This is a genomic window from Ectothiorhodospira variabilis, from assembly GCF_022227625.1.
Taxonomy (GTDB): domain Bacteria; phylum Pseudomonadota; class Gammaproteobacteria; order Ectothiorhodospirales; family Ectothiorhodospiraceae; genus Ectothiorhodospira; species Ectothiorhodospira haloalkaliphila.
Genome location: NZ_JAJNAO010000001.1, coordinates 398,944 through 456,421, shown reverse-complemented (window position 1 = coordinate 456,421; position 57,478 = coordinate 398,944). Strand labels below are relative to the sequence as shown.

Sequence of the window (57,478 nt, the reverse complement as noted above, 5' to 3'; positions counted from 1 at the left end):
GCGGATGATGTCTAGAGGATTCTGTGTCATGAGTCCTGAGCCATGGGGGCTGTAGGCCCCAGGTTACTGAGTGTCTTGGGGGGGATTGAGGGGCAAACCCGTGCAAGCTGCCCGCCGCTGCCCCTCATCCCCGGTCAGAGCCGGACTTCCACGCCCTGGGCCCGCATGAACTGCTTGGCCTCCTCCACCGTGTGCTCGGCAAAATGGAAGATGCTGGCCGCCAGCACCGCATCGGCGTGCCCCTCGGTGACGCCATCCACCAGGTGCTGCAACTCGCCCACCCCACCGGAGGCGATCACCGGGACGCTCACCGCATCGGAGATGGCCCGGGTCAGGGGCAGATCGAAGCCCTGGCGGGTGCCGTCGCGGTCCATGCTGGTGAGCAGGATCTCGCCGGCACCGTTGGCCACCATGCGCTGGGCCCATTCGATGGCATCCAGGCCGGTGGGCTTGCGGCCACCATGGGTGAAGATCTCCCATCTCAAGGGCTCGCCCGGCGCGGAGACCTGCTTGGCATCAATGGCCACCACGATGCACTGGGAACCCACCTTGTCGGCTGCCTCGCGCACGAAATCCGGGTTGAACACGGCCGCCGTGTTGATGGACACCTTGTCAGCACCGGCGTTGAGCAGGCGACGGATGTCGTCCACCTTGCGGATGCCGCCGCCCACGGTCAGGGGGATGAAGACCTCCTCAGCCACCTGTTCCACCACGTGGACGATGGTCTCGCGCTCGTCGGAACTGGCGGTGATATCCAGAAAGGTGATTTCGTCAGCGCCCTCGGCGTCGTAGCGCCGCGCCACCTCCACCGGGTCACCCGCATCGCGGATGTCCACGAAGTTCACGCCCTTGACCACCCGACCGCTGTCCACGTCCAGGCAAGGAATGATGCGCTTGGCTAGCATCGGCTTGCGCCCTCCTCAGCCGCTGGCATGCTGATCCACCAGAGCCTGGGCCTCGGAGAGTTTCACGCCGCCCTCATACAGGGCACGCCCCACGATGACGCCGTCGATACCCTCGTGGGCCACTTCACACAGGCGGCGGATGTCCTCGATGGACGTGACGCCGCCGGAGGCAAACACGGGCACCTTGACCGAGCGGGCCAGACTCACCGTGGAGTCGACATTCACGCCCTGCATCATGCCGTCCCGGGAGATGTCGGTGAAGATGATGCCGGCCACGCCATCCTGCTCGAAGTGCTGGGCCATATCCTCCACATCGTGATGGGAGAGCTTGGACCAGCCGTCGATGGCCACCTTGCCGTTGCGTGCGTCCAGGCCGACGATGATGCGGCCGGGGAATTCCAGGCAGAGGTCGTTGACGAAGTGGGGCGCACTGACCGCCTTGGTGCCGATGATCACCCACTGCACGCCGGCATCCAGATAGACCTGCACGGTGTCGTCATCGCGGATGCCGCCGCCCACCTGCACCGGGAGGTCCGGGAAGCGGTTGACGATCTCGCTGATGATGTCCGCATTGCGGGGCTTGCCGGCAATGGCCCCGTCCAGATCCACCAGGTGCAGGCGTCGGGCGCCCTCGTCCACCCAGCGGGCAGCCATGTCCACCGGGTTTTCGGAAAATACCGTGGAGTCATCCATGCGCCCCTGGCGCAGGCGCACGCACTTGCCTTCTTTCAGGTCGATGGCCGGAATCACCAGCATGATCACAATCCCCTGGGTTGGTCTCTAAACGCCGCCGGTCCAATGCATGAAGTTCTTCAGCAGGGTCAGACCCGGGGCGGCACTTTTTTCCGGGTGACACTGGATGGCAAAGATATGGTCCTGGGCCACGGCCGACGCAAACGGCAGGCCGTACTGCGTGGTGCCAGCCACCACCTGATAACTGGCGGGCACCACGTGATAGCTGTGCACAAAATAGAAGCGGCTGTCCTGATCGATGCCTTCCCACAAGGGATGGGCACGGGTCTGGTGAACCTGATTCCAGCCCATGTGCGGGATCTTGAGACGCTGGCCCTGCGCGTCCACCTGATGATCCTCGAAACGGCGCACGCCACCGGCGATCAGCCCCAGACAATCGGTGCCGCCATTTTCGTCGCTTCGGTCCATGAGCACCTGCAGGCCCATGCAGATACCCAGGAAGGGGCGCGTGGTCGCCGCCTCGGTGAGCACGGGGATGAGTTTCCGATCCCGCAGCGCCGCCATGCAATCCCGGGCTGCCCCCTGGCCGGGGAAGACCACCCGGTCTGCCTCGAGGATGTCATCGGCGCCTTCCACCAGACGCACCCGGGTATCGGCGGGGGCCACATGTTCCAGGGCCTTGACCACGGAACGCAGGTTGCCCATGCCGTAATCGACCACTGCGACAAATTTCATGGGATCAGGATCTTCAGCAAGGTCTTGGGAAGGATTTACAGGCTGCCCTTGGTGGAGGGTGTCACCCCCTGCATGCGGGGATCCGGCTCGGCGGCCATGCGAATGGCACGCCCAAACGCCTTGAACAGGGTCTCGGCCACGTGGTGGGCGTTGTGCCCCCGCAAGCTGTCCAGGTGCAGGGTGACACGGGCATGGTTCACAAAACCGTGGAAAAACTCCTCGAACAGGTCCACATCGAAGTCACCGATGCGGGCACGGGGGTACTCCACGTGATACTCCAGGCCCGGGCGACCGGAAAAGTCCACCACCACCCGCGACAAGGCCTCATCCAGCGGCACATAGGCGTGGCCGTAGCGACGGATGCCCTGCTTGTCCCCCAGGGCCTCGGCAAAGGCCTGACCCAGGGTGATGCCCACATCTTCGACAGTGTGGTGGGCGTCGATGTGCAGGTCCCCCTCGGCCTGGATGCTCAGGTCCAGGCAGCCATGGCGGGCCACCTGATCCAGCATATGGTCCAGGAAGGGAACGCCCGTGGCGAACTCGCCGCGGCCCTGACCGTCCAGGTTCAGGCGCACGTCGACGCGGGTTTCCAGGGTATCTCGCTTGATCTGAGCTGTGCGGGGATTCATGGCTAAGACAGACCGATGGGTAAAGCGGCATCCTAACACAGCCGGCGCCAACACAGTGGGGAACAAATTCGCATCTTGCTTGTCTTGGGCACCCACCTTCGGTAAGGTGCCAAAAAAGTGCAATATTGACTTCGGTTGTGTTCAGGCGGTCATTGCACCGCGGGAGTGGTTGAACCGACATGTCGGCCCCGAAGATTCTTGACCTCGGCAGTCTCAAGCAGGCCTGCAAGAGTTGCAGCCTCCATGACCTTTGTCTGCCGCTTGGAGTGGGAGATGAGGAGCTCCAGATGCTGGAGCGAATCATCAACCGCCGCCGCCCACTGCAACGCAAGGATCACCTGTACCGACCGGGTGACCGATTGCACTCCATCTACGCAGTGCGCTCCGGCACGGTGAAGACCTACACCCTCACCGACGATGGCCAGGAACAGATCACGGGCTTTCACCTGCCCGGCGAGTTGCTGGGGCTGGATGCCATCAGTGACGGCGTCCACCCCTGCGCCGCCCGCGCCCTGGAAACCACCAGCATCTGCGAGATCCCCTTCGATCGCCTGGAGGAACTCTCCGTGCGCATCCCGGGGCTGCAGCACCAGCTGTTCCGCATCATGAGTCGCGAGATCCAGACCGACGAGCAATTCATGATGCTGCTGGGCAAGAAGGCCTCCGACGCCCGCCTGGCAGCTTTCCTCCTGAGCCTGTCCACCCGCCTGGGCATGCGCGGCTTCTCCCGCACCGAATTCAACCTCACCATGTCCCGCAACGACATTGCCAATTACCTTGGCCTGGCGGTGGAGACCGTGAGCCGGCTGTTCACCCGGTTCCAGAGTGCCGGCCTGATCGAGGTGAACCGCAAGCTGATCACCATTTTCGACCTGGAAGGCCTGCAGGTGGTGGCCGGCGCCCAGCCCGTGGAAGAACTCCGGAACTGCCCGGGCCAGTGCGAGGGCGATCAGCCCCAGGGAAACTGAAGGCTTTCTCCCTTCCGGGAGATCAAGCCCCCGCTTGTTGACGCGGCTACTGGCTCTCCACCTGCAGCCCGTGCAGCCTCAGGCGGGCGCGCAGCGTATTGCGTGACATGCCCAACTCCTCGGCCACCCGACTTCGGTTGCCCGCGAAGGCCTCCAGCAGGGATTGCAATGCGCGCCCCTCCACTTCCTCCAGCATTTCCCTCACCCGCCCACCCGCAATGGCACGCTGAATCAGCGCTGCCAGGGCCGTTTCGGAGCAGGTATCGTCGCCTCCTTGCGTATGGGTCCCAGGGAACAGTGGAAGATGGTCGATGCGACCTACCCGGGTACGTACCGCGGCCTGATAGACGATGTTCTTTAGCTCCCTCACGTTCCCGGGCCAGTGATAGGCCACCGCCTCCGCCTGAGCCTGCTCGGAGATGTCGGTAATATGCAGACCCAACTTCAGGTTGGCGTCCGACACAAAGGCGCGCAGCAGGGCCCGAACATCGTCGGTCCGTTCGCGCAGTGCCGGGATGTGGATGGGTAACTGAGAAAGCCGATAATAGAGATCTCGGCGGAATCGCCCAGCCTCCACGTCCTGCTCCAGATCGCGGTTGGTGGCGGCAATGACGCGTACATCGGCGGCCCGGGGCTCGGAGTCGCCCAGACGATGGAACTGCCGGTCCTCCAGGAAGCGCAACAACTTGGCCTGAAAGGCCATGGGCATGTCGCCCACCTCATCCAGCAGCAGCGTGCCCCCGTGGGCCGACTCGATCCGGCCCACACCATCCGCAATCGCGTTGGTATAGGCTCCACGGGCATAACCGAACATCTCCGCCTCCAGCAGCCCTTCGGGTATCGCGGTGCAGTTGATGGCCACATAGGGCTGATGGGCCCGGACGGAATGACGATGTATGCAATGGGCGGAAACCTCCTTGCCCACCCCCGTTTCTCCCGTGAGAAGCACGTTGAGATCGTTGGAGGCGGCAACACCCAGTTGCTTGTAAACACTGAGGATCTGCGAAGACGTGCCGAGTATCGCCGGGCAATCCTCCCGCAGCACGTCCGCGTCGGTGCTGTCCAGGCAGCTCATGCGGGCCTCGCCGATGGCCTTCCTGAGTTGGTCGCGGCACAGAGGTTCGGTCAGCACATCCAGGGCGCCCAGTCGGGCGGCGAGGATCACCTGTTCGGGCGCAAGCCCATCCCCCACCAGAATGGTCGGCTGGGCCCTGCTGGATTCCATGACGGCTTCAAGACGTGGCAACCCCGGAGCCTCTGCCCCGCTCTCCCGAACGAGTGCCACTGAGGCGCGCTCCGCAGCAACCACGTCTTCCGGGCGCGCATGGTTGAACACAAGGCCCTGTTCACGCAACCAGCGCTCCAGTTTCCTGCACTCGTGGCCGTGCCAACCGATCAGCATGACATTGCCGGTCATGGTATCCATCGCTCTCCTCCTGGCCCCGCCACGTCTGCTGACTACCGCATGGCTTATGTTTGTGCCTTTACGGTATAAGCATGAGGATCGCACCGATAAGACACATTGATTATTATCAATGGAAATACCTGTATAGCCAGAGTGGCTTTAGGGGTCAAGCGCCGGTTGCATCCAGGCTGGGCGTCTCGAGCAAAAAAGAGCCCCCTGGCGCATTACGGGCGAGGGGGCTCAGGAGACCCCTCATGGGGCCTGGAGGATCGCTCAGCCGGCCTTAGCGGGGGCGCACGTCATGTACCCGGCTGATATCGGCCTCACCGCCCGGGCCATGACAATTGGCGCAGCCCTCCTGCATGGGGTCCGGGTTGTCCAGGGTGGCCGTGACGGAGCCACCGCGCTGCAGGATATGGTCACGCAGCCAGGCTTCGTCGGTATGACAGGAGGTGCAGACCGAGGCGATGGGACTGAACCGTTCGTGCTGGTGGATATCCGTCACGTTGTTGTCGGCACCGAACTGACCGGTTCCAGCGTTGGTGAAGTTGGCGTTATCCCAGTCGAAGGTGCGGATGCTGGAGCCGATCACGCCCGCCTGCAGGGGCAGCTGGTAGCTGTCCTCCACGTGGCAGGTGTTGCAGTTGCCCACACTGCCCGGGAAGTGAGCCTCGCCGTCCCAAGGACCTTGTGGGTCCCATGCACCTGCCGGTGTATCCCGGTCCAGCGGACCGCCGAAGACATTATCGCGAAGCTGAATCCCGTCACCGCCCATCTGTGCGCGGTGGACATGGTGGATCATGCGCTTGAAGTCCTTGGACTCCTCGAACTTGCGGTCGTAGATCCCGAGATTGCCCAGGCGGCCAAAGGTGATGAAGGGCTGGGTACCTGCCGAGATATCCGTATTGCTCGGGTTATGACAGAGCACGCACAGCTCCGGGCTGTTGCGACGATTGCCGCCATGCTTGGCAAAGCGAATGTGGCAGGAGCGACAGGTTTCCTCCACATCCACCACCTTGCGCCGGGGCTCGGCCACGGCGTTGCCGATGGCGAACTCGGTGGTGCGGTGCAGGGCGTTGACCAGTGGGGTGCGACCGTCGTCCCAGACGCTTTCCACATCCCCCAGCTCATCCAGGGGCACCACCTGATTTTGCACCGCCACGGTGCCCACGCCATGCTCGGGCAGGTTCGCCGCCGCCTCGGCCGACAGCGTATAGGTCACCTCGTAATAGCCGTTGCTAGCCTCATTGATGATCAATGAGGTGTCATTACCATCATCGCTCCAGCAGGCCTCATTACAGCCCACATCCTCGGTCCTTCCAGGCCAGTTGGGGTGGGTGGATTGGGTATAGTCTGCGGAGATGAGCCCGGAGGCATTCTGTTCCCGCCAGCCTATGACAAAACCCAGCTGGAAACGGGCGTTGTCATCGTGACGCAGGAAGGTGTTTTGGCCATCATCACGCACCCGCAGACGGAATCTGATCGTGCCCTGCTCGCGATCCAGGGCGGCCCCTTCGGAGCCGAACTCAATGGTGAGTTGATCCTGACGGATGGCAGCGCGGGTGAAGCTGAGGTGGGCACGGTTCATATTGACGTGGGGAAACGGGAAGTTGCGAGGTTGAGCGATTCCACGCAGTCCAATGTTCTCGGTGTCAGGTCCGTCCACGTTGTTATGGCAGCTGCCACACTCATTGTTCGTATCAAACAGGCTCTGGCCCTCGTGATGCGCCCCGAACGACATACCACCGCGCCATTCATCGCCGGTGAAGCCTGCGCGGTGCCCACTCCTCCAGTCGCCCCGGTAACCCGCTGTGCTGGCCCCGAAACGTTGGGCCATCAGGGCCGGCAAGCGCTCATCATCCTTGCTGTCGTCGTACCAATAGACGTTGTCATGGCAGGAGGCACACACTTCCACGGTGCGGGCGCTGCCCTCATGCCAGTTGTCCCCATCCGGGGTGACCACGGCCAGTTGTTGACGGGCCAGGCGGTCCTCGCCTCCGGCCAGCAGCACCAGCTCGTCATGGGTGTCCTGGCCCATATGGCATTTCACGCAGTTGTCGATGCCATAGGAATAGGTGCGGCCCAAGGGTTCACCCGCCCGATCGACACCATGACTGACGTAGTTGCCTGCGGGTGCCACCGTCTGATTCTCATGCACGGCCTGCGGGAAACGCAGGTTGCTGAAATCGTTGTTCCGGATGAAGTAAGGCACGCCCGCCTGCACACTGGGCAGGGTCCCGCCCCGATGGATCTTGTGCACCATCTGCTTGAAGTCGACGCTGCGGCCGCTGACCGGATCGACACTGCCCGGATTGTGGCAGGTGACACAGTACTGGGGCTCCACCCGATTGCCGCCATGCTTGGCCAGGGTGCCGTCGTGACAGGTGTTGCAACTCTCCAGGGAGATGATGTCGCGGGTGGCGTCCACGCCGTGCATGGGGGTCTCGCCGGTGGCCGGTATAAAATCAAACCAAGCGTTGGTGGCGGGCAGGCCGCCGCCCAGTTGCATGCCGACGCGGTGGGTCCAGTCCGGATTGTAATCCACCGTATAGGTGAGGGTGTCGCCGGAGCCCTCGATGCGCACGCCTCGGGGCAGTGTGGTGCCGTCGGCCCAGGTGCAGCGCACATCGGTTTCCAGGTCGTCCGAAAACGCATGTCCACTGTGCGAACCGTCGTCGACGCAACGCCACAGGTTTTCCAGATTGTCGCCCGTGATGGTTCGCTCCGCGTTGGTCACATCCAGACTGAAGGTATAGCGATACTCGCCATTGCCCAGGTTCTCGAGTGTGCCGTTGTTGCTGTTCTCCACGGCCCCCTGGATGGCATTGCCGAACATGGGAGCGCCGTCGGGGTTGTTGTCGGAAACGGCGTGCGCCCAGCCCGTGGGATTCACCTGCCTTTCCCGAGTGATGTAGTTCACCCAGTCGTAACCCACACCATACCGACTACGCGGTGCCAGCTTGGCGAAGGTGAAGCTGGCATTGTCCAGATCCGTGATGGGGACGCCCGTATCGTCCAGGAGTGTGAACTCCACCACCGGGTGTCCGTCCTCGACGCTGGCGCTGGTAATGCTCAGACCAAGCCCCTCCGCCGGCGCGGTGGCCACGGGCGTGGTGGTGGGTTCATCCACTGAACCATCGAAGCCGTCGTCGCTGGGCAGACAACCCGCCAGGATCAGGGCAAGGGTCGCCAGCAAAAGGGTGACCAGGGCGCGTGGCGTACGCCGGTTCGCCGATCGTGATCGGATGAAATCATCGGTCATGGATGACATGCTCCCCACCTCCGGGTCTTGACGGTCTTGCGGCCAGGGTTGGCGTGCGTTGCCTGAGTGTTGTTGGTAAGACATGGTGTGTGGCCCTCACCCCAACCCCTCTCCCGCCAGCGGGAAAGGGGCTATCAAGTGACTCCGCTCCCAGTCAGCGGGAGAGGGTCTTTGTTGTTTTCAGAACCGGTAGCGCAGGGCGCCGGCGATCAGATGCGTGGTGTAATCGGGGCTATCCTGGTCCAGCAGGATCAGGTTGCCCACGCCGGTCACGCCCACGCCATCGACTCCCCAGTCCTTCTCGCGGTAGCGCTCCACCATGTAGCGCAGACGGAAATCCAGGTTCTCGTTCACCCTGTAATCCCCGTAGAGGCTGAACTGGGTGAGTCGGCTATCCAGGCTGGGATAAACACCCCCTCCGCCGCCCTCCACCAGGGTGCGCAGGCGTCCGGAGGTTTCCACATGCAGGACCTCGGCGCCCACAGTGAACCGGTCGGGCCTCAGGTCGTACTCGCCCCCCACCCCCAGGGTGACGGACTCGTCGTCACGGTCGGAACGCCAGTTTCGGGGGTCGGCAAACGCCAGAGCCTCGCGTCCCGCCTGGCGGGCCTCGGTGCGTTCATAGGCATAGAAGCCGTAGGTGGTGATCCGATCAGTGGGCACCCAGGACAGGTCCACGGCCCACACCTGGCGTTCGGCCTGCTGCAGGCCCAGTTCCGAGCGGGTGTAGTCATCGTCGATCCACTGCACGCGCGGGGTCACCTGGATGCGGTCGGTGACGTGAAAGCTGGCATAGGCGCTGGCGGTACGCCGGTCCCGGTCGGCCAGATAATACTGACGCAACTCTTCGGGGCCGGTCTCGCGCTCGTACTGGGAACCCCGCTGTTCGGCGTAGCCCAGTTCCACGTTGAGGCTGGTTCGGGGCAGTGCCCGGCTGCGCACGCCGATCCGGTAGGCGGTCTCGTCGGTATCCTTGCGGTCGGAGAAGGTGCGTTCACGCTCGTCCCGGACCACGCCCAGGTTCAGGTGAGTACGGTCCTGCACCCGGTAGCTGGCATCCAGGTGGTAGCGGTTCTGGGTGTAGCTGACCGGGCGGGTGGCCACCACACGGTTATCCAGTTCGTATTCGTAGGCATTGGTGCGGTTGTCCCGGTCGTCGTAGCGATAACCGGCCCTCAGGTTGACGCGCGGATGGGGCCGACCACTGGCTCGAAGGTTTACCAGCGTGGTGTTGATGCGTCCGTTCAGTGATCCGGGCAGCCCCGCCACATCCTCGACGAAACGTTCATCCTGGGTCATGCGTCCCAGGGCCACGTCTGCCCCCACACGACCGGTATCGCTGAAGCTGTAGCCCAGCGAACCGGTCACCTGGTGGAACTGATTGTCCGGCTCCAGGCTGACGGTGCCCACCGCATCCCCCGCTCCCGACCAGTCCGGGCGCGTGGCATCGGGCACGTCCAGGCTGCGACCGTCCCGCTGCGAGAAGACGGATAGCTGGTAACCCAGACGGCCCTGGAGTTCGTCACCGTCATAGGTGACATCCGCCTCGAACCGGGTGGTCTCGTAATCCACCGGCACCGGCACCAGGGAGGAACGCTCCTGGGTCCAGAAGTGATTGTTGTTCACGCCGCGGATGATGGTTCCGTCCTTGCGCTCGTGATGCACGGCCGTGCTGGCTCGCCAGCGGGTATCCAGGTTGACTCGTCCACCGGCGCCCAGGCCCTGGCGCGAGGTGCCCAGGGTGCGCTCGGTCAGGAAGGCGTCGGCCACTTCCCGCCCGCCGTCCTCGGGCAGGCGCAGATTGCCGGACCCACTGCCCCGATACGGGGTGCCCAGATTCCGGTAGAGGGTGTTGGGGATTTCCCGGTAGTAAAAGAAGCTGCTGTAACGCCCCTGGTCGCCGGCATCCAGACGCAGGCTGCGTGAATCCAGCCCCAGGTTGCGGCCCTCCAGGCGCCAGTAGCGGGCACTTTCACTGTTCTGGGCATCCTGCCCCTGGAGCAGGAAGCCCATGTCCAGAAACCACCCTTCCTCGTTCACTCCGGTGAAGCGCCCCAGACGGACGGAGTCGTTATCCAGATACCCCAGCCCCAGACGAACCGCCCGCCGCACCGTGTGCTCCACGCCCGGCCGATCGGCAATGGCCGCCGCGGCCTCCTGGGCGGCTTCGCGCACTTCGTCGTCAGGCTGGGCCCAGGCCGGAACAGGGATCAGACCCAGGGCACACAGGCCCGTGATCAGCGCCGTCTTTCGTGATGCATGCATGAGGTGTTCTCCTCTCGTCCCCCGGTTGCCGTCACCCGCGCCATCACTCCTTGAAGACATGGCCGCGGGGATGGTTGGTGCCGTGGATCTGGCTGTGGCAATTGAGGCAACTGCGCCCCTGTACACGGAAGTCCATGCGGGCTGCACTCAGACCCACGTCGGAATGAGTGCCCAGGTGGCATTGCTGGCACAGACCGGGCGATCGAGCCTGAAGCAGGGGGCGATGAATGGAGCCATGGGGATCGTGGCAGGTCACGCAGGACTCCCGGACCGGGTTGTGCTCCCAGAGGAAAGGCCCGCGTTTCTCGGCGTGGCAGTTGAAACAGGTCTCGTTGATCGTGTGCCCCACCAGCTTGTTGGGGCCGGGCGTGCCATGGGGATTGTGGCAGTCGGTGCACTCCATGATCCCTTCCGGGACCGGGTGATGGGAGGGTTTGCCGAAGTCGGCCCGACGGTCCAGGTGACAGCTACCGCAGACCTCCATCTGGGTGTCGGCCTTGAGCAGCCTGGGGCGCTCGTTGTGCATGGCGTGACAGTTCACGCAGGCCAGGCCGGAGAATTCGTGCGTGCTGCCCTTCCAGTGGCGACGCGCCCCCTCTTCATGACAGCTCAGGCAGGGCTGGTTAAGACGCTCGGGGCTCTCCTTTTCGATATTGAAGAGGGTTTCCATCCCCGGGCCGTGGCAGGCGTTGCACATGCCCTGGGAGAACGGCGTGCGCTCATCGGCCGTGAACGCGTGGGGCGAATTGAAGATGCGCTGAACGTGCTCCTCGATCTGCGCGGTGCGGTCCACCACCACCTCCGGGATCTTGTCCACTCCCCGGATCGGTCGTTCAGGATCCGCCTCGGTCGCCCAGACCGTAGCCGGGCCCGCGGTCGCCAGCGCCACGGCCGCGACGATCAAAATCAGCCATTGCCTCATTACTTCCCCCTCTGATGTCTGGTCCTTTGTTGTTGGAGATCCCCCCCGGCAGTGGGTCGCTCGGGGGCGATTCAGCGGACGGACCAGCCTTCGGTGAGAGGAACAGCAGGAGTCGTGCCAAAACCATATAAATGGTAATGGATTGATTACACTGTGTTTTTATGAGGTCATTCGAAACGAGCCCGGGTAACTATTGATCAATCGCAAGCAGGGGCGATCAAAAGGTCACCAGGGGAGAGGGTCTGGGTGAGTCGCCCTCACCAGCTTTTCGGCATCAGGGGTGACTCACCACCTTCATGCGTGAGGGTCAGCGGGCGGAACCCGCAACGACAAGGTGACCGGCCCATCATTGATGAGCGAGACGGCCATATGGGCTCCGAACTGGCCCGTGGCGACATGCGGCCAGGCGTGACGGGCCTGGCTCACCAGCTCATTGAATAGACGCTCTCCTTCCTCGGGCGGGGCTGCGGGGGTGAAACTGGGGCGCATGCCCTTGCGGGTGTCGGCGGCCAGGGTGAACTGGGGTACGAGCAGCAGGCCACCCTGGATATCGCGGACGGACAGGTTCATGCGACCCTCGGCATCCTCGAACACCCGGTAACCCATCAGGCGCTCCAGCAGGCGTTCGACCTGGGCGGGGCCGTCGCCCCGCTCCACCCCCACCAGCACCAGCAGGCCTGCGTCGATGGACCCGACTGTTTGACCGTCCACCTCCACGCTGGCGCGCGTCACCCTCTGCAGCAGGCCGATCATGCCAGACGATCCGCCAGGGCGTTGGTGGCGGCCACCAGTTCGCGGGTGATGCCTGGCTCGCTGGCGGAGTGACCGGCATCGGGCACGATATGCAGATCCGCCACCGGCCATGCCTTGTGCAGGCCCCAGGCCTGATCCACGGGACAGACCACATCGTAACGGCCATGCACGATGGTGCCCGGGATATCGGCGAGCAGATGGGCATCACGGAGCAACTGGTCCGGCTCCAGAAAGCACAGGTGCTTGAAGTAATGGCATTCCACCCGGGCCAGACTCAGGGCCACATAAGGGTCCTGGAAATGCGCCACCACGCGTGGATCGGTGGTCAGGGTGGCGGCCCGGCCCTCCCATTGAGACCATGTCTTGGCGGCCGCCATGCGCGCCACCTCGTCATCGCTGGTGAGCCTACGATAGTATGCCTCCACCATGTCATCACGCTCTGCCTCGGGAATGGGCTCCAAATAGTCTTCCCAGTAATCCGGGAACAGTCGTCCGGCCCCGTCCTGATAGAACCACTGGATGTCCTGGGGCCGGCACAGGAAGATCCCCCGCAGGATCATGCCCAGCACCCGCTGCGGGTGGCGCTGGGCATAGGCCAGGGCCAGGGTGGAGCCCCAGGAACCACCGAAGACGACCCAGCGATCGATGCCCAGATGCTCGCGGATGCGCTCCATGTCGTCCACCAGATCCCAGGTGGTGTTGTTCTCCAGGCTCGCGTGAGGGGTGGAACGGCCGCAGCCTCGCTGATCAAACAGCACGATCCGGTACCGGGCGGGATCGAAGAAACGCCGGTGCCACACATCACAACCGGCGCCCGGCCCGCCATGGAGGAAGATCACCGGCAACCCCGAGCGGTTGCCACACTCCTCCAGGTACAGACGATGAGTGTTGTCCACGCTCAGGTGCTGGGAACCATGGGGCTGGATGCTGGGGTAAAGAAGATCGCTGGGCATGGGCGCTCACCGCTGAAGGGAAAATCCTGGCCCGTATTTTAAAAGTAATGACACGATCCATGTGTTGGAAAGTTCAAGAAATGGTGGCATTGACGCCCCGGCCAGGCGGCGCCCTGGGGCAGCGCCATGAGACCAGGCATCGACTGGCGTGAGGGAGCAAAAACAGGGGGTTTTCGGGGCGACGACGCCGTGTAGGAAAATCCTTACAGAAAAAACCCGCAAAACGGCAAAAAAGGGGCTTTTCAGGCGTTACAGACCCGACACTTCGTGTGGGATCATATTCCCCATGGTGCAAGACGCGCCGGGCAAGGAACCCTGGATTGCCGGGATCAAGGATTGAAACCAGCCAGGCGTGGAAAGAATCCACTTGGGAGGCAAGGACGCCGCTTCAATCACCTTATGCCAGGATGGCATGGCCCTCGTCAGGGATGGCGAGGGTTTTTTTTGCCCGCAAGACGCAGCGGTCTTCCCCGGGCTTGCCCACCGCCCACCCAGTGGTTATCGTCGGTCAGCCATGACCCAGCCCACACGCCCTTCCCGCTCTCTCATCCGCTGCACCGGCCGCGCCATCGGCGATTTTCGCATGATCCGCGAAGGGGATCGACTGCTCCTGGGGCTCTCGGGAGGCAAGGATTCACTCACCCTGCTGCATCTTCTGTTGTATTTCCAGACGCGGGCACCGGTGCACTTTGAACTGGGCGCGGTCACCATCGACCCCCAGACCGGCCTGACCGACAAACGAGCGCTGATTCCCTATCTGGATGACCTGAAGGTGCCCTACCACTACGTGAGCGAGCCCATCCTGGAGCGGGCCGAAAAGCATCTGGACAACCATTCTTACTGTGCCTTCTGCTCGCGCATGCGCCGTGGACTGATCTACCGCACCGCCCGGGAGCACGGATATACGGCGATCGCGCTGGGCCAGCACCTGGATGACCTGGCCGAGAGTTTTCTCATGAGCGCCTTCAACGGAGGGCGCCTGAAGACCATGAAGGCTCATTACCGGATTGAAAGCGGTGACCTGCGGGTGATCCGCCCACTGGTCTATGCGCGAGAGCGTCAGATCCAGGATTTTGCCCACGCCGCCGCACTGCCCATCCAGGACGAGAACTGTCCCACCCGCTACGGCACGCCCACCCAACGCCCGCGCATGAAGGCCTTGCTGGCCCGGGAGGAGGCCGATAACCCCCATCTCTTCAAGAGCCTGGTGCGCACCTTGATGCCGCTGATGTCCGTGGGCCTGGATGACGTGCCCCAGGCGGATGAGGCCGACGCACCTGGCGCCGCCAACCCAACGGAGGCGGTTGTTTCATGGAAGCCCTGATCCGGCTGGCCTTCGCCCTGCTGGCCCGCCTGCCTCTGAGGGTCAATCACGCCCTGGGGGCGGGCCTGGGGTGGCTTGCCTGGGGATTGCGTACTGACCTTCGGCGCGTGTCGCTGATCAATCTGGGACTGTGTTTTCCCGAGCAGGACGCCGGCTGGCATCGGCGCGTGGCCCGGGCCAGCCTGATGGAAACGGGCAAGACCCTCACGGAAGCCCCCTGGCTGTGGCATGCAGGGCCGCAACGGATCGCGGCCCTGCGCCAGGCCGGCGAGGGCGAAGCGCACCTGACCGAGGCCCTGACACAGGGTCGGGGGGCCTTCTTCGTATCGCCGCATCTGGGCAGTTGGGAATATTCCGGATTACAGGCCGTGAGCTTCGGCCCCATGACCAACCTCTACCGCCCGCCACGCATGCAGGCCCTGGATGCCCCCCTGCGGGAGGCGCGCCAGGCCACCGGTGCCCAACTGGTACCCACGGACCGCCGCGGCATCCGCCTGATCAAGGAAGCCCTGGCCCGGGGGGAAATCGTCGGCATGCTGCCGGATCAGACCCCCAAGGGGGCTCAGGGGGTGTTTGCACCCTTCTTTGGCCAGCCAGCCATGACCATGACCCTGCTGCCCAAGCTGGCGGCCCACCGCCACACGCCGGTGGTCTTCGCCTTTGCCGAACGCCTGCCCCGGGGCCTGGGCTATCGATACCGGTGCATCCCGGCGCCGGAGGCCATTTACGACCAGGACCCGCAGGTGGCCGCAACAGCAGTGAATCAGGCGGTCGAGGCGCTCATACGGCAATGTCCCGAGCAGTACATGTGGAGTTACAAGCGGTTCAAGGTCAGGCCCGCCGGCACGCCCGGGCGGTATTGATGCGGGCATTCATTCATCAATGAACGCCACGGCCACCTCACGATCACCCACTCGCACCACACGCCCATGAACCAGGGGCGGTGCCTCACCATCCCCCAGGGCACCCTCCACACGCACCTGGATCCGCTCCCCCATCACCGGGGCATCCTCACCTGCGACCAGCAGCAACACGCCATTGCCGCTCAGATCACGGGTTTGAACCCTGCGGGCGGGGCGACCCTCACGAAACAATTCCACCGCCACCTCCACTGGCAGACGGGGATGCTGACGCCGATCCGATTCCATCTCTTCAAGACTCCCAAGGGCTGGCACGGTCCGGCAACTTGGCGGACAGGGCATTCATGACAATAGGTTCTTATAACCTCATTTATCCATATTGGATCAATCGCCATACCTGGCTATATATTGATCCATCGCAAGTAATTCGCGATTGGACCCGGATTGCTTCTAAGGATATGCTGATATTGAATTTAGGTAGCCACCCAAGGGTCGGCCGCCTCAGACGAGAAGACCAAACACCTGGAGAAGCTTGCCCGTCATGATACGCAAACACATTACATCCGCCACCCTTGCCCTGGCTGCCATCGGCGCCGTATCGGTAGTCCAGGCGGACGTCACCCGGGGCGAACTGATGGCCACCACCTGCTTTGCCTGCCATGGCACCGACGGACACAGCGCCGGATCCATGCCCAGCATCTACGGGTATCCCCCCGAGATCATGATCAATCAGATGAAGGCCTTCCGTGATGGCCGGCGTCCGGCCACGGTCATGGATCGTCATGCCACCGGCTACACCGATGAGGAAATCGAACTCATCGCCGAATACCTGAGCCGACAATAACAAGCAGGGGGCTTCACATCATGCAACAGCGATTTTCACGCAGAAACTTTCTCCGTGCACTGGGGGCCGGGGGAGCCGCCACTGCACTGGCCGCCTGCGGCACCATGCCGGGAGCGCGCCGTCGCGGCCCCAACGTGGTGGTTGTGGGGGGCGGCCCCGGAGGCGCCACCACGGCCAAATACCTGAAACGGTTCAACCCCGGCATTCAGGTCACCCTGGTGGAGCCCAAGGCCACTTACCATACCTGCTTTGGCTCGAACTGGGTGCTCGGCGGCCTGGCCGAAATGGACGACATCGCGCAGACCTACGGGGCGCTGAGGGACCGGCACGACGTGAATATCGTGCAGGATACGGTCACTGCCATTGATCCCGATGCCAGGCAGGTACGCCTGGCCGGGGGAGACACCCTTTCCTACGACAAACTGGTGGTCTCCCCGGGGATCGACTTCCGCTTCGACGCAGTGGAAGGCTACAGCGAGGCGGTCTCCCGGGACATCCCCCATGCCTGGAAAGCGGGTGAGCAAACCCGCATCCTCAGAGATCAGTTGCGCGCCATGGACGATGGCGGGGTCTTCGTGCTGGTGGCTCCGGGCAATCCCTTCCGCTGCCCCCCAGGGCCCTATGAGCGGGCCAGCATGGTGGCCCACTACTTCAAGCAGCACAAACCCCGCTCCAAGGTCATCATCCTTGATAACAAGGAGAACTTCTCCAAGCAGGGTCTGTTCATGGCCGGCTGGGAACGCCTCTACGGGGACATGATCGAATGGGTGCCCAGTTCCCAGGGTGGCCAGGTGGAGCAGGTGGACCCCGAGACACGCACCGTGTATTCGGACGGGGGACTGACCCGCTTCCGCGCCGACGTACTCAACTTCGTGCCGTCACAGCAGGCGGGTGCCATCGCCCGGGAGGCCGGCCTGGCAGACGACACGGGCTGGTGCCCGGTGGATCAGCTCAGTTTCCGGTCCGAGAGACACGAGGATATCTTCGTGATCGGGGATGCCTGCATCGCCGGCGCCATGCCCAAGTCGGGACACTCGGCCAACACCCAGGGCAAGGCGGTGGCGGCGGCCATCGTGCGGGCCATGAACGATCAGGACATGCTGCCGCTGTCCACGGTGAACACCTGCTACAGCCTGATCGGCCCCGATTACGGCATCACGGTGGCGGCGGTGTATCGCTTCGAGAATGGCGGTATCGCCGGGGTACCTGGTTCAGGCGGCGTGAGCCCCTCTGAAGCCAGCGATGCCTTCCGGCGCCAGGAGGCCCGTTACGCCCAGGGGTGGTACGACAGCATCACGGCGGACACCTGGGGCTGACAAAACCCGGGGCAGACCTGTGGGCCTGCCCCGGGGCCCGCGATGGCGTTGGGGCTTTGGCGACCGGGGGGCACCCCCACGGCCCCTGGTTTCCTTAGCCCTCAGGCGTTGAGATCGGGGATCAACTGGCTTTCCAGTCGAGCGATGGAGTCCTTCAGGATGAGCTTGCGTTTCTTCAGCCGGGTCAGGCGGATCTGATCCACGAACGGCCCTTCGGACAGGCGCTCAATGGCCTCGTCCAGGGCACGATGCTCCTCTTTGAGTTCACTCAGCCGCGTTCGCACCGAGTCCAGATTCGGGATAGTCAAGCAGAATCCTCCGCCAGGGGGTCGGCGACATCATCCCAGATCCCCGGCGTGGGCGCCATGCCCTGCACCCAGCCCCGCGCTCGATCATGACAGCGGGTACACGCGGTCGGATTGCACCAATTCCCGGGCAGGGCCTTCCGCCAGGGCCGGGGCAAACAGATAACCCTGCCCCACCTGGCATCCCAACTCACGCAGATGTGCAGCCTGACCGACTGTCTCGATACCTTCGGCCACAACGATCTTGTCAAGGGCGCCGGCGATGGAAATCACTGCCTGGATGATGGCGGCGTGGCCGGCATCCACACTCAGACGACGCACGAATGAACGGTCAATCTTGACCACATCGAAGGGAAAGTCGCGCAACTGGCTCAGGGAGGAGTAACCGGTGCCAAAATCATCAATGCAAAGGGACACGCCGATGGCCTTCAGGCCCTCCATGACCTCCAGGGCCTGGGCGGCATTCTCGATCAGGGCCGACTCGGTGAGTTCCACCTTGATGCAGGCCCCGGGTATCTGATGGTGCTCCAGAGCTGCGGCCAGCACAGACACCAGTTCCGGATCCCGCAACTGCTTGCCCGACACGTTCACATTCACGGGCAGACAGGGGGCGCCGACGGCGGTGCGTTCCAGATGCCAGCGGGCCGCCTGGGCCACGCTCTCCCGGATGACCCAGCGCCCCAGGGGCAGGATCAGGCCACTGTGCTCGGCCGCGGGGATGAACACATCCGGGGGAACGGCCTTGCCGTCGGCGCTCCGCCAGCGGGCAAGGGCCTCAAATCCGACCAGACGCCCCGTATCCAGGGCAACCAGGGGCTGATAATTGAGCTGGAACTCATTGTGCTCCAGCGCCCTGCGCATGGCGTTTTCCAGGTTGAGCCGCTCCACTGCACGCGTGTGCATGGCGGTATTGAAAAAGGCGCTACCGCCCCGGGCCCGGGACTTGGCCTGGTACATGGCCGTATCGGCGTTGCGCAGCAGCTCATCGGCACGCAGATCCTCATCCGTGCTCTTGGCGATCCCCATGCTGAAGGTGATGAACAGCTCCTCATCTCCCGCCCGGATGGGTTCGGCCATGGCGTCGCGGATGCGTTGCACCACCTTGTGGATTTCGTCTTCGTCGGGCAGATCCTCCAGCAGCACCGTGAATTCATCGCCCCCCAGGCGCGCCACGGTGTCGCCAGGACGCAGCAACCGCCGCAACCGCTCAGCCGCCTGCACCAGCACCCGGTCCCCCATGGCATGCCCCAGGGAGTCGTTGATGGTCTTGAAGTCGTCCAGGTCCAGGAACAGCACCGCAAACTCGAAATCGGCACGACGGGCCCGATAAATGGCCTGTGTGAGCCGGTCCAGGAACAGGGTCCGGTTGGGCAGGCCGGTGAGGCCATCATGCAAGGCATCGTGCCTGAGCCGCTCCTGGATACGCCGCTGCTCAGTGATGTCCGTCATGGAGCCGGCCATACGATGGGCCACCCCCTCGTCATCACGCACCGCCAGGCCACGAAAGCGCATCCACAGGTAGCCATCATGCTCATGCAGCACACGGTGGTCACTCTCCAGCCAGTCACTGCGTCCCTCCAGGTGGGCCTTCACGTCCCGCCTCAGACTGGCCACGTCGTCGGGATGCACACGCACGAACCAGGCCTCCGGGGAGTCCCCCAGGTCCACATCCCGGCAACCCAGCATGGCCTTCCAGCGGGGCGAGAAATAGATGCGGTCGGTGTCCAGGTTCCAGTCCCACAGACCATCATTGGCCCCGGCGGCCGCCAGCTCGTAGCGCTCACGCTCCACCGACAGTTCGTGCATCTTCTCGGTCAGGGATCGGTTCTTGCGCCGCACATCCTGTTCCAGGGATTCCAGGCGATCCGCCAGACCGAGGGTGATGCGCTCCAGCAGGGTCAGTTCATCGGGCAGTCGTGGGCGGCGATGTGAGAGATCCAGTTGCTCCCGGGCTGCCGCGAAGCGATGCTCCGCCAGCAGGGGAAGCAACCCGGCCACACGCCGCAATCGTGCCAGGGGTTGCCGGGTGAGGGCCACCACAGCCAGCATGAAGACCATCAGCCCGGCCAGACCGATGAACAGGTTCTGCCAGCGGGCCGCCGCGATCTGTCTTCGAGCTTCGGTGACGTCCGAGATCACGACCGCCAGGACGCGATCCTCCGAGTGGGTTCCTGGCAGGTCGAAGGGCATCATTTCGAAAGAGCGATCCCCCAGCACCGCCTCTCGACGCCCCTGCCTCTCCATGGTGCCTTTTACCTGCTCCAACGTCTTGTCCTCCAGCAGCGGGCGCAGCACATCCTGACGGGTGAGGGCCACCAACTGCCCCCCCTGGCTCTGGGGACGCAGGTCCAGCGTCCCATCCGGCAGTGCCTTGCCCTCGGGATCCTCGATCAGGGCAATATCCAGCTGCGAGGTTCCCTGGAAGGCGAGCACCAGATCACCCAGGGTACGGCCCAGCACGATGGCGCCCAGGGTCCCCTCCTCCCCCAGGATCGGCGCCACGGCCTTGGTCAGGCACAGCCCCTGGCAGTGGGTGAACACCAGCGGCCGTTCAGTGGCAAGCACCTGGTCGACGGCCCCCCGCATCTTGGGGCAGTCCTCGCAAGATGGCACCCCCACACTGGATTGCAGCATGACTTCCCCATCGGCATCCAGAAACGCCGCCAGTGCCAGATCCGCGTCCATCTGCAATGATGCCCAGAGCGGGCGAAAGGCCGCTTCCAGTTGGCTGACGTCCCCCGCCTGCAAGGCCTCGCGCACGCCGGACAAGGCGGGGACCAGATGGGCCAGGCTCAGCAGCTCCGCATGAGACTGCTGGGAAAGCCCCTCCAACTGTTCCAGGGCACGGGTCTGCTCCAGGGCGCGCTGCCCTTCGTACTGCTGTTGCAGATTGTAATGACTGAACAGGGCAAAGGTGGCCAGCAGCAGGAGCAGCAACACGCCGAAGATGGCCAGAAACTTCCACTTCAGGCTGACAAATCCCTGGGAGATGGCTTCCTGGTACATGATCAGAAGGTGAACGAGGCTTGCAGGGCAAACAGATCCCAGCGAGCCTGGCCGCCGCCCTGGTCAAATTCCGGGTTGTCCGCGAGCGGTGTGAGGGCGGTGCCATCAATGTGGTGCCACTCGGCCCGCAGCAACCATTGGGGTGTCGGCCGCCAGCCCGCGCCCACGGTCCATTGATGCTGATAGAAGCGATGTGGCTCACGCCCCGCCCCCGGAATTCCCAGTAGGCCGAACTCCCGGGACTGACGTGTGCCGCTGCGATCACTGGTGTCATTCCAGTGCTGTTCGTGGCGCACGAAGCCCTCCCATTGGTGATTGAAACGATAGGTACCCTGCAGGTAGTAGCCTGCCTCGGTAAGCGCACCGTCCGTCAGCGGCCCGTAGCCCTTGGGGTGCAGGCGCCGGATCACCCCCTCGGTGGTCAGACTCAGCCGCTCCCGGTTCCACTCGGCGCTGAGCACCAGGGCATCCACCGCAGTCTCACCCGGTTCGAGCGTGCGAGGCGGATCACCGGGGCGATACTCGGTGCGCACCCGGGAGTAGGTGGCCCCCAGTCGCAGTGCACCCCCATCCCGTTCATACAGCAGGCGGGCGTTCTGACCGCTGGTCAGCCTGAGCTTCCCCGAGGCATCCTGGGTGCGCAGGAAGGCCGCCTGAGTCTCGTCCTGCATGGTGGTGGGGACGGCCAGGCCCAGGTCGAACTGGAACAGGCCCCGGTCGGTGAACCACTGCCAATAGGTATGTAATCCGTCCACACCGGTATAGAAGTCCCGGAGACCCAGCCCCTCCACGTAGATGGTCTGGGGAAGGAGGATCCCCGGCCGCGTGGTGGCCACGTCCCGGGTCTCGTTGTAAAACCCGATGGGGATCTTGGCGCGACCGAGGCGCACACCGCCAATCACCGACCCGTCCAGCAGCCGATAGTCCACAAAGCCGTAGTCCAGGCGAGGATCGCCGTCATATAACTCACCCGCGCGGCGGCTCACCACCTGGGCCGCCAACGCCAGAGAGGGGGTGACCATGTAGCGGGCATTGAGCCCCAGTTCCGTCAACTCGAAGCTGCCGTCCCGGCTCGGCCCGTAGTAGTCGTTGCCACTGGAATACAGATACCCCTGACTGATAAATCCGTGCAGTTCCACTGGCCCGCCGGCCTGCGCCTGCGCCACCCAAAGGCCCCACAGCGCGACCAGGAAGATGCAGATTCCCTTGCCCGAGCGTTTCATCACCTCGCCTCCATGCTGACCACCCGAACGCCCGGATGGTCTACCGGCCCCGTCACATAGCCCACCCCACCGGGGGTCTGACCCACCCGACGCAGCATCTCCTGACGGGACTCCACGGTGACCGGGCCGCGGCCCGTCCCGGAGTAGATCACGCGATTCCAGGCATTTTGCAATTGGTAGGGGAAGACGCCCAGCACCTCCTTGCTGAAGGCCTCGTGGTCCGGGTGACGACTGTCCAGCACGAACACGGTGAGGCGTTCTCCTTGGAAGGTCTGCAGGCGCATGCTGAAGATGGCACGAAGCATGGGTGGGGTGATGGAGTTGTCCGGGAAGGATTCGTGGGCGATGACCACTGGAGGGGGCGCCGCATTGGCCGCCGGTGCCACGAAAAGCACTGCCAGCAAAAGGCAAACAAGGCCCGCAGCCCTCAGTTCCCTGAAGAAGCGATCATCCCCTGCCATCCTGTCCCTGACTACCCCATGTGCGGGCCCTTTGTGCTGTCTGCCTGCGTGGTGTGATCTGCCTGACTCATGCCCACGGCTTACACGCGATCGACGTGCTCAAACCTTATCCCAAGCCCCGGATCGCGTCCACTGATGACGCACCCACCATGACAGATGGCGGTCTGGCCTTCCACCTGAGTATGATGAAGAGCCATTGCAGTCAGATGAGCGCCCCGATGGCCCAGAACCCACCTCATGCCGATCCCCATCATGACCATACCGCCTGCATCCGCAGCGCCATGGACAGTGCCGAGCGCCTGTGCCGGGAACGGGGCGTGCGCCTGACCCCCTTGCGGAAGCGGGTGCTGAAACAGATCTGGCAAAGTCATGAGGCGGTGAAGGCCTATGAACTGATTCATCAGCTCAGCTCGCATGACCACACCGTGAAGCCCCCCACCGTGTACCGGGCGCTGGATTTTCTGCTGGCCCAGGGCCTGGTGCATCGTATCGAGAGTCTCAACGGTTACGTGGGCTGCATCCAGCCGGAACAGGCCCATGACACGCTACTGCTGATCTGTCGGCAATGCGGCGTGGTGACGGAATTGGCGGATGCCGGGGTGACTCAGGCATTGCGCGAGAAGGCCTCGTCCCAGGGTTTTGCACTGGACCAGCCCATTGTGGAGGGGCGGGGGCTTTGCCGGCAATGTGCCGAGCAGCGGGGGACCCAGGGCGATGGCGCGGGAGAAGGGTAGCGGCACCCCGACCCGCTCACCCCACGCTCACCAGTAGTTCTCGGTGGTGATATGGCCCGGCTCACGGCGCCGGTTGCGCGTCATCCCTCTCGCCTTGAGCACGGCGCTGGTGTCGGCCACCATATCCGGGTTGCCGCAGATCATGACCTGGGACACATCCGGCGTCAGCGGCAGCCCCGTATGCCTCTCCAGCAGCCCGTTCTCGATGGCCGCTGGCACCCGCCCCGGCAGGGCGCCCCGAACCTCCTCGCGACTGACGAAGGGTACGAACTGGAATTGGCTGCCCCGATCCCGGAAGCCCTGGATGGTCTCCTGGTAGGTGAGTTCCTCGGCGGTACGCACGGCGTGCACCAGCACCACCTTGTCGAAGCGTTGCCAGGGCGCCTCTGTCTTGAGTATGGACAAATATGGACCAAGCGCCGTACCGGTGGCGAACATCCACAGCACGTCGGCGTCGGGGATCTCGTCCATCACAAAGAAGCCATTGGCCCTGGACATCAGTTCCACCGTGTCTCCAGGGCCCAGCTCCTGCAGGCGATTGGTCAAGGATCCTTCCGGCACCGTGATGAAGTAGAAGTCCAGCGGCCGCTCATCGGGCGCATTCACGTACGAATAGGGCCGGGCCACGCGCTCGCCGTCGATGGTGACCCCCAACCGGTTGAACTGCCCTGCCTTGAAATCGTCCACGGGGGCCTCCACCCGCAGCGAGTACAGTCGCTGAGTCCAGCGCTTGAGTTCAACCACCTCACCCGTCAACCAACCTGCCATGACATTTCCCTTGGCCCTTGATGGGCCTCAATCGATCTATCTATAACGTGTCGCTCCCGGACGTTTTTTTCAACGCCCCGGGATTTGGGGTTATTCTTGAGCCATGCTTCCTTTCAGTATAGACAGTCATTCCCATTTCGATGTGGAGGCCTTCGAGCCCGACCGGGAGGCCTGCTGGGAGCGCGCCCGCGCCGCCGGCGTCAGGGCCCAGGTGGTACCGGCCATTGGTCGTTACAACTGGGAGAGGGTCCGCGACGTGGCCCATCGCTACCCTGGCATCCACCCGGCCTATGGTCTGCACCCGGTCTATCTGGACCGGCATCGGCCCGGGCACCTGGACGAACTGGCTGACTGGCTCGGCCGCGAACCGGCGGTGGCCGTGGGCGAATGTGGTCTGGATTGTTTTGTTGAGGGCCTGGACTTTGATGTCCAGTGGACATACTTCACCGCGCAACTGGACCTGGCAGTGCAGTTCGGATTGCCCGTGATCATCCACGCCCGCCGCGCCGTCGACAAGGTGACCCGGGCGGTGCGCGAAAGGCCAGAACTTACCGGGGTCGTGCACAGCTTTTCCGGCAGCCGCCAGCAGGCCGACAAGCTGCTGGAGCAGGGAATGCTGCTGGGTTTTGGCGGCCCCATCACCTATCCCCGTGCCCAGCGCCTGCGGCGCCTGGTGGGCGAGCTGCCACTGGAAGGCATCCTGGTGGAGACGGACGCCCCGGATCAGCCCGGTGTCTCTCACCGGGGTGAACGCAACGAACCCGCATTCCTGCCCGAGATCATCCGCACCCTGGCTCAGTTGCGTGAAGACGACCCGCTCAGGGTCTCCCAGGTCACCGCTGACAATGCCCGCCGCCTGTTCCAGTTGCCCGCCGACCTGCCCATTCAACCCGACGCTTGAGCCACCCGTGACCGACACACCCGACATCCACGAACGCACCCGCATGCTCCTGGGAGACGCAGGCCTGGAACAGTTGCGCCGCCGCCATGTCTTCATCGCCGGCTTGGGCGGGGTGGGTGCCAGTGCTGCCGAGGCCATTGCCCGGGCTGGTGTCGGCCGCATCACCCTGCTCGACCACGACGTGGTGGGCCCCTCGAACCTCAATCGTCAACTGGTGGCATTGCACTCCACTCTGGGGCGCCCCAAGGCCCATGTGATGGCCGAACGCATCGCTGATATCCACCCGGCCGCGCGGGTGATCGTGCGGCAGGACTTCCTCAGTCCCGACAATGTCGCGGACCTGCTGCCGGCAGATTGCGACTTCGTGCTGGATGGCATCGACTCCATTGCCTGCAAGGCGGCCCTGGTCCATACCTGCCAGCAACGCGGTCTGTCGGTCATTTCCAGCATGGGTGCCGGAGGGCGGCTTGATCCCACCGCCGTTCGCGTGGGTCCGTTGGCGACAACCGAGAAGTGCCCCCTGGCGCGTGAGCTGCGCAAGCGGCTGCGTCGACTGGGGGGACATCTGGACTACCCGGTGGTGTATTCCACCGAGACGCCCATCAAGGGAAGCGAACATCGACCCATTGATGGGCAGGTATCCGGCCGCCCCCGGGCGGTGAACGGCACGATCTCCTATCTGCCCGCCTTGTTCGGGCTGACCCTGGCAGGTGAGGTGGTGAGAGGGCTCCTCGCCAGCCATCCCCTCCCCTGAGACCCTCGGGCTGGTCTATAGTCTGGGTTTGAAGACGCAACAGGACCTCGTGTCAGGGAAACTCATGAGCAAGACTCTTCTCCGGCCCTCTGCCGGCCCATCCCGGATGAAGGGCAAACCAGCGCCCGATGATCTGGAGCGCGTCATCGCCCAGGTCCATGCCATGGACCGAGCACCTGATGCCTGGCAGGGCAGTGATCAAGTGCCCACCATGATTCCCTATATGGCCAAGGCTGTGGACGAACTGAAGCGCATTTATGTCAGTCCGCGGCTCAAACAGTGGATGAGCGGCCAGGACAAGGGCCGGTTTCTCAAGGATCATGACCGCTGGCTGACTCATCTCCACCCGGATGACCGGGAGGCGGTCCTCGACGCCCTGGGGCAAACCCGCGAGACCCAGCGTGCCTACTGCCTGGAATACCGGCTCCAGGACCTGGATGGTCGACCCCACTGGGTTCGAGACATGGGGGCCTACATCCACGACGGGCGCCCCGAGCGGGCCGTCATCCAGGGCCTGATGATGGAGATCCCGGATCCACACGATGGCGCGCAACCCGCCCAGGCCCATGAGACCAGCCCGCTGCCCGTGCCCTCCGGCCCCACGGAGGCACCGCAACTGGCCAGGCATCTGCACCAGCTTCTGGACCAGGCGCCCATGGCCCTGTTTGCGGTGGATGATCAGGGGCAGATCACCTACGTGAACCAGCAAGCACTCACGCAACTGGGTTATGCACGCCCCGACCTGCTGGGCCACGCTGCCCATGGGCTGTTGCTGAAGGCCCGCGAGGACGGCACGCCGGTCGCCTGGCCAGACTCACCACTGCATCAAGCACTGTGCAGCGGCCAGGCGCTGGAACGGCTGGAAACCGTGCTTTGGCGCCGGGACCGCCGGGCCCTGCCGGTCCACATGGCGATCACGCCGCTTCGCGCGGGGACCGCCGCCAGCGGCGCGGTGATCACCTTTCAGGACGCCACGGAATACCGCTCCATGTCCACCCAGCTGGACTATCAGGCCAGCCACGATCCGCTCACCGGCCTGCTCAATCGCCGCGAACTCATGTTCCGTCTGGAGCGCGCCCTGCACGATGCAAGGCGTCAGCATGTACAGCACGCCTTGCTTTATCTGGACCTGGACCAGTTCAAGCTGATCAACGACACCAGCGGCCACCAGGCCGGAGATGAACTGCTTCGTCGCATTGCCACCCTGCTCACCGATCATGCCCGCCAGGGAGACGCGCTGGCGCGCCTGGGGGGAGATGAATTCGCGGCGATACTGCACGAGGTGACCCCCGAGCAGGCCATGCGTCTGGCCGAGGAAATGCGTGAACTGGTAGAGAACTACCGCTTCCACTGGGAGAACCGCCAGTTCTCCCTCACCGTGAGCGTGGGGCTGGTGCCTGTGAGCCGCGAGAGCAGCAGCGGCATCACCCTGTTGTCCGCGGCCGACACCGCCTGCAACGCCGCCAAGGACACAGGCCGTAACCGGGTGCACGCCTTCAAGAAGGACGACACCGGCCTGATGCGAATGCAGGGGGACATGCACTGGGTGAGTCGCATCCACTCGGCGGTGGAGGAGAACGGTCTGCAGCTCTTCTGCCAGCCCATCCGACCGGTCGCTCCAGAGGGAAAAAAGGCGGGGACACACTTCGAGATCCTGGTGCGCATGCGGGATCACGATGACAAGCTGATCCCGCCATCGGCGTTCCTGCCGGCGGCGGAACGCTACAACCTGTCCACCCGCATTGACCGCTGGGTGGTGCGCCAGACGCTGGACTGGATGTGCGACCAACGTGATCGCATGGACCATCTGGATGCCTGTGCCATCAACCTGTCGGGGCATTCGGTGGGCAACAGTGAGTTTCTCAAATTCCTGCTGGAGGCCTTGCAGACATCCAATCTGCCACCGGAAAAGCTCTGCTTCGAGGTCACCGAGACCGTGGCGATATGCAATCTGGACAATGCCCGGCATCTGTTCTCTTCCCTGGGCTCGCTCGGCTGCCGTTTCTCCCTGGATGACTTCGGCAGTGGCATGTCCTCCTTCGGCTATCTACGCGACCTGCCAGTGCATTACCTGAAGATCGATGGACTGTTCGTGCGCGACGTGGCTCAGGACGAGACCGACCGGGCGCTGGTGCAGTCCATCAACGACATCGCCCACGTGATGGGCAAACAGACCATCGCTGAATTCGTGGAATCGGATGCCATCCTGCAGGTCCTGCGGGAGATGGGGGTGGATTACGTTCAGGGTCATCACATCGGTCACCCGGTACCACTGCACTCCATCACCCTGGGCGACAGACCTTGAGGGTGGCCGATCCTATTCCCGGCGCAGGATGCGGTCGACCAGGGAGTCTGCCAGCCGACTGGGGCGGAACGTCTTCCTGAGAACGGCCCGGTCATAGCGGGTATCCACCCAGGTGAGCAGATCCATGGGTTCTCGTTCGGCATCCCGCAGGTAGCTCTCGAAGAACCAATCCAGCAGACCGGTCTTGGCCCATCGGTAATGGAAATAGGGCCAGAGTCGCAATTGCCGGGTCTGGTCCAGAGGCATGCCCTCCATCCAGTGCAGGTAGAGGGTACTCATCACGCCCACCCGGTCGGCGCCGGACTTGCAGTGAAACCACACCGGATATTCGATGCGATTGAGAAGCTCATGGGCGGCGCGTATCGACTCAGGCGATGGAAGGCTGCGAGAGTGCAGCTTGAGGTGCTCAAGGGATACCCCGAGGCGTTGGCAGGCATCCGCCTCCAGGGCCATCATGGAGTTGTCCGGCTCCTCCCCCCGCAGGTTCACCACGGTGCGGATGCCATGCCGGGGTATGCGCTGGCGCAGATGTCGGGGTGAGGGCTGGCCGGAACGAAAGGCACGATGCGATATCCGGTGGAAGTTGGACAGCCCGAACTCCCTCACCCATCCGTCATCGGCCCAGAGGGCATGCACATGAGTGCGCGCCCTCTGGGTGCGCGTACTCAGATCAAAGTGGCTCATGGGGCGTTGTGATGACCTTCAGACCCGGGCTGGGTCTCTGTGTTGCTGTGTATCCCGCATAAGGCGTTGGTATGGGACTCGATCCATTCTTCTGCGTCGGCCATGATGTCCTCGGCCCGGCGGCCTTCCGTGGGGATGGGCGGCCCGATCTGCATGCGAATGGTGCCGGGATACTTGATGAAGCTGCCCTTGGGCCAATATAGCCCGGCGTTGTGGGCCACGGGGATCACCGGGCGACCGCTGCGGGCCGCCAGCACAGCGCCACCCAGCTTGTAACGCCCCCGTTCTCCGGGCGCGGTGCGGGTGCCCTCCGGAAAGATCACCACCCAAAGTCCCCGCTGCAGCCGGTCCTGGCCCTGGCGGACCAACTGGCTGATGGCCTTGCGCCCGGCCGAGCGGTCCACGGCGATGGGGTGCACCAGGGACATGCCCCAGCCAAACAGGGGGATGCGCATCAACTCCCGCTTGAGCACCCAGACCTGTGGCGGGATCACCCGTTGCAATCCCAGGGTCTCCCAGGTGGACTGGTGCTTGCACAGAAGCACCTTGGCTTCCCCGGCAAGGTGTTCGGTGCCGGTGACTTCGAAGCCCAGGCCGCAGGTGACCTTGAGCCACCAGACATTGAAGCGGGTCCATTGTGAGAGGACACGGAAGCGGCCATGCCAGTCCAGGAGGATGAGAAAGGGGAATGTGCAGGCGAACACGATGGTGGAACCGGAAAAGCCGGCCCAGAACAGTGTGGCGCGGAGGTATAGCAGCGGGGTGGGCTGTGGACGGGTCACGGGGTCATTTCAGGGGTTTTGGGCAGGCTGCATGATAACCAGCGTGGCCGGTGCGGGCCAGTGTCGGGGCTGGGCCGGGCTGGACTGGGCTGGGCTTCGGAGATGGCGTTCTCCCGAGGGGGTGGGTTCCTTGCGGCGGGACGCCGTGAATACCTCCCTGTAGGCTTGTTCGCCGCATCCATGCGGCGAACACCCGCCTCCAGGAACCCACCCCGTCGGGAGAACTGGATACGTCAGTGGCTTCGCTCGGGAGGGCCTCCCTGGGATGGGGGACACTGACGGAGAAGGGCCTGTACCAGTTCTGCCAGATCCTCGTAGACGGGAATGCCCTGGGGGATACGGCCTTCGGCCAGGGCCCTGGCGCCGTTGCCGGTTTTGACCAGCAGGGGGCTGCAGCCGGCGATGGTGGCGGCCTTGATGTCGCGGGGGGAGTCGCCCACGGCAGGCACGCCGGTCAGGTCGATGCCCAGGTCGCGGGCCACTTGGTGGAACAGGCCCGGCCGGGGCTTGCGACAGTCGCAGCCATCGTCGGGGCCATGGGGGCAGTGATAGATGCCTTGCAGGGAGCCGCCGGCGGCCTCCACTGCATCGGTCATGCGCGCGTGGATGGCATCCAGGGTGGCGGCGTCGAACAGGCCGCGGGCCAGGCCGCTCTGGTTGGTGACCACCACCACCCGCCAGCCGGCCCGGCTGAGCCGGGCGATGGCCTCCAGGCTCCCGGGCAGGGGGATCCACTCCTCCGGTGACTTGATGTAGTCGGGGGAGTCCCGGTTGATGACGCCATCCCGGTCCAGCAGGATGAGCTTCATGGCACCCGGGACAGGTCCGCCACCCGCAGGAACAGGCCCGCCAGGCGGTTGAGCAGGGCCAGGCGGTTGTCCCGCAAGGCGGTGTCCTCGGCCATGACCATCACCTGATCGAAGAAGGCGTCCACGGGCTCTCGCAGGCTGGCCAGCTCGGTGAGCCCCTGGGTATATTCACCGGCGTCGAAGTGGGCCGAGACGGGTAACCACAGGGCCTCGAGCCGTTCATGCAGGGCGCGCTCGGCGTCTTCATGCAGTCGCTCCGGGTCCACCTGCTCGGGCAGGTCGCCTTCCACCTTGCGCAGGATGTTATGGATGCGCTTGTGGGCTGCGGCCAGGGGTTCCGCCTCCGGCAGGCCCAGGAAGGTTTCCACGGCCCGCACCCGCTGGTCGAAGTCCAGGGGCCGGGTGGGACGCACCGACAGCACGGCGTCGAACACCTCCGGGCGGATGCCACGGTCGTGATAGTAGGCGCGCAGGCGTTCCATGATGTAGTCCAGCACCTGGGGAACGGCCTCCATGGCCGGCACGGTCTGGCCGTAACCCCGGGCCGCGTGCTCCAGCAGATCCTTCAGGTCCAGGGGCAGTTCCGCTTCCACCAGGATGCGCAGCACCCCCAGGGCGGCGCGGCGCAGGCCGAAGGGGTCCTTGGCGCCGGTGGGCTTGAGGCCGATGGCGAAGATGCCCACCAGGGTGTCCAGGCGGTCGGCCAGGGCCAGCACCCGGCCCACGGCCTCGCCGGGCAGGTCGTCGCCAGCATGGCGGGGGAGATACTGATCCTCCAGGGCCCGAGCCACGGCGGCGGCCTCGCCGTCGTAGCGGGCATAGTGGCGCCCCATGGTGCCCTGCAATTCGGTGAACTCATACACCATCAGGGTCTGCAGGTCGCACTTGCACAGGCGCGCCGCGCGTCGGGCTTCGCTCTCGGGGGCGTCGATCTCCCCGGCCAGGTACGCGGCCAGTTGCTCCACCCGCTGGGTCTTGTCATACAGGCTGCCCAGCTTCTGCTGGAAGACCACGTGCCGCAGGGCGTCCAGGTGGCTTTCCAGAGGACGCTTACGGTCCTGGTTCCAGAAGAATTCGGCATCGGCGAAGCGGGGACGGATCACCCGCTCGTTGCCCTCGCGCACCCGCTCGGGCTCCCGGGAGTCCACGTTGCTGATGGTGATGAAGTGGGGCATCAGGCGCCCCTGGTCGTCCACCACGGCAAAGTACTTCTGGTTGTCCTGCATGGTGAGGATCAGGGCCTCCTGGGGCACGTCCAGGAAGCGGGACTCGAAATGGCCCGCCACGGCCACTGGCCATTCCACCAGGGCGGCCACTTCATCCAAAAGAGCCTCGTCCAGCACGGCGCGACCGCCCAGTTCGGCGGCGGTCTGCTCCACCTGCCCCCGGATGGCCTCCCGGCGCGCATCGAAATCCGCCAGCACATGGCCCTGTCGGGCCAGCAGGTCCGCGTAGGCGGAGGGTTCCGGCACAGGGAGCGGATCCGGGTGGTGGAAGCGGTGCCCCCGGGTCTCGCGCCCGGCGGGGATGCCCAGGATGGTGCCCGGAATCGGTTGGTCCCCCAGCAGCAGGATCACCCAGTGCACGGGGCGCACGAATTCCGCATCGCCATCACCCCAGCGCATGCGCTTGGGGATGGGCAGGGCGGCCAGGGCGGATTCCACGACCCCCGGCACCAGCTCGGCGGTTTCGCGACCAGGTTCCACATGGCGATGCACCAGCCAGGCGCCCTTGTCGGTCTCCATGCGCTCCAGGGCGGACACCTCCACGCCGCAGGAGGCGGCAAACCCCTGGGCCGCCCGGGTGGGCTGACCCTCGGCATCGAAGGCGGCACTCACCGCCGGTCCGCGGCGCTCCATGGCCTGATCCGCCTGGCGCAGCGGCACCTCCCGGATCCACACCGCCAGCCGGCGCGGCGCGGCATAGGCCTGACCCGCCCCGACCTTGAGCCCCGCCTCCTCCAGGCCCCGGGTCACCTCCCGGGCAAAGGCATCGCGCAGTTCCCGCAGGGCCTTGGGCGGCAGTTCTTCGGTACCGATCTCGATCAACAGATCCTGTGCATCACTCATGTCTTACCCCTGTCCGCCTTGCGCCTGACCATTGCCCTCATTGCCCCCATTGCCCTGGAGCATCGGGAAACCCAGGGCCTCCCGGGCCTCGTGGTAGGCCTTGGCGACGCTGCGGGCCAGTTCGCGCACGCGCAGGATGTAGCGCTGACGCTCGGTCACGGAGATGGCGCGGCGGGCATCCAGCAGGTTGAAGGTATGGGAAGCCTTGAGCATCTGCTCGTAGGCCGGCAGGGGCAGCCCCTGCTCGATCAGGTGGCGACTCTGCTGTTCGCAGGTCTCGAACCAGGCGAACAGGCGCTCCACATCGGCGTGCTCGAAGTTGTAGGTGGATTGTTCCACCTCGTTCTGGTGATAGACATCGCCATAGGTCACCACGCCCTGCGGCCCCCGTGTCCACACCAGGTCATAGACGCTCTCCACCCCCTGAAGGTACATGGCGATGCGCTCCAGGCCGTAGGTGATCTCGCCGCTCACGGGCCGGCAGTCAAGGCCGCCCACCTGCTGGAAGTAGGTGAACTGGGTCACCTCCATGCCGTTGAGCCACACCTCCCAGCCCAGGCCCCAGGCCCCCAGGGTGGGCGACTCCCAGTTGTCCTCCACGAAGCGGATGTCATGCACCAGCGGGTCGATGCCGATGGTCTTGAGCGAGCCCAGATACAGCTCCTGGAAGTCCGGCGGAGAGGGCTTGAGCAGCACCTGGAACTGGTAATAGTGCTGCAGGCGGTTGGGGTTCTCCCCATAGCGTCCGTCGGTGGGGCGCCGCGAGGGCTGCACATAGGCGGTGCGCCAGGGCTCCGGACCCACGGCGCGCAGGAAGGTGGCCCAGTGGAAGGTGCCGGCCCCCATCTCCATGTCGTAGGGCTGGAGCAGCACGCAGCCCTGCCGGGCCCAATAGTCCTGCAGGGCCAGGATGAGCCCCTGGAAGGTTGAGACGTCTTGAGAGGACATTCAGATCGACCCGAAGTGATTCGTGATTGGCATGCGGGCCGCCGGCCACGCAAGGCGTCGCATTATAACGGCGTCGGCAGCAGCCAGACCAGCGCCGTCCCGTGGGAGCGGCCCTTGGCCGCGAAGTCTTTCCACAGGCGAAGCCCCATGACCATCCGGCCCTTCCGAGGGGGGTGTTCCTGGAGGCGGGTGTTCGCCGCATGGATGCGGCGATCAAGCCTACAGGGATGTATTCACGGCGTCCCGCCGTAAGGAACACCCCCCTCGGAAGGGCCTGCCCCGATGCCAAACCCAGGTGCTCATGCCAGATGCGCCCTTCGCGGCCAAGGGCCGCTCCCACATGGAACGGGATTCCACGGGTATGGTGCAAGGCCGGTTACTGTCCCGCCCCAACATGAGGCATGCTACCCTGGCATGCACTATCCTGGTGCAGGCCGGTGACCCCATTTCGGGCAGACCGCCCCGCTCAGGCCCATATTTCGACCACTCACACCATGGCACGGTCCATGCATCATCCCGACCGAACGTTTTTCAACGCCCCTGCCGACTGATCAGTGGGCAACCCATTTCAAAGTGGCAATCATTCAAGTCCCTGGAGGAGCACGCATGTCAGCAAGCGACGTACTCAACATGATCAAGGAACACGACGTGAAATTCGTCGACTTCCGTTTCGTGGACAGCCGCGGCAAGGAGCAGCACGTCTCCGTCCCCGCCCACACCATCGACGAGGACGTACTGGAAAGCGGCAAGATGTTCGACGGCTCCTCCATCTCCGGCTGGAAGGGCATCAACGAATCGGACATGATCCTCATGCCCGATACCGAAAGCGCTGTCATGGATCCCTTCTTCGACGAGCCCACCCTGAACCTGCGCTGCCAGGTGGTGGAACCGACCACCATGCAGGGCTATGACCGCTGCCCCCGCTCCCTGGCTCAGCGCGCCGAGGCCTATCTGGCCAGCACCGGCATCGCTGACGGCTGCATGTTCGGCCCGGAGAACGAATTCTTCGTCTTCGACGACATCAAGTGGGGCACCTCCATCCAGAACTGCTTCTTCCAGATCGACTCCGACGAGGCCAGCTGGAACTCGGAAAAGGTCTTTGAAGACGGCAACATCGGCCACCGCCCCACCGTGAAGGGCGGCTACTTCCCGGTACCGCCGGTGGACAGCCTGCAGGATCTGCGCTCCGCCATGTGCATGGCCCTGGAAGAAATGGGCCTGACCACCGAGGTGCACCACCACGAAGTGGCCACTGCCGGCCAGTGCGAGATCGGCGTGGGTGCTGCCTCCCTCACCCGCAAGGCCGACGAGGTACTGATCCTCAAGTATGTGGTGCAGAACGTGGCCCACAACTACGGCAAGACCGCCACCTTCATGCCCAAGCCCCTGGTGGGTGACAACGGCAGCGGCATGCACGTGCACATGTCCCTGTCCAAGGACGGCCAGAACCTGTTCGCCGGCGACAAGTACGGCGGCCTGTCCGAAACGGCCCTGTACTATGTGGGCGGCATCATCAAGCATGCCCGCGCCCTGAACGCCTTCACCAACCCCTCCACCAACAGCTACAAGCGTCTGGTGCCCGGCTTCGAGGCCCCGGTCATGCTGGCCTACTCCGCCCGCAACCGTTCTGCTTCCATCCGGATTCCGTGGGTGTCCAGCCCCAAGGCCCGCCGCATCGAGGTGCGCTTCCCCGACTCCACCGCCAACCCCTACCTGGCCTTTGCTGCCATGCTGATGGCTGGCCTGGACGGCATCCAGAACAAGATCCACCCGGGCGAAGCCATGGACAAGAACCTGTACGACCTGCCCCCGGAAGAGGAAAAGCAGATCCCGCAGGTCTGCGCCTCCCTGGAACAGGCCCTGGACGCACTGGACAAGGACCGCGAGTTCCTGACCGCTGGCGGCGTTTTCACCGACGACATGCTCGACGCCTACATCGACCTGAAGATGGAAGAGGTCACCCGCATGCGCATGACCACCCACCCGGTGGAATTCGACATGTACTACAGCCTGTGATCACCTGACCCCTGAGGTCATCGTGATTCAGTAAGGAGCCCCCGGCAACGCCGGGGGCTCTTTTCTTTGGGCGCTTGTCCGTCCAGCACCCCTGCGGTATCGTCAAGTCATGAACGCGCGCCTGACCACCCTGCTCCTGCTGCTCACCCTGGCCGCACCGGCAATGGCTGAGGTGTATCGCTGGACCGATGATCAGGGCAACACGGTCTTTGGCGATACCCCCCCCGATGGCGTGGACGCCACTCCCATGAACGTGCGCAGCCCCACCGTGACGCCGGGCTTGCCGAACGCCCGCGAGATCCTGGAGCGCCCCACCCCGCGCGAAGAGGCACAGGCGCGGGAACAGGCACGAAGCGCCGGCTACACCGGCATCAGCATCGCCAGCCCCGGCGATGATGACGTGGTGCGCACCAATCTGGGCGAGGTGAATGTGTCGGTCCAGGTGGACCCGGAACTTCAGTCCGACCAGGGCCACCGGGTGCGGATTGTCCTGGATGGTCAAACCGCCGCCGTGGGCGAGTCCACCCGATTCACCCTGGAGGAGGTCACACCGGGCACCCACACCCTGAGGGCCGAAATCCTGGACAGCAACGACCGGACGCTGAAGGCTTCCGAGGAGAGCACTTTCCACCTGCTACGCACCACGGTGCGACAGCAGACCCGACCCGGTGGAAACTGAGCCCGCCCCCCTCTCCCGCGCCTGGCGCTGGAACCCTTGCCGCGTGGCTACCTGCCTGAAACCGCCCTCACCTTCCAAGCTTCGCCCCTGCACATGGCAGGCGGACCTGGCCTGCACCATAATAGTGCATAGGCGCGTGCGCCCGGAGCCATACGCACCATCTTCGTGATCTTTGCCCGCACCCGAAAATGGCGCCACGCCTCGCTCCGGGGTCGGGCCACGCCCGATCACGGTGCATGCATCCATGCTGGTTCGGTTTTTGCAAAAGGAAAAGCCATATGCCCCAGGATCACACACTGCACCGACATCTGCTGGAGAACCTGACCACTGCCATCCTGGTGGCGGATGAACGACTGCGGCTGCATTTCATGAACCCCGCGGCCGAAATGCTCATGGAGATCAGCCTCAACCGCGTGCGCGGCCTGCCCATGGGCGACCTGTTCCGGGAGGACGAAACGCTGCTGGTCAGCCTGCAGCAGTCACTGAACACAGGGCATCCCTTCACCGAACGGGAACGCCTCCTGGCGCTGCACTTCGAGCGGGAGGTCACGGTGGACATCACCGTATCGCCCATCTCCGAGCCCGGCAGTCCGCGGCGCCTGCTGATCGAGCTGGTGCAGGTGGACCGCCAACTGCGGATCACACGGGAAGAACAACTTCTCAATCAGCAGTCTGCCTCGCGGGCCCTGCTTCGCGGCCTGGCTCACGAGATCAAGAACCCCCTGGGCGGCCTGCGGGGAGCCGCGCAGTTGCTTGAACGGGAACTACCCGACCCGGAGCTGCAGGAGTACACCCGCATCATCATTGGCGAAGCCGACCGGCTACAGAACCTGGTGAACCGCATGCTCGGTCCCAACAACCTGCCCCAGCGCCAGCACCAGAACATCCACAAGGCGCTGGAGCACGTGCGCAACCTGGTGAGCGTGGAGGCCCCCGAAGGTGTTCTGATATGCACGGACTATGACCCCAGCATTCCCGACGTCAACGCTGATCAGGACATGCTCATCCAGTCCATCCTCAACATTGTCCGCAACGCAGTGCAGGCTGTGGGCGAAGAGGGTGTCGTGCGACTACGCAGCCGCGTGCTGCGTCAGTACACCATCGGCCAGGTCCGCCACAAGCTGGTGGCCCTGATACAGGTGATCGACCATGGCCCCGGCATCAGTGAGGAGGTTCGCGAACGCATCTTCTTTCCCATGGTCTCGGGCCGGGACGGAGGCACGGGACTGGGCCTGTCCATCGCGCAATCCCTGATCAACCAGCACGGCGGGCTGATCGAGTGCACCTCCCGCCCCGGCCAGACCGTATTTTCCCTGCTGCTACCCGTGGAGTTGAAGGATGACTAATCGAGAGCATATCTGGGTCATTGATGACGATCGCTCGATTCGCTGGGTCCTGGAACGCACCTTGAGCCGCGCGGGCATCGAAGTCACATCCTTTGCCTCCGCCGCCGAGGCCCTGCAGGCCCTGGAACAGGACGTGCCCGACGCCCTGATGACCGACATCCGCATGCCGGGCATGGATGGACTGGAGATGCTGGGAAGACTGCAGCGGGATCACCCCGAGCTGCCAGTCATCATCATGACCGCCCATTCCGACCTGGAGAGCGCCGTTTCTGCCTACCAGGGCGGTGCCTTCGAGTACCTGCCCAAGCCCTTCGATGTGGACGATGCGGTCTCCCTGGTGCGTCGAGCCTGCCAACTGCGCAGGGAACGTGGACGCGATGCCCCCGAGGACACGGAAAAAACACCGGAGATCATCGGCGAGGCCCCCGCCATGCAGGAGGTGTTCCGCGCCATCGGGCGCTTGTCCCGATCCAACATCACCGTACTCATCAACGGAGAATCCGGCACGGGCAAGGAGCTGGTGGCGCACGCCCTGCACCGCCACAGCCCCCGTGCACACATGCCCTTCATTGCCCTGAACACCGCCGCCATCCCCAAGGATCTGCTGGAATCCGAGCTCTTTGGCCACGAAAAGGGGGCCTTTACCGGCGCTCAGAGCGCCCGGCGGGGGCGCTTCGAGCAGGCCGATGGTGGCACCCTGTTCCTGGACGAGATCGGTGACATGCCCGCCGAATTGCAAACACGGCTGCTGCGGGTGCTGGCGGATGGGGAATTCTATCGTGTGGGGGGGCATCTGCCGGTCAAGGTGGATGTACGTATCATCGCCGCCACCCACCAGAACCTGGATTCCCGGGTCAAGGACGGCCTGTTCCGGGAAGATCTGTTTCACCGCCTGAACGTGATCCGCATCCACGTCCCCTCCTTGCGGGAACGCCGCCAGGACATCCCCCTGCTGCTCAATCACTTCCTGGGACTGGCAGCCTCGGAACTGAACGTGGAACGCAAGGTTCCCCTGGCTGAGGTGCAGGATTACCTGTCCACCCTGGACTGGCCCGGCAACGTGCGGCAACTGGAGAACATCTGTCGATGGCTGACCGTGATGGCCTCGGGGCGGGAGCTCCACATGAACGACTTGCCGCCAGAGCTGCATGAACGCTCTGCCGACGCAGAGATCAGTGGCTGGGAAGACGGCCTGGCCCAATGGGCGGAACAGGAACTGGCGCGTGGAAACTCGGCGCTGCTGGAGCAGGCCACCCCGGCCTTCGAGCGCATCATGATCCGCGCCGCCATGAAAAAGACCGGCGGACGGCGCCAGGATGCCGCGCGGCTGCTGGGATGGGGGCGCAATACGCTGACGCGCAAGATCAACGAACTTCACATGGACGAGGGACAGGACAATCCCTGAAAGCGGCCTACTCCGTACTGGCCTGAGAGGTCAGCGGGATTCAGCCCTGCCTCACACGGACAATCACATCCACCCCCTCCACCTGCGTGCCCTCGGGCAGATCAGGCAGATTGCCGATGTCCACGTGTTCCAGGGCCAGGTCCTCCAGGTGACCTGTGTCCAGGTGATACATGTGATGATGCGGGGTCAGGTTGGAGTCGTAAAACAGCTTGGCCGGGTCAACGACCACCTCGCGCACCAGACCTTTTTCCGCGAACAATCCCAGCGTGTTGTACACCGTGGCCTTGGACACCCGGTAGCGGCGTTCACTGGCGAGGGCCAGTAGCTGCTCGGCGGAGACATGCTGCGGCCTCTCGAACAATAGTTCAGCGATGTCCAGGCGTTGCTGGGTCGGCGTGATGCCGTGATCCCTCAACCGTTTGACTACGGCCTCTCTATCGAGCATGGCGAATGCACTCCACTACAGGTCATACCCCAGTATAACCGTCAGCTAGACAAAGTCTAGTTCGCGTTACTCCGCCGAACCGAAAAATCCGCCCGATCGATCCGGTAGGGGGATGGATCACAGATGGGGGCGTGCCCCATGATCAGGTCCGTGAGCAGGCGACAGGCACCGATACTCATCACCACCCCGTTCCGGTAATGGCCGGCGTTCACAAAAAGCCCCTCCACTTCCGGATGCGGACCAATGTAAGGGATGCCCTGGGGTGAGCCCGGGCGCAGTCCGGCCCAATGTTTCTCGATGGGCAGATCCGCCAGGGCCGGCACCAGACGGGCTGCGGCCTCCCGGAAGGTTTGAGCGGCCGCCTCGGTGATGGATTTGTCAAAACCCACCCTTTCCAGCGAACTGCCGGCCAGCACGTGGCCGTCGCGTCTCGGGATGATGTACTGGTCGTCGTTCAGCACCATGCGGCTGAGCAGCCCGGGAGGGCCACGGAACAGGATCATCTGACCACGCACCGGCTCGATGGGGGGTGCCCCCAGGGACAGCAGCAGCCCCCCGGTCCAGGCACCGCCCGCCACCACCACACGCTCGGCCAGGAGTTCACCCTGCTCGGTGATCACGCCGGTCACTCGGCCACTGCGCACCCGAAACCCGCTCACCGGCGTACGCGGACGGATATCCACGCCGCGCCTCACCAGACTATGCTGCAGGGCCCGCATGAGCCGGGGATTACGCACCTGGGCCACCCGGGGCATCCATACCCCCTGATCAAAGCCTTCTGCGAGCGCCGGCTCACAGCCATGCACAGCCGGCTGATCCAGGGCCTCCAGTTGCACATCCGGCCAGCGGCGAGCCCAGGCTTGAGCCACATCCCACTGGCCGGGATCGAGCACCAGCAGGCCGTTTTGCGTCCACTGGGGGTCTTCTCCCGTTTCCTGAAGAAGTTCGTCGGCGAAAGAGGGAAAGGCCGCCTGCGTGAGACTGGCCAGATGGGTCACGGGATCGGGGAAACGCCAGGGATAAAGCGGAGAGAGGATGCCGCCACCGGCCCATGAGGCCTCCTGCCCCGGCTCCTGGCGATCCAGCAGGGTGACGTCCAGGCCCTGATCATGAAGCATGCGGGCGGAAAGCATGCCGATCAGACCGCCGCCCACCACGATGCAGTCAGTCATGAAATCACCCGCTGAGGAAAATGGGCCAACGCCGGAAAACGGAGGGGAACTGGAGCGGGTGATGGGAATCGAACCCACGTCATCAGCTTGGGAAGCTGAGGTTCTACCATTGAACTACACCCGCACGACACCCATAGTGTATGCGGTTACATCGCGGTTCTCAACGGGGAGATGCGGCACCCCGGGAGCCGCTGGATCGGTTAACATAGCCGCCTTTTCCAATCCCGAACACTCCCATGATGGAACTCATAGTGAATGGCGAATCGCGCCAGGTGTCCGAGCAGCTGACTGCCGCCGGCCTGGTGGAGGATCTGGGCCTGACCGGACGCCGCCTGGCGGTGGAGGTCAACGGTGAACTGCTGCCGCGCAGCCGGTTCGACCAGCACCACTTCAACCCCGGCGACCGCGTGGAAATCGTCCAGGCCATCGGCGGCGGCTGACCCCCTCACTGACCAGAGATTGCACACGGTACCCCCATGTCGAGCAAAGCCACTGAAAACAACACGCCCCGGGAAGACGCACTGATCATCGGCGGCACCACCTACCGTTCGCGCCTGCTGGTGGGCACGGGAAAATACAAGGATCTGGATGAGACCCGCGACGCCATTGATGCCAGCGGTGCCGAGATCGTCACCGTGGCCATCCGTCGCACCAATATCGGGCAGAACCCGGGCGAGCCCAACCTGCTGGACGTGATCTCACCGGAGCGCTACACCATCCTGCCCAACACCGCCGGCTGCTACACCGCCGACGATGCCGTGCGCACCTGCCGCCTGGCCCGGGAACTGCTGGATGGCCACGACCTGGTCAAGCTGGAGGTGCTGGGTGATGAACGGACCCTGTATCCGGATGTGGTGCAGACCTTGAGCGCCGCCGAAACCCTGGTGGCCGACGGCTTCAAGGTGATGGTGTACACCAGCGACGACCCCATCCTGGCCAAGCGCCTGGAAGAGATCGGCTGCGTGGCGGTGATGCCCCTGGCCGCCCCCATCGGTTCGGGCCTGGGCATCCAGAACCGCTACAACGTGCTGGAAATCGTGGAAAACGCCCAGGTACCCATCCTGGTGGATGCCGGCGTGGGAACGGCCTCCGATGCCGCCATTGCCATGGAGCTGGGGTGTGATGGCGTGCTCATGAACACGGCCATTGCCGCGGCCAGAAACCCGGTGCTGATGGCCTCGGCCATGAAGAAGGCCATCGAGGCAGGGCGCGAGTCGTTCCTCGCCGGCCGGATGCCCAAAAAACGTTATGCTTCGGCTTCTTCACCGCTGGAGGGGACGTTTTTCTGAAGCCCTGAGGTATCGAGCACATCATCATGACCGCCACCCAAACGCCCCCACACCATCGCCCCATTCGCAGCTTCGTGCGTCGGGAAGGACGCCTCACCGTGGGGCAGCAGCGGGCGCTGGATCTGCTGTGGCCCCGCTGGGGCCTGGAATTCGCGCCCGAGCCCCTGAAACTGGAGGCCCTGTTCGGGCGCCGGGCGCCGGTGACCCTGGAAATCGGCTTCGGCAATGGCGAATCCCTGGCGCAGATGGCCGCCGAGCACCCGGAGCGGGATTTCATCGGTGTGGAGGTGCACCGCCCGGGCGTGGGACATCTGCTGCAGCAGGTGGAAGACCTGGGTCTGACCAATGTGCGTGTGGCCTGCCATGACGCCGTGGAGATGCTCAACCGGCAGATCCCGACCCAAAGCCTGGACCGTATCCAGGTCTATTTCCCTGACCCCTGGCCCAAGAAACGCCATCACAAGCGGCGCCTGGTGCAGCCGGCCTTTGTGGCGCTACTGGCCAGCCGGCTGCGCGAGGGTGGCATCCTGCACCTGGCCACCGACTGGGAAGATTATGCCCGGCACATGCTTGAAGTCATGCAGCAGGCCGGGGATTTCGCCAATCAGGCCGCCGATGGCGGTTTCAGCCCGCGCCCCTCCTACCGCCCCCTGACCAAGTTTGAACAACGGGGTCAGCGACTGGGACATGACGTCTGGGATCTGGTCTATGAACGCACACGCCCAAAGCGATAACCCCGCCCCTCCCGACAGTTTCCGCGCCCGGGCCGGACGCTGGATCGAAAGCCCGCGCATCCAGAACCTGATCGTGGCGATCATCGTCCTGAACGCCATCACCCTGGGGCTGGACACCTTCGAGGTGGTTCAGGTGCACGCAGGGAGTGTGCTGCAGTGGATCGAGCGCACGGTACTGACGATCTTCGTCTTCGAAATTGCGGTCAAGCTGTATGCCTTTGGCTTCCGCTTCTTCCGCAGTGGCTGGAATGTCTTCGACTTCCTGATCGTGGCGGTTTCGCTGCTGCCGGGCACGGGGGCCTTCAGCGTGCTGCGGACCCTGCGTATCCTGCGGGTACTGCGCCTGCTCACCAAGATCAAGCGCCTGCGCCATGTGGTGGATTCCCTGCTGCGGGCCATCCCGGGCATCGGCTGGATCGCCGTACTGCTGATGCTGGTGTTCTATGTGTTCGCCGTGATGGGGACCCGGCTGTTCGCCGACAGTTTCCCCGAGTATTTCGGTCATCTGGGACGCAGCATGTATTCCCTGTTTCAGGTGATGACCCTGGAGAGCTGGTCCCAGGAGATCTCACGCCCGGTGATGGCGGTATACCCCTACGCCTGGATCTACTTCCTGGCCTTCATCATGCTCACTGCCTTCACGGTGCTCAATCTGTTCATCGGCATCATCGTGAACAGCATGCAGGAGCAGCACTATGAAGAAGAGGAAAACCGCCGCCAGGAGCAGGATGCCGCAGCCCGGGAAGAGCGCGACGAGTTGATGGCCAAACTGCAGGAGATCAACGACCGATTGGCGCGCCTGGAGTCCAGCGGCCGCACGCCGCCTACCTGACGATCAGCACCGGGCAGGGGGCATTGCCCACCACCCGCTTGGAGACACTGCCCATGAACAGGCGTTTCAGGGCAGTGTGCCCGTGACTGCCCATCACCACCAGGTCGGTGCTGCGGCTGCGGGCCACGTCCGCGATCACTGCTTCCGGGCGCCCCTGTTCCACCATGCCATCCAGTTCGATGCCCGCCGGGGCCAGTTCCTGCTTGAGCATGTACAACACCCGCTGCACAGCCTCTTTGGCCCGTGCACGTCGCTCATCGCTCTCATCCCCCAGGGTTGCGGAGAGCACCGTCAGGGGCAACCCGGTGGACAGGGCCAGGCGCGCAGCGGTGGCGCAGGCTGCGTCCGCATGGCGAGAGCCATCGGTGGCCACCAGGATGCGTCGTCGCAGGGGTTCTGATCCCGGCGGCGCCACCAGCACACTGCAAGGGGCATGACCGATGATCCGGTTGGTGGAATCCCCCACCACCAATCGCGCCAGATCACTTCGATGGCGGCGCCCCACGACCACACAATCCACGTTTTCGTCTTCCGCCAGGCGGACCACTGCGATGCAGGGATCCGCCCCATGACGCAGCATCACGCGGCACTCGATGCCCTGCCTTTCTGCCTCCTGCTGAAGCGTTTCCAGGGACTGTTCCACCTCACGAGTCTCTGCATCGACGCGCTGCGGAGCCATGGATTCGTATTCCGGATTGGTCAGCACCACCCGGAGGACCAACAGTTCGGCGCCACAATGCTGCGCCAGACTCATGGCCAGGGCACGCGCACCGTCACTGTGTTCCGTGCCATCAAAGGCCAGCAGGATCTTGCGGAACCGGCCGACGGGGGACAACTGGGATTCCATGAGACACTCCACCTAGGGCGATGTTGTGAGCATAGCGGAATTGAGGCGGGACGAACCAGACGCCCACTCTTTCAAGCCAGGCATAAAGACATTACACTGCTTATGCCCGCACAGGATATTCATATAATAAAATGCAAGAGATTGCCTTCACACCCCAGATGATGGTGGTGCTGGGCCTGCTCGGCCTCACCATCGTGCTCTTCGTCACCGAGGTGGTGCGCATCGATGTGGCCGCTGTGTCCATCATGGTACTGCTGGGACTGCTCAGCCTGGTGCCGGGTCTGGAGTCCATCAGTGATCCGCACCGGCTCTTCGATGGCTTCGCCAGTAATGCGGTCATCTCCATCATCGCCGTCATGATCATCGGCGCCGGGCTGGACAAGACCGGCATCATGTCCCGGGTGGCCGGCCTCATCATGCGCTCCGGCGGCACCACGGAGAAACGCGTGGTTCCCATGATCTCGGGCACCGTGGGGGTGATCTCCAGCTTCATGCAGAACGTGGGGGCTGCGGCCCTGTTCCTGCCCGTGGTCTCGCGCATCAGTGCCCGCACCGGACTGAAAATGTCCCGCCTGCTGATGCCCATGGGGTTCTGCGCCATCCTGGGCGGGACGATCACCATGGTGGGGTCCAGCCCGCTCATTCTGCTCAACGACCTGCTACCGGAGGGCATGGAGCCCTTTGGTCTGTTCGACGTCACCCCCATCGGCCTGGCCCTGGTGGCCACGGGCATCCTGTATTTCGTGCTGCTGGGCCGCTTCGTACTGCCCGTCACCAGGGGCGAGCAGCCCACCGCCGAGAGCACCGAGGAATACTTCCAGCGTGTTTACGGGCTGGATTTCGTCATCCGCGAGGTGCGCCTGGAGGACCACAACGGCCTGGCCGGACGCACCGTGGGCGAACTGGAGGCCGAGTACCCGGTCATCGTCATCGGCGCCTTCATGAACGGGGAACTGCGGGTAGGGCCATGGAGCGGCCTGGTGCTGGAGCCCAACGCCCACCTGGCCCTGCTGGGTCGCCACGAGGCCCTGGAATCCTTTGCCGCCCGTAGCGCCAATCCCCTCAAGGACCGACTGGACGTCTTTGGTGATGCCCTGGCGCCCAACCAATCGGGCATTGCCGAGGTGGTGCTGCCGCCCGGCTCGGAGCTCATCGGCAAGAAGGTCACCGACATTGCCATGCGCAAGACCTATGGTCTCTCGGTGCTGGGTATCCACCGGGGCGAGGAGACCATCCGCAGCGGCGTACGTGAAGTCCCCCTGCTGGCGGGCGACACCCTTGTCTGCCACTGTCGCTGGGATTCCCTGGCGGATATCGAGAAGAACCGTGATTTCGTGGTGATCACCAGCGAGTATCCCCGCGAGGAGTTGCGCCCGCAGAAGGTACCCTTTGCCCTCACCTTCTTCCTCATCGCCCTGGCGCTGATACTGTTCACCGATCTGCGTCTGTCGGTGGCCCTGCTGGTGGGTGCCGTGGGCATGATCCTGAGCGGTGTGCTGAGCATGGACGAAGCCTACAAGGCCGTGAGCTGGAAGACGGTGTTCCTGCTGGCCAGCCTCATCCCCCTGGGCGCTGCCGTGGAGCAGACCGGCACCGCCGCCTGGATCGCCCATCAGACCCTGACCTACCTGGGCCAGGTGTCCCCCTGGGTGCTGCAGGGCACCCTGGCCATCCTGGCCACCTTCTTCACGCTGGTGATGTCCAATGTGGGCGCCACTGTACTGCTGGTGCCCCTGGCCGTGAGCATTGCGGTGGCGGCCCAGGGCATGGGCATGGACGCGGATCCCAGGGTGTTCGCACTGACGGTGGCCATCGCCACCTCCAACTCCTTCCTCATCCCCACGCACCAGGTCAACGCCCTGATCATGGGCCCCGGCGGCTACCGCGTGAAGGACTTCATGAAGGCCGGCGGCATCATGACGGTGCTGTTCCTGATCGTATCGCTGGTCATGCTCAATCTGGTTTTTTAGTCCATTTACCTACACACTATAGAGCTGACTGGCATAAAGATTCCGATCCCCCGGCCAGGACCGGGGGACATATAACCAAACCTTAGCCATCAACCATCAAGCCATGAAGGAGTCAAACCCATGTCCAGGAAACACCCGATTGTGGCCGTCACCGGTTCATCCGGCGCAGGCACCTCCACTGTCAAGAACGCCTTCGAGCACATCTTCCGCCGCGAACACATCAACCCGGTGATCATCGAAGGCGACAGCTTCCACCGCTACAATCGGGTGGAGATGAAGCAGGCCATGAAGGAGGCCGCCGCCCAGGGCAACAACCACTTCAGCCACTTCGGCCCGGAAGCCAATCTGTTCGACAAACTTGAGGAGATGTTCAAGACCTACGGCGAAACCGGCGGTGGCAAGAAGCGCTACTACATCCATAATGAGGAAGAAGCGGACAACCACAACGGCCGCCTGGGCACCAGCCTCAAGGCCGGGGAGTTCACCCCCTGGGAAGACATTCCTGACGGCACCGACCTCATGTTCTACGAAGGGCTGCACGGTCTGGTGACCGATGGTGACGTGAGCGCCGCCCAGCACGTGGACCTGGGCATCGGCGTGGTTCCCATCGTCAACCTGGAATGGATCCAGAAGATCTTCCGCGACAATGCCGAGCGCGGCTACACCGCCGAGGCCATTGTCGACACCATGCTGCGCCGCATGCCCGACTACGTGCACTACATCACGCCCCAGTTCTCCAAAACGGACATCAACTTCCAGCGCGTGCCCATGGTGGACACCTCCAACCCCTTCATCGCCCGCGACATCCCCACGCCGGACGAGAGCATGGTGGTGATCCGCTTCCGCGACCCCAAGAAGTTCGGTGTGGATTTCCCCTACCTGCTGAACATGCTGCATGACTCCTTCATGTCGCGCCGCAACACCATTGTTGTCCCTGGCGGCAAGATGGGCCTGGCCATGGAGGTCATCCTCGCCCCCATCATCGCCGGCATGCTGGAGAAGCGCCGCTGAGGTTTCGGGGGCCATCCGTCCGTCCCCCTGGGAACCCATGGCTGTACTTCCCCTTTCCTTGAGGGATGTCGGGGTTCGTGGGAGCGGGCCTGCCCGCGAATGGGATTGGCGGCGAGGTTGACCTTCTTGCCCTCAGCCCTTCGCGGCCAAGGGCCGCTCCCACGGGGGCTCCTGCGGGGGTTGTTCCCGGGAGTTCCCGTGGGGGTGTCCGGGGGGCTGGATTTATTCGGGCGGGGGCCGGGTTGTATCCTTCCGGGTTCACGCATCGCGGGAGAAGATCATGCAGACCAAGCCACTGGGACGTTCCGGCATCCAGGTGAGCACCCTGTGCCTGGGCACCATGACCTGGGGCGAACAGAACACCGAGGCCGAGGCCCACAGCCAGCTGGACATGGCGATGGAGAGGGGCATCAACTTTATCGACACGGCCGAGATGTACCCGGTGCCCCCCAAGGCCGAGACCCAGGGCCTCACCGAGCAATACCTGGGCACCTGGCTGGCCCGTCGCGGCCGGCGGGACGACCTGGTGATCGCTTCCAAGGCATCAGGCCCCAGCGAGAACTTCAGCCACATCCGCAGCGGACCGCAACTGGACCGCCCGCACCTGGAACAGGCCCTGCACGACAGCCTGCAACGGCTGCAGACAGACTACCTGGACCTGTATCAGATCCATTGGCCCTCACGCCCCACCAACTACTTTGGCCAACTGGGCTATCGGCACCAGGACGACGCCGGCGCCACCCCCATTGCCGAAACCCTGGAAGTGCTGGCCGATTTCGTGCGCGCCGGCAAGGTGCGCACCATCGGCATCTCCAACGAGACCCCCTGGGGTCTGATGGAATACCTGCGCCTGGCAGAGCAGGCCGACCTGCCCCGTGTGGTTTCCATCCAGAACCCCTACAACCTGCTCAACCGCAGCTTCGAGGTGGGTCTGGCGGAAATGGCCATACGCGAAAACGTGGGCCTGCTGGCCTACTCACCCATGGCCTTCGGAGCCCTGAGCGGCAAATACCTGGACGACGCCCCACCGGACGGACGCATCACCCTGTATTCGCGTTTCGTGCGCTACTCCGGCGAGACTGGCGTGGCCGCCACCCGCGAATATGCCGACATCGCCCGACGCCACGGCCTGAGCCCGGCCCAGATGTCCCTGGCCTTCGTGAACGCCCAGCCCTTCCTCACCAGCAACATCATTGGTGCCACCAAGCTGTCTCAATTGGAGGAGAATCTCGATAGCCTGGAGGTCACATTGAGTGAGGCGGTGCTGGAAGAAATCGAAGCCATGCACGAAAGATATCCTGTTCCGTGCCCCTGATTGAGCACGCCCACCCTCACCCCAACCCCTCTCCCGCCAGCGGGAGAGGAGCAAGGAGAACCCCATGGCCAGAACCGAATCCCGAATGATCGACCTGGGCACCCGCGCCCCCGACTTCAACCTGCCCGACCCGTCCACCGGCAAGACCGTTTCCCTGGATGACTTTCCCCAAGCCAAGGGCTATGTGATCGCCTTCATCTGCAACCACTGCCCCTTCGTGCAACTCATCCGCCACGAATTCGCCCGCTTCGGCCGTGAATACACCGACAAGGGGCTGGCCGTCATCGCCATCAACTCCAACGACGCAGACAATTTCCCGGAAGACAGCCCGGAAAAGATGCAGGACGACGCCCGCCGCTTTGGCTACACCTTCCCGTATCTGTTCGACGAGACCCAGGAGGTGGCCAAGGCCTATGACGCCGCCTGCACGCCGGACTTCTACCTCTTCGACGCCGACCGCAAGCTGGTTTACCGAGGCCAGTTCGACGACTGCCGCCCCGGCAGCGACGTCCCCGTCACCGGCAAGGACCTGCGCGCCGCCGCCGACGCCCTGCTCGAAGGCCAGCCCATCCCCCAGGACCAGAAACCCAGCCTCGGCTGCAACATCAAGTGGAAGGAGTAAGGGCAGATCCGCGCCACCCCGCCCTCAACACAACCCCTCTCCCGCCAGCGGGAGAGGGGCTTTGGCCGCAGCGATGAATTCATGGCGCCCTGCAACCAAAAGCCGCTGCAGTCACAAGATGTCCTCGGGGGCGGGTGCCTGGGAGCGGGTGTTCGCCGCATGGATGCGGCGGTCAAGCCTACAGGGACGTATTCACGGCGTCCCGCGGACAGGCACCCGCCCCCGAGGACATCGCTACCCTGATGCCAAACCCAGGCACAGGCACCCCACGGCACACCATAAAGCAAAGCAAACAAAACCAGACTCAGTGCCCGATCAACGCATCCAGATGCACACAGGCCGACCGCCCCAGGGCTGACAGGGCATACCCCCCCTCCAGGCAGGACACCAGCCGCCCCTTCCCATGCCGCTTGGCCACCGCCTTCAACTCCCGGGTCACCCAGGCGTAGTCATCTTCCACCAGGCGAAAGTCCGCCATATCCTCTTCCCGATGACCATCAAAACCCGCCGAAATCATGATCAACTGCGGCCGGAAGGCCTCCAGCGCCGGCAACCAGTGACCCTGCACCGCATCCCGGAACTCCTTGCCCGTCACCCCCCGTGTCAAAGGCACATTCACCAGATGCGGCGAATCCACCGCCTCACCGGTATGGGGGTAAAAAGGATGCTGGAAGGTGGAACAGAACAACACCCGCGGCTCGTCACGGAAAATATCCTCCGTGCCGTTGCCATGGTGGACATCGAAATCCACCACCGCCACCCGCTCCAGCCCATACTGAGCCAGGGCATGGGCCGCCCCCACCGCCACATTGTTGAAGATACAGAACCCCATGGCCCGCGCCCGCTCCGCGTGATGCCCCGGCGGACGCACACTGCAAAAGGCACTGCTGACCTCGCCGGACATCACCAGGTCCACCCCCAGCACCGCTGCACCGGCCGCCCTCCGGGCCGCCTGCAGGGTGTGCTCCGTCATCACCGTATCGCCTTCGTCCAGGCACACCATGTCGTCCGGTCCGGGCGCGGACGATTCCACATAGTCCACGTAATCCGCTGTATGCACCCGCAGCAACTGCTCGCGCGTCACCAGTGGTGCATCATAATGGCTCAGCAGCATGCTGATCCCCGAGGCCAGCATTCGATCGTCAACGGCCGAAAGACGTTCGGGCACCTCTGGATGGTGGATGGCCACACGGTGCAGACTGCAATCATGATGCGTGATGAAGGCGATGGTCATGGGCGCAACTCCTTGGACTTTCACCCATGGTAACGCGAAGCGCGAAAAGACGAGATAGGCTCAAGCGATTTCGTTTGTTCGGGCCATGGGTCCCCAAGCGGTTTCGCCGCACCGCAGCATCACCCATACTATACTCAGAGAGAATCTCTAAGGGGGCGATCAGCAGCACAATCATGGGACCACATTTCCTCAACCGAATTTTCGCACCACGCAGCATCGCCGTGATCGGTGCCACCGAAAGAACCAATGCCCTGGGAAGCCTGGTGTTTGCCAACCTGGTGGATGCCGGCTTCAAGGGCGAGCTGTATGCGGTGAATCCCAAGCATGACAAGGTGCACGGACGCCGCTGCTATCCCGATGTGGAGGCCATCGGACGGCCCGTGGAGTTGGCCGTGGTGGCCACGCCGGCACGCACCGTGCCCAACGTCCTGCGCCACTGTGGCGAACATGGCGTGCGCGGCGCAGTAGTGCTCTCCGCCGGTTTCAGTGAATCCGGTCGGGCCGGCAAGCGCCTGGAAGAGGAGATCATGGAGATCTCCCGGGAATACGACCTGCGCCTGATCGGCCCCAACTGTCTGGGCGTGATGAGACCGGGGCGTGGGCTCAACGCCACCTTCAGCAAGAACAAGGCCCTGCCGGGGAATCTGGCATTGGTGTCGCAATCCGGCGCCATCTGCACGGCCATCCTGGACTGGGCCGAGAGCCAGGAGATCGGCTTTTCTGCCGTGGCCTCCATGGGCGATGCCTCTGATGTGGATTTCGGCGACGTGCTGGATTATCTGGCCCTGGACCGGGAAACCCGCAGCATCCTGCTCTACGTGGAAGGCATTCACAACGCCCGGCGTTTCATGAGCGGCCTGCGTGCGGCGGCACGCATGAAGCCGGTGATCGTCATCAAGTCCGGTCGCCATGCCGAAGGTTCCCGGGCGGCCATGTCCCATACCGGTTCCCTGGTGGGCGCCGACGATGTATTCGACGCCGCCCTGGAGCGTGCCGGCGGTGTGCGGGCCATGACCATCCAGCAGCTATTCTCCGCGGCCCGTATCCTCTCCAGCGGTTACCGGGTGGAGGGCAACCGCCTGGCCATCATCACCAATGCCGGCGGCCCCGGCGTCATGGCCACCGACCGGGCCGTGGAACTGGACGTCAACATGGCCCGCTTCAGTACCGAGACCATGGACAAGCTCAACAAGGCCTTGCCGGAGCAATGGTCCCACGGCAATCCCGTGGACATTCTGGGGGATGCCGATGCGGAGCGTTTCGAAAACGCCATGACCGCCTGCCTGGAAGACAGCGGCGTGGACGCCTCCATCGTCATGCTCACCCCCCAGGCCATGACCGACCCACTGGCCGTGGCCGAGGTGACCTCCCGGATCGCCAAAAAGGTGAAGAAACCCGTGCTCGGATGCTGGATGGGGGATATCCAGGTACGCGAGGGGCGGGATCACCTCACCCGTGAACGCCTGCCCCATTTCACCACCCCCGAAGCCTCGGTGGAGGGGTTCGCCTACCTGGCGGCACACAAGCGCAACCAGCGCCTCCTGTTGCAGGTACCCAGCCCCCTCAGCGATCGTGGCCGCACCGATGTGCACGGCGCCCGGCTGATCATCGAAGGGGCCCTCTCCGAGGGCCGCAAGCTGCTCAGCACCCTGGAGTCCAAGGCGGTGCTTTCGGCCTTCCGCATACCGGTCACCCAGACCATGCGGGCCAACACCGCCGGCGAGGCCCTGGTGGCTGCAGGCACCGTGGGTTACCCGGTAGCCATGAAGATCGATTCTCCCGACATCACACACAAGTCCGACGTGCAGGGCGTGCGCCTGAACATCGCCAGCGCCGAATCCGTGCGCAGCGCCTTCCAGACCATGGTGGAGGACGCCCAGCGCCTGAAGCCCGGGGCGCGCATCAATGGGGTGACCCTGGAGCGCATGCACCAGAGCACCTACGGGCGCGAACTCATGGTGGGTGTGCTGCGCGATCCGGTGTTCGGTCCGGTGATCAGCTTCGGCTCCGGGGGCACCTCGGTGGAGGTCATCAAGGACCGGGCCGTGGCCCTGCCGCCGCTCAACGAGGTGATCATCGAGGGCATGATCGCCCGCACCAAGGTGGCCAAGCTGCTCAAGGAATTCCGCAACATGCCGGCGGTGGACGAGCAGGCCCTGGAGCAGGTGCTGCTGAGGGTGTCGGAGATGGTCTGTGAACTGCCGGAGATCCAGGAAATGGACATCAACCCGCTGATCGCCGACGATCGCGGTCTGGCGGCAGTGGATGCCCGCATCACCGTGAACTTCCCGCCGGTGATGCCGGATCGCTATGCCCACATGGCCATCCACCCCTACCCGGCCCACCTGGTCAACCAGTGGCAGTTACCCGATGGCACCAATCTGACCATTCGGCCGATCCGGCCGGAGGACGCAAAGATCGAACAGGAGTTCGTGCGCAACCTCTCGGCGGAGTCCCGTTACAACCGCTTCATGCAGGCCGTTCACGAACTCACCCCGCAGATGCTGGTGCGTTTCACCCAGATTGATTACGACCGGGAGATGGCCCTGATCGCCGTGCAGGAACGCCCCGACGGCTCCGAGTTGCAGGTGGCCGTGGCCCGTTACACGGCCAACCCGGACCAGCAGAGTTGCGAGTTCGCCTTGGCGGTGGCCGACGAATGGCAGGGCCGGGGCGTGGGCTCACATCTGATGAACGAGCTCATGGACGTGGCCCGTACCCGCGGCCTGCGCACCATGGAAGGCGATGTCCTCGCCCAGAACACCAACATGATGGCCCTGATGCACCGCCTGGGCTTCAGCTCCCGCAACAGCCGGGAGGACGAGGGCATCAAGCTGGTGACCAAGCGGTTGTAGGGGGCGGTGCCCGCCGCTCCCCTGATCCCCGACATTCTCCCCCGAGGGGAGAAGGGAGATCCCTCCTGGGGGGAAGGGGGTTATGGCCCCTCTCCCCCCCGGGGAGAGGGGTTGGGGTGAGGGGGCGAGATCCCGAACAGCACCGCATAAAACAGCGGCACCGCCAGCAGCGTCAGCAGTGACGCCAGCGCCAGCCCGAACATGATGGCAATGGCCATGGGCGCCCAGAAGGGCCCGGACAACGCCAGCGGCAACATCCCCAGCACCGTGGTAGCCGCCGCCAGCAGCACCGGTCGCACGCGGCTCACCGCCGCCTCCACCAGGGCGGCGTAGGCATCGTCGGATCGCTCCATCTCCAGATCCAGCTGCTCCACCATGACGATGGCGTTCTTGATGATCATCCCCGACAGGCTCATCACCCCCAGCAGGGCCATGAAGCCAAAGGGCTGCTTGAACAGCAGCAGGCCCGCACTCACCCCCACCACACCCAGGGGAACGGTCAGCAGGATGATCAGCGATCGCCGGTAACTGTTGAACTGGGCCATCAGCACCAGGGCCATCAACCCCAGCACCACCGGTACCGGTTGCAATACACCCCGCTGGGCTTCCAGGGATTTCACCGGCTCACCGTCCCACTCGATACGGTAGCCTGATGGCAGATCCAGATCTCCGGCCCGCTGCCGAAGATCACGAAGCACCTCATGGGCAATGGCCCCCGGCACGAGATCCATCTGCAGGGTCACGCTGCGTTCTCGATCCATGCGCCAGATGGAGGCGTCATCCCACACCACCGACACATCGGCCACCTGCAAGAGTGGCACCGGTCGGTGACCTTGCTCAGGCCAGATCACCATGGTCTCCACCTGGGTGGGGTCGGTACGATCCTCCAGGGGGAAGCGCCACTTGATGGGAATGCGCTTGTCATCCTCGATATAAACCCCGATGGGCTGACCGGCAAAGGCGGTGGCCAGCGCCTCGGAGATGGCGGCACTGGAGACATTGGCCCGACGTGCCCGTTCCTGATCCACATCCACCTGGATCTGCGGCGTCCGGTCGCGCCAGTCCAGGCGCACATGATCCAGACGAGGATCACCCGCCAGCAACGCCCGCCCCTGTTCCGCCACAGCCCGCAGGGTATCCCGTTCCGGGCCAATGATGCGCATCTCGATGGGATAGCGCACCGGATCCCCTAACTGCATGGGCCGCACCCGGGGCTCGGCGTCGGGGAAGCGCTGATCCATGAACCCTCGGGTGGCGGCCATCATGGCATCCAGGTCATCCACGGCCTTGAGGTTCACCAGGATCTGTCCGAAGGCCGCATTGGGGTGCTCGGGCAGCATGGGCAGATAGAAACGCGGCGCCCCCTCGCCGATGAAGGCCGTGGCGGATTCCACCTCGTCCCGTCCCTGCAGCCAACCCTCGATAACCGCCATGTCTTCGGATGTCTGACTGATGCGACTGCCCTCCGGCAGCCAGTAATCCACCATGAACTGGGCCCGCTGGGCAGGCGGGAAGAAGATCTGCGGCACCAGCATGAAGCCGATCAGGGAGAGCACCAGCAGTCCGACGATGCCCGCCAGGCTGACACGACGCCAGTGCAGCACACCGCCCAGCAGGCGGCGAAAACCCCCATACAGGCGCCCTCCATAGGGGTCATCGCCCTCGCTGCCCTTGGCCGGTGACTTGAGCCAGCGGTGACACATGACCGGCGTGACGGTGATGGCCAGCACCCAGCTGAGCAGCAGGGAGAAGCCCACCACCCAGAACAGGGAGCGGGTGAACTCCCCGGTGGCGGTATCGGTGAGGGCGATGGGCGAGAAGGCCAGCACGGCGATCAGCGTGGCGGAGAACAACGGCCAGGCGGTCTCGCTCACCGCCTCCTGAGCTGCCTGCAGGCGATCCATGCCCCGCTGCATCTTCACGAAGGTCAGCTCTGCCACCACGATGGCGTTGTCCACCATCATGCCCAGCACGATCACCAGCGCCCCCAACGAGACCCGGTGCAGGTCGATGCCCGTGCCCCACATGACAATGAAGGTGGCCAGAATGGTGAACGGCACGCCGGCACCGACGATCAGGCCCGTGCGCAGCCCCAGGGCGATGAGCAACACGGCGATGACGATCACCACCGCCGTGACCAGGTTGATCATGAACTCGCCCACCGCCGCCTCCACCTCGCGGGGCTGGTTGGCGATGATGCCGAAGGACATCCCCACGGGCAGGGTGGGTTCGATCCGCGCCAGGCTCTCGCTGATGCGCTCCCCAAGATCCACCACGTTCACACCCTGGGTGGGTACGATGCCGATGGCCAGGGCGTCCTGCCCCTCATGGCGAAGCAGGGCCTGGGGCGGATCCGAGAAGCCTCGGCGCACCTCGGCAAAATCGCGCAGATACACCAGGTTGCCGGTAGCCGGACTGCGGATGGAGAGGCTGCGGATTTCCTCCAGGGACTCGAACACGCCACTGGCGAAGATGCGGACCTCCCGAGGGCCCATCTCCACAAAACCGGCTGGATCCACCACGTTCTGTCGGTTCAGGGCCTGCACCACCTGATGGGGAGTGAGGCCCATTTCGGCAATCTTCTCTCGGGAGGTCTCCACGAAGACCCTCTCCCCCTGCTGCCCGAACAGCTCCACCTTGGCCACGCCGGGCACCCTTAGCAGCTCCCGGCGCACGTTGTCGGTCACCCGGTCGAGCACGTCATAGCCGTAGCCCTCACCGCTGAGGGCAATGAGCAAGGCGAAGACGTCGCCGTAATCGTCGTCCACGAAGGGTCCTCGCACCCCATCGGGCAGTTCGCGGGCAGCCTCATTCACCTTGTGGCGCAGCTCGTCCCAGATCTGTCGCAATGATTCCGGGTCGTGACTCTCCTGGATGTCCACGAAGATCACCGACACCCCGTCCCGGCTATGGGACTGCACCTGGTCCAGTTCGCCCAACTGCTGGATCTTGAGTTCAATGCGCTCGGTCACCTCCTGCTCCACACGCACCGCCCGAGCCCCCGGATATTCGGTGTAGACCACTGCGGTGCGCACGGTGAACTCCGGATCCTCGAGTTGCCCCAGCTGGGTGTAGCTGAAAACGCCCACAAACACGATCAGGGCCACCAAAAAGCCCATCAGGCGGCCCCGCTGGATGGCCCAGACAGCGGCATTCATCGGCGTGCACCCCGCATCTCATCCTCGGTGAGCACCCGTACCGTCTGACCCTCGCTCAGGTGCTGCACCCCGGCAGTGACCACCTGCTGGCCAGCGTGCAAGTCACCGAGGACGCGGACTCCATCCCGCTCCAGCGGGCCCAGGCTCACCGGGCGTCGCGTCACCGTCTCCCCTGCCTCGTCCAGTACCCAGACGTGGGGCTGACCTTCGTGGTCGAACACCGCGGTCATGGGCACATGGAAATAGCCCTGTTCGTCGGCCTCGGGCAATCCCGCCCGGAAGTCCAGACGAGCGGTCATGCCAGGCAGGATGCGCTGGTCCGGGTTATCCACCACGATGCGCACCGGATAGGTCTGGGTATCCTCATCCACGTCCACGCCCACGGCCCGCACCCGGCCTGCATAACGGCGGCCCAGGGCGGCGAAATGCACATCCACGGCAGTGAGCCGGTCCCGGTGCACCACCAGGGTCTCGGGCATGCCCACCCGCAGTTCGATCTCCTCCAGGTCGTCCAGGACGAAGACCACCCGTTCCGGGCTGGCCTGTTCATGGGGTTCGATGTTGCGGCGAGCCACATGGGCGTCGAAAGGAGCCCGCAACACCGTGTCCTCCAGGGCAGCCCGGGCGGTGGACAGGCCCTCGCGGGCCGCATCCCGCTGGCCCTGGGCCTGACGGAAGGCGGAACGCAGGCCGTCGTAATCGGCGCGACTGATGGTGCCGTCCCGCACCAGATCCTGGCCGCGTCGGTAATTGACCTCGGCCTCCTCCAGTTGGCCTTCGGCAGCCTCCAGCTGACCCTCCAGTTCACGCACCTTGAGGCGGTAATCCCGATCATCCAGCCGAGCCAGCACATCGCCCTCCATCACCCGGTCGCCCAGGTCCGCGTGCACCAGGACCACCTGGCCGGACACCCGGAAGGCCAGGGCCGTGCGCTCGGCGGCCTCGGCCCGGGCACTGAAGGTGCG

Annotated in this window: 50 protein-coding genes and 1 tRNA gene (2 of these 51 running past the window's edge); 22 read left to right on the top strand and 29 right to left on the bottom strand. The window is 64.2% G+C overall.

The window, feature by feature from the left end:
* The 5 genes from hisI to hisB all read right to left on the bottom strand — a co-directional run.
* A protein-coding gene (gene hisI / locus LPW30_RS02050) for a phosphoribosyl-AMP cyclohydrolase (protein ID WP_239679940.1) crosses the window boundary here: on the bottom strand, window positions 1-30 show its start. It extends 375 nt beyond the left edge of the window; 30 of the gene's 405 nt are visible here — the first part of the coding sequence; it begins with the start codon at window positions 28-30; its stop codon lies off the left edge, out of view.
* A 104-nt stretch (window positions 31-134) separates the two neighbouring features.
* Complete coding sequence (gene hisF / locus LPW30_RS02045) at window positions 135-905, bottom strand: imidazole glycerol phosphate synthase subunit HisF (protein ID WP_025280362.1); 771 nt, start codon at window positions 903-905, stop codon at window positions 135-137.
* A 15-nt stretch (window positions 906-920) separates the two neighbouring features.
* On the bottom strand, window positions 921-1,661 hold the full coding sequence (hisA, locus tag LPW30_RS02040; protein WP_025280405.1) for a 1-(5-phosphoribosyl)-5-[(5-phosphoribosylamino)methylideneamino]imidazole-4-carboxamide isomerase: 741 nt from the start codon (window positions 1,659-1,661) through the stop codon (window positions 921-923).
* 24 nt (window positions 1,662-1,685) lie between these two features.
* On the bottom strand, window positions 1,686-2,333 hold the full coding sequence (gene hisH, locus LPW30_RS02035) for an imidazole glycerol phosphate synthase subunit HisH (protein ID WP_238624745.1): 648 nt from the start codon (window positions 2,331-2,333) through the stop codon (window positions 1,686-1,688).
* A gap of 35 nt (window positions 2,334-2,368) precedes the next feature.
* Window positions 2,369-2,962, bottom strand: a complete 594-nt coding sequence (gene hisB, locus LPW30_RS02030; protein ID WP_025280403.1) for an imidazoleglycerol-phosphate dehydratase HisB — start codon at window positions 2,960-2,962, stop codon at window positions 2,369-2,371.
* Window positions 2,963-3,141: 179 nt separating this feature from the next.
* Here hisB and fnr point away from each other — a divergent pair, with 179 nt between their 5' ends.
* Entirely contained in the window at window positions 3,142-3,930 is a 789-nt protein-coding gene (gene fnr, locus LPW30_RS02025) for a fumarate/nitrate reduction transcriptional regulator Fnr (RefSeq protein ID WP_025280402.1), read from the top strand.
* Between the two features lie 46 nt (window positions 3,931-3,976).
* On the opposite strand, the gene LPW30_RS02020 is transcribed toward fnr, so the two are convergent.
* The 6 genes from LPW30_RS02020 to pip all read right to left on the bottom strand — a co-directional run bounded on the left by LPW30_RS02020 (window position 3,977) and on the right by pip (window position 13,490).
* On the bottom strand, window positions 3,977-5,356 hold the full coding sequence (locus LPW30_RS02020) for a sigma-54 interaction domain-containing protein (protein ID WP_239679939.1): 1,380 nt from the start codon (window positions 5,354-5,356) through the stop codon (window positions 3,977-3,979).
* A 262-nt stretch (window positions 5,357-5,618) separates the two neighbouring features.
* The gene (locus LPW30_RS02015; RefSeq protein ID WP_239679938.1) at window positions 5,619-8,606 is read right to left on the bottom strand and encodes an OmcA/MtrC family decaheme c-type cytochrome; all 2,988 of its coding nucleotides are present in this window, start codon (window positions 8,604-8,606) and stop codon (window positions 5,619-5,621) included.
* Window positions 8,607-8,777: 171 nt separating this feature from the next.
* Window positions 8,778-10,862, bottom strand: a complete 2,085-nt coding sequence (locus LPW30_RS02010; RefSeq protein WP_239679937.1) for an MtrB/PioB family decaheme-associated outer membrane protein — start codon at window positions 10,860-10,862, stop codon at window positions 8,778-8,780.
* Window positions 10,863-10,905: 43 nt separating this feature from the next.
* Window positions 10,906-11,784: a DmsE family decaheme c-type cytochrome gene (locus LPW30_RS02005; RefSeq protein ID WP_239679936.1), complete on the bottom strand. Its 879-nt coding sequence runs from the start codon at window positions 11,782-11,784 to the stop codon at window positions 10,906-10,908.
* 294 nt (window positions 11,785-12,078) lie between these two features.
* A complete protein-coding gene (gene dtd / locus LPW30_RS02000; RefSeq protein WP_239679935.1) occupies window positions 12,079-12,537 on the bottom strand; it encodes a D-aminoacyl-tRNA deacylase in 459 nt (152 codons plus the stop codon).
* Window positions 12,534-13,490 (bottom strand): prolyl aminopeptidase, encoded by a 957-nt coding sequence (pip, locus tag LPW30_RS01995; protein ID WP_239679934.1) that lies wholly within the window; start codon window positions 13,488-13,490, stop codon window positions 12,534-12,536. The genes dtd and pip overlap by 4 nt, the downstream gene beginning before the upstream one ends.
* Before the next feature lie 514 nt (window positions 13,491-14,004).
* Between pip and LPW30_RS01990 the strand changes: the two genes are divergently transcribed.
* Window positions 14,005-14,814 (top strand): PP-loop family protein, encoded by an 810-nt coding sequence (locus LPW30_RS01990; protein WP_239679933.1) that lies wholly within the window; start codon window positions 14,005-14,007, stop codon window positions 14,812-14,814.
* Entirely contained in the window at window positions 14,802-15,677 is an 876-nt protein-coding gene (locus LPW30_RS01985) for a lysophospholipid acyltransferase family protein (protein WP_239679932.1), read from the top strand. The genes LPW30_RS01990 and LPW30_RS01985 overlap by 13 nt, the downstream gene beginning before the upstream one ends.
* 9 nt (window positions 15,678-15,686) lie before the next feature.
* Here the strand turns inward: LPW30_RS01985 and LPW30_RS01980 are convergent, their stop codons facing one another.
* Window positions 15,687-15,962, bottom strand: a complete 276-nt coding sequence (locus LPW30_RS01980; RefSeq protein ID WP_025283022.1) for a PilZ domain-containing protein — start codon at window positions 15,960-15,962, stop codon at window positions 15,687-15,689.
* A gap of 253 nt (window positions 15,963-16,215) precedes the next feature.
* Here LPW30_RS01980 and LPW30_RS01975 point away from each other — a divergent pair, with 253 nt between their 5' ends.
* Window positions 16,216-16,518 (top strand): c-type cytochrome, encoded by a 303-nt coding sequence (locus tag LPW30_RS01975; protein ID WP_025283023.1) that lies wholly within the window; start codon window positions 16,216-16,218, stop codon window positions 16,516-16,518.
* Window positions 16,519-16,538: 20 nt separating this feature from the next.
* Window positions 16,539-17,834, top strand: coding sequence for an NAD(P)/FAD-dependent oxidoreductase (locus LPW30_RS01970; RefSeq protein ID WP_238624738.1), 1,296 nt, complete (start codon window positions 16,539-16,541; stop codon window positions 17,832-17,834).
* A gap of 101 nt (window positions 17,835-17,935) precedes the next feature.
* Here the strand turns inward: LPW30_RS01970 and LPW30_RS01965 are convergent, their stop codons facing one another.
* From LPW30_RS01965 to LPW30_RS01950, 4 genes are all read right to left on the bottom strand, one after another.
* Window positions 17,936-18,136, bottom strand: a complete 201-nt coding sequence (locus tag LPW30_RS01965; RefSeq protein WP_026623812.1) for a YdcH family protein — start codon at window positions 18,134-18,136, stop codon at window positions 17,936-17,938.
* A 90-nt stretch (window positions 18,137-18,226) separates the two neighbouring features.
* Window positions 18,227-21,145, bottom strand: a complete 2,919-nt coding sequence (locus LPW30_RS01960) for a bifunctional diguanylate cyclase/phosphodiesterase (RefSeq protein WP_239679931.1) — start codon at window positions 21,143-21,145, stop codon at window positions 18,227-18,229.
* A gap of 2 nt (window positions 21,146-21,147) precedes the next feature.
* Window positions 21,148-22,368, bottom strand: a complete 1,221-nt coding sequence (locus LPW30_RS01955; protein ID WP_239679930.1) for a TonB-dependent receptor — start codon at window positions 22,366-22,368, stop codon at window positions 21,148-21,150.
* The gene (locus LPW30_RS01950) at window positions 22,368-22,829 is read right to left on the bottom strand and encodes a type 2 periplasmic-binding domain-containing protein (protein ID WP_239679929.1); all 462 of its coding nucleotides are present in this window, start codon (window positions 22,827-22,829) and stop codon (window positions 22,368-22,370) included. Before LPW30_RS01950 ends, LPW30_RS01955 begins: the two co-directional genes overlap by 1 nt.
* Window positions 22,830-23,047: 218 nt before the next feature.
* On the opposite strand from LPW30_RS01950, the gene LPW30_RS01945 reads away from it, so the two are divergent.
* On the top strand, window positions 23,048-23,563 hold the full coding sequence (locus LPW30_RS01945) for a transcriptional repressor (protein ID WP_051582710.1): 516 nt from the start codon (window positions 23,048-23,050) through the stop codon (window positions 23,561-23,563).
* Window positions 23,564-23,590: 27 nt separating this feature from the next.
* On the opposite strand, the gene LPW30_RS01940 is transcribed toward LPW30_RS01945, so the two are convergent.
* Window positions 23,591-24,331, bottom strand: a complete 741-nt coding sequence (locus tag LPW30_RS01940; protein ID WP_025283030.1) for a ferredoxin--NADP reductase — start codon at window positions 24,329-24,331, stop codon at window positions 23,591-23,593.
* A gap of 103 nt (window positions 24,332-24,434) precedes the next feature.
* Here LPW30_RS01940 and LPW30_RS01935 point away from each other — a divergent pair, with 103 nt between their 5' ends.
* From LPW30_RS01935 to LPW30_RS01925, 3 genes are all read left to right on the top strand, one after another.
* Window positions 24,435-25,232, top strand: coding sequence for a TatD family hydrolase (locus tag LPW30_RS01935; RefSeq protein WP_239679928.1), 798 nt, complete (start codon window positions 24,435-24,437; stop codon window positions 25,230-25,232).
* Between the two features lie 43 nt (window positions 25,233-25,275).
* Complete coding sequence (locus LPW30_RS01930; protein ID WP_239680008.1) at window positions 25,276-25,986, top strand: tRNA threonylcarbamoyladenosine dehydratase; 711 nt, start codon at window positions 25,276-25,278, stop codon at window positions 25,984-25,986.
* A 64-nt stretch (window positions 25,987-26,050) separates the two neighbouring features.
* Complete coding sequence (locus tag LPW30_RS01925) at window positions 26,051-28,291, top strand: EAL domain-containing protein (RefSeq protein WP_239679927.1); 2,241 nt, start codon at window positions 26,051-26,053, stop codon at window positions 28,289-28,291.
* 12 nt (window positions 28,292-28,303) lie between these two features.
* Here LPW30_RS01925 and LPW30_RS01920 read toward each other — a convergent pair whose 3' ends face one another.
* From LPW30_RS01920 to glyQ, 5 genes are all read right to left on the bottom strand, one after another.
* Window positions 28,304-28,975 carry a protein tyrosine phosphatase family protein gene (locus LPW30_RS01920; protein ID WP_239679926.1) on the bottom strand — a complete coding sequence of 224 codons (672 nt, stop codon included), beginning with the start codon at window positions 28,973-28,975 and terminating at the stop codon, window positions 28,304-28,306.
* Window positions 28,972-29,757, bottom strand: coding sequence for a lysophospholipid acyltransferase family protein (locus LPW30_RS01915; RefSeq protein WP_238624730.1), 786 nt, complete (start codon window positions 29,755-29,757; stop codon window positions 28,972-28,974). Before LPW30_RS01915 ends, LPW30_RS01920 begins: the two co-directional genes overlap by 4 nt.
* Before the next feature lie 233 nt (window positions 29,758-29,990).
* On the bottom strand, window positions 29,991-30,566 hold the full coding sequence (gene gmhB / locus LPW30_RS01910) for a D-glycero-beta-D-manno-heptose 1,7-bisphosphate 7-phosphatase (RefSeq protein ID WP_239679925.1): 576 nt from the start codon (window positions 30,564-30,566) through the stop codon (window positions 29,991-29,993).
* Window positions 30,563-32,635, bottom strand: coding sequence for a glycine--tRNA ligase subunit beta (gene glyS, locus LPW30_RS01905; protein WP_239679924.1), 2,073 nt, complete (start codon window positions 32,633-32,635; stop codon window positions 30,563-30,565). Before glyS ends, gmhB begins: the two co-directional genes overlap by 4 nt.
* A gap of 3 nt (window positions 32,636-32,638) precedes the next feature.
* The gene (gene glyQ / locus LPW30_RS01900; RefSeq protein WP_239679923.1) at window positions 32,639-33,583 is read right to left on the bottom strand and encodes a glycine--tRNA ligase subunit alpha; all 945 of its coding nucleotides are present in this window, start codon (window positions 33,581-33,583) and stop codon (window positions 32,639-32,641) included.
* A gap of 606 nt (window positions 33,584-34,189) precedes the next feature.
* Here glyQ and glnA point away from each other — a divergent pair.
* The 4 genes from glnA (at window position 34,190) to ntrC (ending at window position 39,029) form a co-directional block, all read left to right on the top strand.
* On the top strand, window positions 34,190-35,599 hold the full coding sequence (glnA, locus tag LPW30_RS01895) for a glutamate--ammonia ligase (protein WP_025283038.1): 1,410 nt from the start codon (window positions 34,190-34,192) through the stop codon (window positions 35,597-35,599).
* Window positions 35,600-35,708: 109 nt separating this feature from the next.
* A complete protein-coding gene (locus LPW30_RS01890; RefSeq protein ID WP_035369635.1) occupies window positions 35,709-36,278 on the top strand; it encodes a DUF4124 domain-containing protein in 570 nt (189 codons plus the stop codon).
* Between the two features lie 278 nt (window positions 36,279-36,556).
* Window positions 36,557-37,624, top strand: a complete 1,068-nt coding sequence (glnL, locus tag LPW30_RS01885) for a nitrogen regulation protein NR(II) (RefSeq protein WP_025283039.1) — start codon at window positions 36,557-36,559, stop codon at window positions 37,622-37,624.
* Complete coding sequence (gene ntrC, locus LPW30_RS01880; protein ID WP_025283040.1) at window positions 37,617-39,029, top strand: nitrogen regulation protein NR(I); 1,413 nt, start codon at window positions 37,617-37,619, stop codon at window positions 39,027-39,029. Before glnL ends, ntrC begins: the two co-directional genes overlap by 8 nt.
* A gap of 40 nt (window positions 39,030-39,069) precedes the next feature.
* Here ntrC and LPW30_RS01875 read toward each other — a convergent pair whose 3' ends face one another.
* The 3 genes from LPW30_RS01875 to LPW30_RS01865 form a co-directional block, all read right to left on the bottom strand.
* On the bottom strand, window positions 39,070-39,474 hold the full coding sequence (locus LPW30_RS01875) for a Fur family transcriptional regulator (protein ID WP_026623819.1): 405 nt from the start codon (window positions 39,472-39,474) through the stop codon (window positions 39,070-39,072).
* A 56-nt stretch (window positions 39,475-39,530) separates the two neighbouring features.
* Entirely contained in the window at window positions 39,531-40,646 is a 1,116-nt protein-coding gene (gene thiO, locus LPW30_RS01870; RefSeq protein WP_025283042.1) for a glycine oxidase ThiO, read from the bottom strand.
* A gap of 50 nt (window positions 40,647-40,696) precedes the next feature.
* A tRNA-Gly gene (locus LPW30_RS01865) sits at window positions 40,697-40,770 on the bottom strand.
* 115 nt (window positions 40,771-40,885) lie between these two features.
* On the opposite strand from LPW30_RS01865, the gene thiS reads away from it, so the two are divergent.
* Genes thiS through LPW30_RS01845 form a run of 4 tightly spaced genes read left to right on the top strand, consistent with a single transcriptional unit; the run spans window position 40,886 to window position 43,501 of the window.
* Complete coding sequence (gene thiS / locus LPW30_RS01860) at window positions 40,886-41,086, top strand: sulfur carrier protein ThiS (RefSeq protein ID WP_025283043.1); 201 nt, start codon at window positions 40,886-40,888, stop codon at window positions 41,084-41,086.
* A gap of 36 nt (window positions 41,087-41,122) precedes the next feature.
* Window positions 41,123-41,935, top strand: coding sequence for a thiazole synthase (locus tag LPW30_RS01855; RefSeq protein ID WP_025283044.1), 813 nt, complete (start codon window positions 41,123-41,125; stop codon window positions 41,933-41,935).
* 26 nt (window positions 41,936-41,961) lie between these two features.
* A complete protein-coding gene (gene trmB, locus LPW30_RS01850) occupies window positions 41,962-42,669 on the top strand; it encodes a tRNA (guanosine(46)-N7)-methyltransferase TrmB (RefSeq protein ID WP_239679922.1) in 708 nt (235 codons plus the stop codon).
* Window positions 42,644-43,501, top strand: a complete 858-nt coding sequence (locus LPW30_RS01845) for an ion transporter (RefSeq protein WP_025283046.1) — start codon at window positions 42,644-42,646, stop codon at window positions 43,499-43,501. Before trmB ends, LPW30_RS01845 begins: the two co-directional genes overlap by 26 nt.
* Here LPW30_RS01845 and LPW30_RS01840 read toward each other — a convergent pair.
* Window positions 43,494-44,348: a universal stress protein gene (locus LPW30_RS01840; protein WP_025283047.1), complete on the bottom strand. Its 855-nt coding sequence runs from the start codon at window positions 44,346-44,348 to the stop codon at window positions 43,494-43,496. The genes LPW30_RS01845 and LPW30_RS01840 overlap by 8 nt on opposite strands.
* Before the next feature lie 131 nt (window positions 44,349-44,479).
* Here LPW30_RS01840 and LPW30_RS01835 point away from each other — a divergent pair, with 131 nt between their 5' ends.
* The 4 genes from LPW30_RS01835 (at window position 44,480) to LPW30_RS01820 (ending at window position 49,266) form a co-directional block, all read left to right on the top strand.
* Window positions 44,480-46,318, top strand: coding sequence for an SLC13 family permease (locus LPW30_RS01835; RefSeq protein WP_238624724.1), 1,839 nt, complete (start codon window positions 44,480-44,482; stop codon window positions 46,316-46,318).
* 120 nt (window positions 46,319-46,438) lie between these two features.
* Window positions 46,439-47,329 carry a phosphoribulokinase gene (locus LPW30_RS01830; protein ID WP_025283049.1) on the top strand — a complete coding sequence of 297 codons (891 nt, stop codon included), beginning with the start codon at window positions 46,439-46,441 and terminating at the stop codon, window positions 47,327-47,329.
* Window positions 47,330-47,609: 280 nt separating this feature from the next.
* The gene (locus LPW30_RS01825) at window positions 47,610-48,644 is read left to right on the top strand and encodes an NADP(H)-dependent aldo-keto reductase (RefSeq protein ID WP_239679921.1); all 1,035 of its coding nucleotides are present in this window, start codon (window positions 47,610-47,612) and stop codon (window positions 48,642-48,644) included.
* Window positions 48,645-48,708: 64 nt separating this feature from the next.
* Entirely contained in the window at window positions 48,709-49,266 is a 558-nt protein-coding gene (locus LPW30_RS01820) for a thioredoxin family protein (protein ID WP_239679920.1), read from the top strand.
* Between the two features lie 304 nt (window positions 49,267-49,570).
* On the opposite strand, the gene LPW30_RS01815 is transcribed toward LPW30_RS01820, so the two are convergent.
* Window positions 49,571-50,500 carry a histone deacetylase family protein gene (locus tag LPW30_RS01815; RefSeq protein ID WP_025280361.1) on the bottom strand — a complete coding sequence of 310 codons (930 nt, stop codon included), beginning with the start codon at window positions 50,498-50,500 and terminating at the stop codon, window positions 49,571-49,573.
* 173 nt (window positions 50,501-50,673) lie between these two features.
* Here LPW30_RS01815 and LPW30_RS01810 point away from each other — a divergent pair, with 173 nt between their 5' ends.
* The gene (locus LPW30_RS01810; protein WP_025280360.1) at window positions 50,674-53,355 is read left to right on the top strand and encodes a bifunctional acetate--CoA ligase family protein/GNAT family N-acetyltransferase; all 2,682 of its coding nucleotides are present in this window, start codon (window positions 50,674-50,676) and stop codon (window positions 53,353-53,355) included.
* Window positions 53,356-53,435: 80 nt separating this feature from the next.
* Here LPW30_RS01810 and LPW30_RS01805 read toward each other — a convergent pair whose 3' ends face one another.
* Together LPW30_RS01805 and LPW30_RS01800 are read right to left on the bottom strand one after the other, a co-directional pair.
* Window positions 53,436-56,513, bottom strand: a complete 3,078-nt coding sequence (locus LPW30_RS01805; protein WP_239679919.1) for an efflux RND transporter permease subunit — start codon at window positions 56,511-56,513, stop codon at window positions 53,436-53,438.
* On the bottom strand, window positions 56,510-57,478 hold the 3' portion of the coding sequence (locus tag LPW30_RS01800) for an efflux RND transporter periplasmic adaptor subunit (protein ID WP_239679918.1). The gene runs 168 nt beyond the window's last position; the window shows 969 of its 1,137 coding nt (coding positions 169-1,137); its start codon lies beyond the right edge, outside the window; it ends in the stop codon at window positions 56,510-56,512. Before LPW30_RS01800 ends, LPW30_RS01805 begins: the two co-directional genes overlap by 4 nt.

Bases quoted from the DNA above. Each gene is read 5' to 3' on its own strand.
- hisF (WP_025280362.1), bottom strand. From the start codon at position 905: ATGCTAGCCAAGCGCATCATTCCTTGCCTGGACGTGGACAGCGGTCGG.
- hisA (WP_025280405.1), bottom strand. From the start codon at position 1,661: ATGCTGGTGATTCCGGCCATCGACCTGAAAGAAGGCAAGTGCGTGCGC.
- hisH (WP_238624745.1), bottom strand. From the start codon at position 2,333: ATGAAATTTGTCGCAGTGGTCGATTACGGCATGGGCAACCTGCGTTCC.
- hisB (WP_025280403.1), bottom strand. From the start codon at position 2,962: ATGAATCCCCGCACAGCTCAGATCAAGCGAGATACCCTGGAAACCCGC.
- fnr (WP_025280402.1), top strand. From the start codon at position 3,142: ATGTCGGCCCCGAAGATTCTTGACCTCGGCAGTCTCAAGCAGGCCTGC.
- LPW30_RS02020 (WP_239679939.1), bottom strand. From the start codon at position 5,356: ATGGATACCATGACCGGCAATGTCATGCTGATCGGTTGGCACGGCCAC.
- LPW30_RS02015 (WP_239679938.1), bottom strand. From the start codon at position 8,606: ATGTCATCCATGACCGATGATTTCATCCGATCACGATCGGCGAACCGG.
- LPW30_RS02010 (WP_239679937.1), bottom strand. From the start codon at position 10,862: ATGCATGCATCACGAAAGACGGCGCTGATCACGGGCCTGTGTGCCCTG.
- LPW30_RS02005 (WP_239679936.1), bottom strand. From the start codon at position 11,784: ATGAGGCAATGGCTGATTTTGATCGTCGCGGCCGTGGCGCTGGCGACC.
- dtd (WP_239679935.1), bottom strand. From the start codon at position 12,537: ATGATCGGCCTGCTGCAGAGGGTGACGCGCGCCAGCGTGGAGGTGGAC.
- pip (WP_239679934.1), bottom strand. From the start codon at position 13,490: ATGCCCAGCGATCTTCTTTACCCCAGCATCCAGCCCCATGGTTCCCAG.
- LPW30_RS01990 (WP_239679933.1), top strand. From the start codon at position 14,005: ATGACCCAGCCCACACGCCCTTCCCGCTCTCTCATCCGCTGCACCGGC.
- LPW30_RS01985 (WP_239679932.1), top strand. From the start codon at position 14,802: ATGGAAGCCCTGATCCGGCTGGCCTTCGCCCTGCTGGCCCGCCTGCCT.
- LPW30_RS01980 (WP_025283022.1), bottom strand. From the start codon at position 15,962: ATGGAATCGGATCGGCGTCAGCATCCCCGTCTGCCAGTGGAGGTGGCG.
- LPW30_RS01975 (WP_025283023.1), top strand. From the start codon at position 16,216: ATGATACGCAAACACATTACATCCGCCACCCTTGCCCTGGCTGCCATC.
- LPW30_RS01970 (WP_238624738.1), top strand. From the start codon at position 16,539: ATGCAACAGCGATTTTCACGCAGAAACTTTCTCCGTGCACTGGGGGCC.
- LPW30_RS01960 (WP_239679931.1), bottom strand. From the start codon at position 21,145: ATGTACCAGGAAGCCATCTCCCAGGGATTTGTCAGCCTGAAGTGGAAG.
- LPW30_RS01955 (WP_239679930.1), bottom strand. From the start codon at position 22,368: ATGAAACGCTCGGGCAAGGGAATCTGCATCTTCCTGGTCGCGCTGTGG.
- LPW30_RS01950 (WP_239679929.1), bottom strand. From the start codon at position 22,829: ATGGCAGGGGATGATCGCTTCTTCAGGGAACTGAGGGCTGCGGGCCTT.
- LPW30_RS01945 (WP_051582710.1), top strand. From the start codon at position 23,048: ATGGCCCAGAACCCACCTCATGCCGATCCCCATCATGACCATACCGCC.
- LPW30_RS01940 (WP_025283030.1), bottom strand. From the start codon at position 24,331: ATGGCAGGTTGGTTGACGGGTGAGGTGGTTGAACTCAAGCGCTGGACT.
- LPW30_RS01935 (WP_239679928.1), top strand. From the start codon at position 24,435: ATGCTTCCTTTCAGTATAGACAGTCATTCCCATTTCGATGTGGAGGCC.
- LPW30_RS01930 (WP_239680008.1), top strand. From the start codon at position 25,276: ATGCTCCTGGGAGACGCAGGCCTGGAACAGTTGCGCCGCCGCCATGTC.
- LPW30_RS01925 (WP_239679927.1), top strand. From the start codon at position 26,051: ATGAGCAAGACTCTTCTCCGGCCCTCTGCCGGCCCATCCCGGATGAAG.
- LPW30_RS01920 (WP_239679926.1), bottom strand. From the start codon at position 28,975: ATGAGCCACTTTGATCTGAGTACGCGCACCCAGAGGGCGCGCACTCAT.
- gmhB (WP_239679925.1), bottom strand. From the start codon at position 30,566: ATGAAGCTCATCCTGCTGGACCGGGATGGCGTCATCAACCGGGACTCC.
- glyS (WP_239679924.1), bottom strand. From the start codon at position 32,635: ATGAGTGATGCACAGGATCTGTTGATCGAGATCGGTACCGAAGAACTG.
- glyQ (WP_239679923.1), bottom strand. From the start codon at position 33,583: ATGTCCTCTCAAGACGTCTCAACCTTCCAGGGGCTCATCCTGGCCCTG.
- glnA (WP_025283038.1), top strand. From the start codon at position 34,190: ATGTCAGCAAGCGACGTACTCAACATGATCAAGGAACACGACGTGAAA.
- LPW30_RS01890 (WP_035369635.1), top strand. From the start codon at position 35,709: ATGAACGCGCGCCTGACCACCCTGCTCCTGCTGCTCACCCTGGCCGCA.
- glnL (WP_025283039.1), top strand. From the start codon at position 36,557: ATGCCCCAGGATCACACACTGCACCGACATCTGCTGGAGAACCTGACC.
- ntrC (WP_025283040.1), top strand. From the start codon at position 37,617: ATGACTAATCGAGAGCATATCTGGGTCATTGATGACGATCGCTCGATT.
- LPW30_RS01875 (WP_026623819.1), bottom strand. From the start codon at position 39,474: ATGCTCGATAGAGAGGCCGTAGTCAAACGGTTGAGGGATCACGGCATC.
- thiO (WP_025283042.1), bottom strand. From the start codon at position 40,646: ATGACTGACTGCATCGTGGTGGGCGGCGGTCTGATCGGCATGCTTTCC.
- thiS (WP_025283043.1), top strand. From the start codon at position 40,886: ATGGAACTCATAGTGAATGGCGAATCGCGCCAGGTGTCCGAGCAGCTG.
- LPW30_RS01855 (WP_025283044.1), top strand. From the start codon at position 41,123: ATGTCGAGCAAAGCCACTGAAAACAACACGCCCCGGGAAGACGCACTG.
- trmB (WP_239679922.1), top strand. From the start codon at position 41,962: ATGACCGCCACCCAAACGCCCCCACACCATCGCCCCATTCGCAGCTTC.
- LPW30_RS01845 (WP_025283046.1), top strand. From the start codon at position 42,644: ATGAACGCACACGCCCAAAGCGATAACCCCGCCCCTCCCGACAGTTTC.
- LPW30_RS01840 (WP_025283047.1), bottom strand. From the start codon at position 44,348: ATGGAATCCCAGTTGTCCCCCGTCGGCCGGTTCCGCAAGATCCTGCTG.
- LPW30_RS01835 (WP_238624724.1), top strand. From the start codon at position 44,480: ATGCAAGAGATTGCCTTCACACCCCAGATGATGGTGGTGCTGGGCCTG.
- LPW30_RS01830 (WP_025283049.1), top strand. From the start codon at position 46,439: ATGTCCAGGAAACACCCGATTGTGGCCGTCACCGGTTCATCCGGCGCA.
- LPW30_RS01825 (WP_239679921.1), top strand. From the start codon at position 47,610: ATGCAGACCAAGCCACTGGGACGTTCCGGCATCCAGGTGAGCACCCTG.
- LPW30_RS01820 (WP_239679920.1), top strand. From the start codon at position 48,709: ATGGCCAGAACCGAATCCCGAATGATCGACCTGGGCACCCGCGCCCCC.
- LPW30_RS01815 (WP_025280361.1), bottom strand. From the start codon at position 50,500: ATGACCATCGCCTTCATCACGCATCATGATTGCAGTCTGCACCGTGTG.
- LPW30_RS01810 (WP_025280360.1), top strand. From the start codon at position 50,674: ATGGGACCACATTTCCTCAACCGAATTTTCGCACCACGCAGCATCGCC.
- LPW30_RS01805 (WP_239679919.1), bottom strand. From the start codon at position 56,513: ATGAATGCCGCTGTCTGGGCCATCCAGCGGGGCCGCCTGATGGGCTTT.